Annotated in this window: 56 protein-coding genes and 1 tRNA gene (1 of these 57 running past the window's edge); 39 read left to right on the top strand and 18 right to left on the bottom strand. The window is 59.7% G+C overall.

All coding sequences use genetic code 11. The features are described 5' to 3' along the window. The 7 genes from GHO42_RS10005 to GHO42_RS09975 form a co-directional block, all read right to left on the bottom strand. Positions 1–27, bottom strand: the 5' end (the start) of a protein-coding gene (locus GHO42_RS10005) for an ABC transporter ATP-binding protein (protein ID WP_095018637.1). Its footprint begins 945 nt before the window's first position; only the first 27 of its 972 coding nucleotides appear in the window; the start codon lies at positions 25–27; its stop codon lies beyond the left edge, outside the window. After that, positions 24–1016 (bottom strand): ABC transporter ATP-binding protein, encoded by a 993-nt coding sequence (locus tag GHO42_RS10000; protein ID WP_095002835.1) that lies wholly within the window; start codon positions 1014–1016, stop codon positions 24–26. The genes GHO42_RS10005 and GHO42_RS10000 overlap by 4 nt, the downstream gene beginning before the upstream one ends. Before the next feature lie 2 nt (positions 1017–1018). Next, positions 1019–1900 carry a D,D-dipeptide ABC transporter permease gene (ddpC, locus tag GHO42_RS09995; RefSeq protein WP_095002834.1) on the bottom strand — a complete coding sequence of 294 codons (882 nt, stop codon included), beginning with the start codon at positions 1898–1900 and terminating at the stop codon, positions 1019–1021. Between the two features lies 1 nt (position 1901). Continuing rightward, positions 1902–2918: an ABC transporter permease gene (locus GHO42_RS09990; RefSeq protein WP_095002833.1), complete on the bottom strand. Its 1017-nt coding sequence runs from the start codon at positions 2916–2918 to the stop codon at positions 1902–1904. A 75-nt stretch (positions 2919–2993) separates the two neighbouring features. Beyond that, on the bottom strand, positions 2994–4574 hold the full coding sequence (locus tag GHO42_RS09985) for an ABC transporter substrate-binding protein (RefSeq protein ID WP_150628153.1): 1581 nt from the start codon (positions 4572–4574) through the stop codon (positions 2994–2996). Positions 4575–4724: 150 nt separating this feature from the next. Further along, a complete protein-coding gene (gene ddpX, locus GHO42_RS09980) occupies positions 4725–5276 on the bottom strand; it encodes a D-alanyl-D-alanine dipeptidase (RefSeq protein WP_095002831.1) in 552 nt (183 codons plus the stop codon). A 38-nt stretch (positions 5277–5314) separates the two neighbouring features. After that, complete coding sequence (locus GHO42_RS09975) at positions 5315–6178, bottom strand: MurR/RpiR family transcriptional regulator (RefSeq protein ID WP_153326693.1); 864 nt, start codon at positions 6176–6178, stop codon at positions 5315–5317. Between the two features lie 442 nt (positions 6179–6620). On the opposite strand from GHO42_RS09975, the gene GHO42_RS09970 reads away from it, so the two are divergent. Together GHO42_RS09970 and GHO42_RS09965 are read left to right on the top strand one after the other, a co-directional pair. Next, positions 6621–7046 (top strand): SRPBCC family protein, encoded by a 426-nt coding sequence (locus GHO42_RS09970; protein ID WP_095018644.1) that lies wholly within the window; start codon positions 6621–6623, stop codon positions 7044–7046. Then, positions 7043–7471 (top strand): MarR family winged helix-turn-helix transcriptional regulator, encoded by a 429-nt coding sequence (locus GHO42_RS09965; RefSeq protein ID WP_095020708.1) that lies wholly within the window; start codon positions 7043–7045, stop codon positions 7469–7471. The genes GHO42_RS09970 and GHO42_RS09965 overlap by 4 nt, the downstream gene beginning before the upstream one ends. 198 nt (positions 7472–7669) lie before the next feature. On the opposite strand, the gene GHO42_RS09960 is transcribed toward GHO42_RS09965, so the two are convergent. Continuing rightward, positions 7670–7756, bottom strand: a tRNA-Leu gene (locus GHO42_RS09960). A 291-nt stretch (positions 7757–8047) separates the two neighbouring features. Here GHO42_RS09960 and GHO42_RS09955 point away from each other — a divergent pair. Continuing rightward, complete coding sequence (locus GHO42_RS09955) at positions 8048–9094, top strand: EamA family transporter (protein WP_095020707.1); 1047 nt, start codon at positions 8048–8050, stop codon at positions 9092–9094. A 46-nt stretch (positions 9095–9140) separates the two neighbouring features. Then, positions 9141–9737, top strand: coding sequence for a DedA family protein (locus GHO42_RS09950; protein WP_095003319.1), 597 nt, complete (start codon positions 9141–9143; stop codon positions 9735–9737). Here the strand turns inward: GHO42_RS09950 and GHO42_RS09945 are convergent. The 3 genes from GHO42_RS09945 to GHO42_RS09935 all read right to left on the bottom strand — a co-directional run bounded on the left by GHO42_RS09945 (position 9724) and on the right by GHO42_RS09935 (position 11626). Next, positions 9724–10446 (bottom strand): anti-sigma factor domain-containing protein, encoded by a 723-nt coding sequence (locus tag GHO42_RS09945; protein WP_153326691.1) that lies wholly within the window; start codon positions 10444–10446, stop codon positions 9724–9726. The genes GHO42_RS09950 and GHO42_RS09945 overlap by 14 nt on opposite strands. After that, entirely contained in the window at positions 10443–11009 is a 567-nt protein-coding gene (locus tag GHO42_RS09940; protein WP_095018709.1) for a sigma-70 family RNA polymerase sigma factor, read from the bottom strand. The genes GHO42_RS09945 and GHO42_RS09940 overlap by 4 nt, the downstream gene beginning before the upstream one ends. 77 nt (positions 11010–11086) lie before the next feature. Then, positions 11087–11626 (bottom strand): DUF3455 domain-containing protein, encoded by a 540-nt coding sequence (locus GHO42_RS09935; RefSeq protein WP_153326686.1) that lies wholly within the window; start codon positions 11624–11626, stop codon positions 11087–11089. Between the two features lie 226 nt (positions 11627–11852). On the opposite strand from GHO42_RS09935, the gene GHO42_RS09930 reads away from it, so the two are divergent. After that, positions 11853–12389: a DUF4174 domain-containing protein gene (locus GHO42_RS09930; RefSeq protein ID WP_095018690.1), complete on the top strand. Its 537-nt coding sequence runs from the start codon at positions 11853–11855 to the stop codon at positions 12387–12389. Between the two features lie 227 nt (positions 12390–12616). Then, positions 12617–13228 (top strand): LysE family translocator, encoded by a 612-nt coding sequence (locus tag GHO42_RS09925; RefSeq protein WP_153326684.1) that lies wholly within the window; start codon positions 12617–12619, stop codon positions 13226–13228. Here the strand turns inward: GHO42_RS09925 and punR are convergent. Then, positions 13164–14123 (bottom strand): DNA-binding transcriptional activator PunR, encoded by a 960-nt coding sequence (gene punR, locus GHO42_RS09920; protein WP_095020703.1) that lies wholly within the window; start codon positions 14121–14123, stop codon positions 13164–13166. The genes GHO42_RS09925 and punR overlap by 65 nt on opposite strands. A 119-nt stretch (positions 14124–14242) precedes the next feature. On the opposite strand from punR, the gene punC reads away from it, so the two are divergent. From punC to GHO42_RS09880, 8 genes are all read left to right on the top strand, one after another. Then, the gene (gene punC / locus GHO42_RS09915; RefSeq protein ID WP_095026752.1) at positions 14243–15424 is read left to right on the top strand and encodes a purine nucleoside transporter PunC; all 1182 of its coding nucleotides are present in this window, start codon (positions 14243–14245) and stop codon (positions 15422–15424) included. A 261-nt stretch (positions 15425–15685) separates the two neighbouring features. Beyond that, on the top strand, positions 15686–16663 hold the full coding sequence (locus GHO42_RS09910) for a YCF48-related protein (protein ID WP_153326682.1): 978 nt from the start codon (positions 15686–15688) through the stop codon (positions 16661–16663). Next, complete coding sequence (locus tag GHO42_RS09905; RefSeq protein ID WP_178126941.1) at positions 16660–19086, top strand: RND family transporter; 2427 nt, start codon at positions 16660–16662, stop codon at positions 19084–19086. The genes GHO42_RS09910 and GHO42_RS09905 overlap by 4 nt, the downstream gene beginning before the upstream one ends. 155 nt (positions 19087–19241) lie before the next feature. Then, positions 19242–20486 (top strand): helix-turn-helix transcriptional regulator, encoded by a 1245-nt coding sequence (locus GHO42_RS09900; RefSeq protein WP_370688638.1) that lies wholly within the window; start codon positions 19242–19244, stop codon positions 20484–20486. An 89-nt stretch (positions 20487–20575) separates the two neighbouring features. After that, on the top strand, positions 20576–21343 hold the full coding sequence (locus GHO42_RS09895; protein ID WP_095020701.1) for an SDR family oxidoreductase: 768 nt from the start codon (positions 20576–20578) through the stop codon (positions 21341–21343). Between the two features lie 16 nt (positions 21344–21359). Further along, the gene (locus tag GHO42_RS09890) at positions 21360–22193 is read left to right on the top strand and encodes an SDR family NAD(P)-dependent oxidoreductase (RefSeq protein WP_153326680.1); all 834 of its coding nucleotides are present in this window, start codon (positions 21360–21362) and stop codon (positions 22191–22193) included. Between the two features lie 208 nt (positions 22194–22401). Then, complete coding sequence (locus GHO42_RS09885) at positions 22402–23439, top strand: Rieske 2Fe-2S domain-containing protein (RefSeq protein WP_095003331.1); 1038 nt, start codon at positions 22402–22404, stop codon at positions 23437–23439. 127 nt (positions 23440–23566) lie between these two features. Beyond that, entirely contained in the window at positions 23567–24580 is a 1014-nt protein-coding gene (locus tag GHO42_RS09880; protein WP_095018694.1) for an AraC family transcriptional regulator, read from the top strand. A gap of 133 nt (positions 24581–24713) precedes the next feature. Here the strand turns inward: GHO42_RS09880 and GHO42_RS09875 are convergent, their stop codons facing one another. Then, positions 24714–25490, bottom strand: a complete 777-nt coding sequence (locus tag GHO42_RS09875; protein WP_095003333.1) for an IclR family transcriptional regulator — start codon at positions 25488–25490, stop codon at positions 24714–24716. A 171-nt stretch (positions 25491–25661) separates the two neighbouring features. Here GHO42_RS09875 and GHO42_RS09870 point away from each other — a divergent pair, with 171 nt between their 5' ends. Genes GHO42_RS09870 through GHO42_RS09860 form a run of 3 tightly spaced genes read left to right on the top strand, consistent with a single transcriptional unit; the run spans position 25662 to position 28428 of the window. Continuing rightward, entirely contained in the window at positions 25662–26423 is a 762-nt protein-coding gene (locus GHO42_RS09870) for an ABC transporter substrate-binding protein (RefSeq protein WP_095018695.1), read from the top strand. Positions 26424–26482: 59 nt separating this feature from the next. Then, positions 26483–27139 (top strand): amino acid ABC transporter permease, encoded by a 657-nt coding sequence (locus tag GHO42_RS09865; RefSeq protein ID WP_095003335.1) that lies wholly within the window; start codon positions 26483–26485, stop codon positions 27137–27139. Continuing rightward, a complete protein-coding gene (locus GHO42_RS09860) occupies positions 27136–28428 on the top strand; it encodes an FAD-binding oxidoreductase (protein WP_095018696.1) in 1293 nt (430 codons plus the stop codon). Before GHO42_RS09865 ends, GHO42_RS09860 begins: the two co-directional genes overlap by 4 nt. A gap of 44 nt (positions 28429–28472) precedes the next feature. Here the strand turns inward: GHO42_RS09860 and GHO42_RS09855 are convergent, their stop codons facing one another. Both GHO42_RS09855 and GHO42_RS09850 read right to left on the bottom strand, forming a co-directional pair. Beyond that, positions 28473–28694, bottom strand: a complete 222-nt coding sequence (locus GHO42_RS09855; RefSeq protein WP_095003337.1) for a YgdI/YgdR family lipoprotein — start codon at positions 28692–28694, stop codon at positions 28473–28475. Positions 28695–28882: 188 nt separating this feature from the next. Next, a complete protein-coding gene (locus GHO42_RS09850) occupies positions 28883–29557 on the bottom strand; it encodes a histidine phosphatase family protein (RefSeq protein ID WP_095003338.1) in 675 nt (224 codons plus the stop codon). 260 nt (positions 29558–29817) lie between these two features. Between GHO42_RS09850 and GHO42_RS09845 the strand changes: the two genes are divergently transcribed. From GHO42_RS09845 to GHO42_RS09810, 8 genes are all read left to right on the top strand, one after another. Continuing rightward, positions 29818–30522: a YoaK family protein gene (locus GHO42_RS09845; protein ID WP_095003339.1), complete on the top strand. Its 705-nt coding sequence runs from the start codon at positions 29818–29820 to the stop codon at positions 30520–30522. 80 nt (positions 30523–30602) lie between these two features. After that, positions 30603–31355: a histidine utilization repressor gene (hutC, locus tag GHO42_RS09840; protein WP_095018697.1), complete on the top strand. Its 753-nt coding sequence runs from the start codon at positions 30603–30605 to the stop codon at positions 31353–31355. Positions 31356–31647: 292 nt separating this feature from the next. Continuing rightward, entirely contained in the window at positions 31648–32808 is a 1161-nt protein-coding gene (locus GHO42_RS09835; RefSeq protein ID WP_095018698.1) for a CaiB/BaiF CoA-transferase family protein, read from the top strand. Further along, the gene (locus tag GHO42_RS09830; protein ID WP_095026677.1) at positions 32805–33947 is read left to right on the top strand and encodes an acyl-CoA dehydrogenase family protein; all 1143 of its coding nucleotides are present in this window, start codon (positions 32805–32807) and stop codon (positions 33945–33947) included. Before GHO42_RS09835 ends, GHO42_RS09830 begins: the two co-directional genes overlap by 4 nt. A 77-nt stretch (positions 33948–34024) precedes the next feature. Beyond that, positions 34025–35452 (top strand): cytosine permease, encoded by a 1428-nt coding sequence (locus GHO42_RS09825; RefSeq protein WP_133145056.1) that lies wholly within the window; start codon positions 34025–34027, stop codon positions 35450–35452. Between the two features lie 36 nt (positions 35453–35488). Continuing rightward, positions 35489–36238 carry an electron transfer flavoprotein subunit beta/FixA family protein gene (locus tag GHO42_RS09820; RefSeq protein ID WP_133145057.1) on the top strand — a complete coding sequence of 250 codons (750 nt, stop codon included), beginning with the start codon at positions 35489–35491 and terminating at the stop codon, positions 36236–36238. A 2-nt stretch (positions 36239–36240) separates the two neighbouring features. Then, the gene (locus GHO42_RS09815) at positions 36241–37170 is read left to right on the top strand and encodes an electron transfer flavoprotein subunit alpha/FixB family protein (protein WP_153326675.1); all 930 of its coding nucleotides are present in this window, start codon (positions 36241–36243) and stop codon (positions 37168–37170) included. A 196-nt stretch (positions 37171–37366) separates the two neighbouring features. Then, positions 37367–37828 carry a hypothetical protein gene (locus tag GHO42_RS09810; protein WP_153326673.1) on the top strand — a complete coding sequence of 154 codons (462 nt, stop codon included), beginning with the start codon at positions 37367–37369 and terminating at the stop codon, positions 37826–37828. 52 nt (positions 37829–37880) lie between these two features. On the opposite strand, the gene GHO42_RS09805 is transcribed toward GHO42_RS09810, so the two are convergent. Both GHO42_RS09805 and GHO42_RS09800 read right to left on the bottom strand, forming a co-directional pair. Next, a complete protein-coding gene (locus tag GHO42_RS09805) occupies positions 37881–38210 on the bottom strand; it encodes a hypothetical protein (protein ID WP_094999986.1) in 330 nt (109 codons plus the stop codon). 541 nt (positions 38211–38751) lie between these two features. After that, the gene (locus tag GHO42_RS09800) at positions 38752–40086 is read right to left on the bottom strand and encodes an amidohydrolase (RefSeq protein ID WP_153326671.1); all 1335 of its coding nucleotides are present in this window, start codon (positions 40084–40086) and stop codon (positions 38752–38754) included. A 191-nt stretch (positions 40087–40277) separates the two neighbouring features. On the opposite strand from GHO42_RS09800, the gene GHO42_RS09795 reads away from it, so the two are divergent. The 12 genes from GHO42_RS09795 (at position 40278) to GHO42_RS09740 (ending at position 52382) form a co-directional block, all read left to right on the top strand. Then, positions 40278–41234, top strand: coding sequence for an AraC family transcriptional regulator (locus GHO42_RS09795; protein WP_095023288.1), 957 nt, complete (start codon positions 40278–40280; stop codon positions 41232–41234). A gap of 214 nt (positions 41235–41448) precedes the next feature. Continuing rightward, positions 41449–42807 carry a benzoate 1,2-dioxygenase large subunit gene (benA, locus tag GHO42_RS09790; RefSeq protein WP_094999989.1) on the top strand — a complete coding sequence of 453 codons (1359 nt, stop codon included), beginning with the start codon at positions 41449–41451 and terminating at the stop codon, positions 42805–42807. Continuing rightward, a complete protein-coding gene (benB, locus tag GHO42_RS09785; protein ID WP_094999990.1) occupies positions 42804–43292 on the top strand; it encodes a benzoate 1,2-dioxygenase small subunit in 489 nt (162 codons plus the stop codon). The genes benA and benB overlap by 4 nt, the downstream gene beginning before the upstream one ends. 69 nt (positions 43293–43361) lie before the next feature. After that, entirely contained in the window at positions 43362–44372 is a 1011-nt protein-coding gene (gene benC / locus GHO42_RS09780) for a benzoate 1,2-dioxygenase electron transfer component BenC (protein WP_094999991.1), read from the top strand. A 20-nt stretch (positions 44373–44392) separates the two neighbouring features. Continuing rightward, the gene (locus tag GHO42_RS09775) at positions 44393–45154 is read left to right on the top strand and encodes a 1,6-dihydroxycyclohexa-2,4-diene-1-carboxylate dehydrogenase (RefSeq protein ID WP_153326669.1); all 762 of its coding nucleotides are present in this window, start codon (positions 44393–44395) and stop codon (positions 45152–45154) included. Between the two features lie 27 nt (positions 45155–45181). Then, positions 45182–46300: a muconate cycloisomerase family protein gene (locus GHO42_RS09770; protein WP_094999993.1), complete on the top strand. Its 1119-nt coding sequence runs from the start codon at positions 45182–45184 to the stop codon at positions 46298–46300. A gap of 126 nt (positions 46301–46426) precedes the next feature. Further along, a complete protein-coding gene (gene catC / locus GHO42_RS09765; RefSeq protein ID WP_095021161.1) occupies positions 46427–46717 on the top strand; it encodes a muconolactone Delta-isomerase in 291 nt (96 codons plus the stop codon). Positions 46718–46759: 42 nt separating this feature from the next. After that, the gene (gene catA, locus GHO42_RS09760) at positions 46760–47686 is read left to right on the top strand and encodes a catechol 1,2-dioxygenase (RefSeq protein WP_153326667.1); all 927 of its coding nucleotides are present in this window, start codon (positions 46760–46762) and stop codon (positions 47684–47686) included. A 251-nt stretch (positions 47687–47937) separates the two neighbouring features. Continuing rightward, positions 47938–48885 (top strand): sugar ABC transporter substrate-binding protein, encoded by a 948-nt coding sequence (locus tag GHO42_RS09755; RefSeq protein ID WP_238705493.1) that lies wholly within the window; start codon positions 47938–47940, stop codon positions 48883–48885. Further along, positions 48882–50426 carry a sugar ABC transporter ATP-binding protein gene (locus GHO42_RS09750; protein ID WP_095026156.1) on the top strand — a complete coding sequence of 515 codons (1545 nt, stop codon included), beginning with the start codon at positions 48882–48884 and terminating at the stop codon, positions 50424–50426. Before GHO42_RS09755 ends, GHO42_RS09750 begins: the two co-directional genes overlap by 4 nt. Further along, entirely contained in the window at positions 50413–51408 is a 996-nt protein-coding gene (locus tag GHO42_RS09745) for an ABC transporter permease (RefSeq protein ID WP_153326665.1), read from the top strand. Before GHO42_RS09750 ends, GHO42_RS09745 begins: the two co-directional genes overlap by 14 nt. Next, a complete protein-coding gene (locus GHO42_RS09740) occupies positions 51405–52382 on the top strand; it encodes an ABC transporter permease (RefSeq protein WP_094999999.1) in 978 nt (325 codons plus the stop codon). Before GHO42_RS09745 ends, GHO42_RS09740 begins: the two co-directional genes overlap by 4 nt. Before the next feature lie 94 nt (positions 52383–52476). Here GHO42_RS09740 and GHO42_RS09735 read toward each other — a convergent pair whose 3' ends face one another. Next, on the bottom strand, positions 52477–53703 hold the full coding sequence (locus tag GHO42_RS09735) for an acyl-CoA dehydrogenase family protein (protein WP_095018437.1): 1227 nt from the start codon (positions 53701–53703) through the stop codon (positions 52477–52479). Positions 53704–53964: 261 nt separating this feature from the next. Here GHO42_RS09735 and GHO42_RS09730 point away from each other — a divergent pair, with 261 nt between their 5' ends. Both GHO42_RS09730 and GHO42_RS09725 read left to right on the top strand, forming a co-directional pair. Next, a complete protein-coding gene (locus GHO42_RS09730; protein WP_095018438.1) occupies positions 53965–55365 on the top strand; it encodes an LLM class flavin-dependent oxidoreductase in 1401 nt (466 codons plus the stop codon). Positions 55366–55439: 74 nt separating this feature from the next. After that, the coding region (locus GHO42_RS09725) for an FAD/NAD(P)-binding protein (protein WP_153384150.1) at positions 55440–55745 on the top strand (306 nt) is incomplete at its 3' end.

Here is a 55745-nt window from a genome sequence, read left to right as displayed (position 1 = left end):
GACGGGGTAGATCAGTGCGCTGTTCATTGCGAAAGCTCCTGTTGCGGCAACCAGCACGCGGTTTTGCGTTGTTCGTCACGGTTGATGGCGGTCAGCACCGGGCGTTCACCGCACACCGGCATGGCATGCACGCAGCGTTCGGCGAACGTGCAGCCGGTGGGCAGGCGTGCCAGGTTGGGTACTTGCCCGGGGATGGTCAGCAGCGGTTGCCCCGGCTCGACCATCTCCGGCAGGCCGCTGAGCAGGCCACGGGTGTAAGGGTGTTGCGGGTGGCTCATGACATCGGCGGTGAGCCCCTGTTCCACCACCGCGCCGGTGTACATCACGTAGACCCGGTCGCAGAACTGTGACACCAGCGCCATGTCATGGGTAATCAGGAGAATGGCGGTGCCTTTTTGTCGGGCCTTTTCGCGCAGCAACAGCAGCACCTGGCGTTGCACGGTCACATCCAGCGCAGTGGTGGGTTCGTCGGCGATCAGCAGTTGTGGCTCACAAGAGAAAGCCAGGGCAATCATCACCCGCTGGCGCATGCCCCCCGACAGCTCGAAGGGGTAGCTTTCCAGCACCTGCTCGGGGCTGGCGATATGCATGTCGCGCAGCAGGGCGACAGCCTTGGCATGGGCCGCGGCAGCACTGATTTTCTGGTGGTGGATGATGACATCGAGCATTTGTCGGCCGATGCGGCGGGTCGGGTTCAGGGCGGTCATGGGCTCCTGGAAGATCATCGCCGCATCGCGGCCACGAATTTTCAGCAGGTCCTTTTCAGGGGCGCTGAGCATGTCGCGGTTGAGCATGCTCAGGCTGCCGGAGGTGATGCGATAGCTGCGTTCGGGCAGCAGGCGCATGCTCAGCATGGCGGTCACCGATTTGCCCGAGCCGGACTCGCCGACCACACCGACAATCTCGCCGGGGTTGACGTGCAGCGACACGCCGTTCAACGCCTTGACGCTGCTCTTGTAGGCCGGGAACTCAAGGCTCAGGTTGTCGATGGCCAGTACCGGTTGCGAGTGAGTCATGGTCATTTCCCCTGTTGCCGCGGGTCGAGCAGATCGCGCACGCCATCGCCCAGCAAGTTGAAACCGGTGGCGGTGATCAGGATCGCCAGCCCCGGAAAGGTCGAGTACCACCAGTTGTCGAGGATGTAATTGCGCCCCGTGGCGACCATCGCGCCCCATTCCGCCGTGGGCTGTTGCGCGCCCAGGCCGATAAAGCCCAGTGCCGAAGCCATGAGAATGGCGCTGCCGATGTCCAGGCTCAGTTGCACCAGCAAGGGTGGCATGGCGTTGCGCGCCACATGCCAGTGGACCATGTGCCAGCGTTGGGCACCGAAGGTTTCGGCGGCTTTCACGTAGCCCATCTGGCGAATGCCAAGGGCCTGGCCGCGGGCCAGGCGCACATAGGACGGAATCCGCACCAGGGTGATGGCCAGCATGGCGTTGAACAGGCTGGCGCCCAGTGCGGCGGCCAGGGCCATGATCAACACCAGCGACGGCACCGACAGCATGATGTCCATCAGGCGCATGGTAAGGGCATCGAAGCGTCCGCCTATTACACCGGAAAAACAGCCCAGCAGGCCGCCGATAAAGCATGAGGCAAAGGCCACGAACAGACCGACACCCACCGATTGCTGGCTGCCGTACAGTACCCGGCTGAACAGGTCGCGGCCCACTTCATCAGTGCCGAACCAGTGCTCGGCGGAAGGCGGCGCCAGGCGCTCGGCAAGGTTCAGGGTATTGGGGTCATGGCTGGCCAGCCAGGGGGCGAAAATCATGCACATCACCACCATCAGGGTGATCAGCAGGCCTGCCATGGTCAGCGGGCTGCGGCGGATCTGCCAGGTCAGGTAAGTGAATTTTTCACGCCATTGCGGGCGCGGTATTGCGGTCAAAGGCACGGACATTTCAATTCACCTCGCCGATGCGCGGGTCGATCACGCGGTACAGCAGATCGATGGCCATGTTCAGCAGTACATAGATAAACGACACCAGAATGGCGAAGCCCATCACCGCCGGGAAATCCAGGGACTGGATCGACTTGACCACATAGGCACCCATGCCCGGCCAGGCGAATACGGTTTCGGTCAGGACTGCACCGTAGAGCAGGTCGCCGAGGGTCAGCCCGAGCACCGTGACAGAAGGGATCAGTGCGTTGGGCAAGGCGTGGCGCAGGATCACGGTCCATTTCGACAAGCCATAGGCGCGGGCGGTGCGGATATAGTCCTCGCCCAGCTGGTCGAGCATGGCAGAACGAATTTGCCTCGAGATAACCCCAAGGGTCACAAAGCCCAGGGTGGCTGCGGGCAGGATCAGGTGCTTGAGTGCATCGACAAACAGGCTGAAGTTACCCGCCAGTAATGCGTCAATCAGGTAGAAGCCGGTAATTGTCGACGGTGGCGTCAGACCTTCGGACAAACGCCCGCCGCCAGGCAGCCAGCCGAGGTGGCCGTAAAACAGCACGATGGCGCCCAGGCCCAGCCAGAACGCCGGGGTCGAGATGCCGGTCACGGCCAGTGTGCGGGCGATCTGGTCAATGGCACGATTGTGATAGACCGCCGACAGCACACCCAGCGGCACGCCGACCAGGATGGCCAGAAACAGCGCCACCAGTGCCAGTTCCAGGGTGGCCGGGAAGAACGCCTGCAAGTCCTCCAGCACCGGACGATTGGTGCGGATCGAGGTGCCCAGGTCGCCCTGCACCAGGTCGAGCACGTAACGGCCGTATTGCTGGTACAGCGGCAAATCCAGGCCCAGTTGATGACGGATGCCGGCCACCAGCGCATCGCTGGCCCGGTCACCGGCGATCAGCCGGGCAGGGTCGCCGGGAATCAGGTGGGAAATGGTAAAGGTAATCAGCGAGACACCGAACACGACCAGTAACAGGCCAAGCAGGCGCTTGCGCAACAACGTCAGGAAGGCCATAGGGCACCTCAGTCACTCTAACGACAGAAATCCACAACCGTGCGCGCCATTGCCGGCGCGCACGCAGCAGCAGCTTTACTTGCTCATGCTGCCCAGGTTGAACACTTGCTCAAGCATGGGATTGAACACATAGCCTTTGACTGAATCACGCATTGGCAGGGTGTAGCTCTTTTGAAAGAGGTAAACGTAAGCGCTGTCGGCGAGCACTTGTTTTTGCGCCTGCTGGTACAGCTCGGTGCGCTTGCCCGTGTCGCTGGTGGTTGCCGCTTCACGGATAAGGGTGTCGACCTGGGGGTTGCTGTAGAACGAGCGGTTGCCCTGCAGACCCTGCATTTTTGAGTCGAACCAGAAGTTCATGAACATATAGGGGTCGGCGAAGTCCGGGCTCCAGGTGCCGACGGCGATGTCATAGTCGGCCTGGCCGACACGTTCGCGCAGGGTGGCGTTGGCGGTCTTTTCCAGCTTGAGGTTGATGCCCAGGGGCATCAGCGCGGCTTGCAGGGTCAGGCCGATCGGTTCCCAGTTGGCGTCCTTGTCCGAGTACATGTAGCTCAGGTTGGTGATTTTCTTCGGCACTTTGGCCAGGCTCTCGGCGGCGGCCTGCATGTCCTGTTTCATGGCGGGCAGCGAGCTGTCGTAGGCCCACATGCCGTCCGGGATCGGCCCGTTGAGCAATTCGGCCTTGCCCTTGAGAATACCCTTGACGATACCGTTGTAGTCCACGGCCTCGGTGATGGCCCGGCGCGCATCGACGTTGGTCAACGGGCCCTGCTTGTTGTTCAGGTACAGGTAGGTGACCCGCAGCGACGGGTATTCCTTGACCACCACGCCTGGTTTGCTGGCCAGTGAGCCGAGCTGGTCTTCAGGCATGTCTTCGATGATGTCCAGGTCACCGCGCTCCAGTTGCAGGCGGCGTACCGAAGGCTCGGCGATGATTTTCAGTACCACGGTTTTCAACGCCGGCTTGGCCCCGGCGTAGTGGGGGTTGGGTTCCATGGTCAGGGACTGGCCTTTCTGCCAGCTGGCCAGGCGGTATGGGCCCGAGCCTGCGGTATGGCTGGAGAGCCAGGCGTTGGCTTCAGCGCCCTTGTTGGCCACCAGCGGGTTGACGATGGACGCGCCATTGTGGGCCAGGGTAAACAGGAACGGTGCGAACGGGGTTTTGAGGGTAAAGCGGACGGTTTGCGGATCAACCACTGCGACCACCATGTCTTCCGGGAATGCACCCGACGGCCCTTGCTTGAGGGTCATCAGGCGATCGAAGGAAAACTTGACGGCGTTGGCGTCGACTTCAGTGCCGTCATCGAACTTGTTGCCGGTTTTGAGCTTGAACTCCCAGACCAGGTTGTCCGGCGACACAGTCCAGCTCTCGGCCAGGTCACCCTGGACTTCGGTGCTGCTTTTTTCGCCGTCGGTCTTGTAGCCCACCAGTCGCTGGTACGACGGGTAGGTGATGGTCCAGTCGTTGTTGTCGAAGGTCACGGCCGGGTCCAGGGTCTGCGGGTCGGCAGGCTTGCCGATAATCAGCGTGTCCTGGGCGGTGGCCGCGGTTGCGGCTTGCCAGGCCCCTAGGCTCAGGGCGGCGCAGAGCAGGCCAGGCAGCAGTGAGCGGGTACGTGAAGCGGTGGTGCGGGTCACGGTATCAGTGAGGGTCATGCCGGTTTCCTTCAACATTTGATGTCTGGAAGTAGGTTTATTTTTGGAATCTATAACCGGGCAGTAGCAGGTCAAGCAGGTGTGCAGCGTTTTCTTGTTGTCTTCAAACAGTGGCGCTGGCCTCGAAACTCTGTGGTTTCGTGGGCCGTATCATTCGTTGATCAGGGGGTAGTCGTCGGCGTTGGGCAACTCGTAATGCCACCACTCAGTGGCAATTGCGTGGAACCCGGCGATCAGCATGATGCCCAGCAGCAGCAGGCGATTGCGCTGCACGTTGACCGGCAGGTCGGGGTAGAACTGATGGGACTGGTCTTGCATCGCGTCAAAGGCGGTGCCCATGTCCAGCGGCTGGCCGTCGCTGTCCACCAGGGTCAGGTCCACGGCGACGCCGCGGCTGTGATGGGAGCCCAGGTGCGGGTCGCGCACGTAGTCGCCATTGGGCAGGGCTTCCCATAACAAAAACTGTGCATAGGGCGGTCGGTAGGCGTCATAGATACGCAGGGTAAAACCCGCCAGGCTGGCCAGCTCGACGGCCTTGCGCAAGCACTGGGCGGCATCGCGATGCAGCTGGCAGCGGGCGTTGGGGTAGATCACTTTGCCGGCCAGGTTGTCGGCGGTGGCATAGATCATCTCGATCTGCACCTGGTACTGCTCGGCATCGATATCAACGAGCGGGCTCGGGCTTGCAACGCTTTGGTTCACACAAACACTCCAGTGCTGTTTTGTTTTGGGCGAGGGGCTCAGCCTTCGAACTGGCCGAAAGCTTTTTGCAACTGACGGTTTTTGGCCAGGCGTGCATCCAGATGCTCGCCGTATTTTTCCGCGACGGCCGACACCAACAGGTTAAGCAGGCACGCCAGGGGGGCCGGTGAATCCCAGAACTGGCCAACATCGGTCTTGATCTGCAACAGATCCAGGGTCGGGTAGTCACGGGCCCAGGGGCACTGCAGATCGGTGATCAGGGCCAGCGGTAAATCGTTGTCGATGGCGGCGTCACAGAAGGTCTGGGTGACGCTGGAATAGGCGCGAAAATCGGCAATGATCGCGTAGGGGTTGGCAAAGCCGGAGTTCAGGGTTTCGGCATAGATGCCGGAAAGGCCGTCAACGTAATAGACCTTGGGGCGGATGTATTCGAGGTGGCTGTGAAACGCGGTGAGAATCCCGCGGGTGGACTGGATGCCGAGGATAAACACCGCATCGGCTTGATGAATGCGCTGCACGATACGGGCAAAAGCGTCGCTGCGGGCCAGGCCGTAAACCTGCTGGATGGCCTCGAGTTCGCGGTGCATGGAGCGTTCGAGGGCATCGTCGTTGGTGTTTTCGGCGCGAAAGGCGCCGATGCGGTCGGTGATCAGCCAGGAGCCGGGAGCGTCACCGCGCAGGCTCTGCTTGACCTCATCGAGGTTCTGATAACCCAGCGAGCGCAAGAACCGGCCTACGGAAATGCCGCTGGTGCTGGCCTGCTGGGCAATGCTGTCGGCAGACTCGAACGGCAACTGCTGCGGATTGCCCAGCAAGTAACTGGCGATGCGCTTGCCGGTGGGGGTCAGGTTGGAAAACTCATGTTCCAGCAACTGAAGAAAACTGTTCTTTTCCGGGGACATAGGAGCACGCCAAGCATGTGATTGTTATCGGCGTGTCATTTTCTCGCCTTCTGTTAGCAACATAACATTTGTTTTCGAAACAACACAATGTCTTTTCTGCGGGTTGCGTTTTTTCAGCAATGGCGTGTTTTTAACGGTTGCAACGAGCACCCTCGGGGGTCGCCTGGCAGTCAGAGCGCGATGCCCCTTTGACCGGATGTAAATCTCGGTCATCACGACCGTTGTATGCCCCAGCTGGCCACTGAGCCTGAGTCGTATCTCGGCGGTGTGCTTATCGTATTGCTGGTGGTGCTGACCGGTGATGAGCAGGGAGTCCAACTCTGGAGCTGAGTCCTAAGAGGATCGTGTTTGTAGCGATTTTTATCAGCCGTTCCTGGTGTGTGGTTTTATATTGTAAATGCATTTACAATTATTTTTACCCTACAGACGCAAGGCAAAGGCCATGGAAATCAAAGAGTCTATTGAAATCAGATCGACCCCCGCGCAAGTGTTCCGCTTGTATAGGGATGCGGGACGGTGGGCTGACTGGGACCCAGAAGTGAGTAGTGCCAGCTTGCCTGGCGGTCTCAAGTTGGGAGCCAAAGGTTGGCTTAAACCCAGGGTAGGGCCCAAGGCTGGCATTCAGATTGTTGAGATGACCGAAGAAAAGTCGTTTTCGGCGCAAAGCCGTTTGCCGTTATGTCGCATGGAATTCGGGCACCTGCTCACGGAAAAAGAGGGGGGCACTGTCGCAACTCACTGGGTTGAATTCTCCGGGCCATTGAGCTTTCTGTTTCGATACCTGATAGGTAGATCCATCCAGGCAGCGTTACCCAATACGATGCAGGGGCTTAAGAAGTCCAGTGAAGCCCGGGCAAGCTCCCTATGAGTGTGAGCAAGGACGGCGTCGAGGAGAACTGGAGTGGTTCTGCCTTCGCGGGGCCAAGCGACAGCCCTGGATTCAGACTCTGGCGCGACTTTTTGGACTGGCAGCGTCAACTTAATGTCCGCTTGAAGCCCTTGGGACTTACCCAGCCACAGTTCGCTATCCTGGCTGTAAGTGGTTGGCTGACTAGAGAGGGCGAGCAGGTGACTCAGCATGGAATCGCCAGTTTTACCGGTATGGATCGCATGCATATTTCGCAAATCATATCCCGCTTGGGTAAGGACGGGCTTATTGAAAAGCAAGTGAACCCGCAAGATCATCGCGCAAATCTGGTGTCACTTAGCGAAGAGGGCCACCGACGATTGCGTGCTGCTATGCCGATTGTTGAAGGCTTCGACAGAGAGTTCTTTCTAACGCGCAACACCTGATTACCTGTCTGGAAATCAGGTGTGATAACCCCCGAGCCCGGCCTAGTGCTGGGCTTTGTGTTTGCGCAGGAGAATGACGCCCGTTTTGGCAGGAAGGCAGAGAAGGGGTAAAAAACAGAATTGCGGAGCGGTCTGAATTTTTGCAGAGCAAAAACAAAGGGCCTGCACGAAGAATCTCATGCAAGCCCTTGATTTGTTTGGTGCCCGAAGCCGGAATCGAACCGGCACGTCCTTACGAACGGGGGATTTTAAGTCCCATGCGTCTACCAATTTCGCCATTCGGGCGGTAGCGCTATAAAGCGGGTCACGAAGGAAGGTGCTTTAACAAAGAAAGTACTCAAGAGCCTGCGCAACAGGTGGACGAATATATAGAGCCTGCGCTCATGAGGCAAGGTCGATAGTGTCCATTGTGGTACATTTTTTTTCTCCGTGCCTGGGTAAAACCGTCGAAAAATCATAGATATATGCACCACGCCGGGGGTGTCCCCGCTGTGTTGAGGGTATTTGCAGCGCTGTTGCGGCGCGTATTCCCGAGTAGGCTAGGCTGCTTGCACAGCTGGGACATGAGTGGGCGTGATGAATACGAGTGTGATTTACGCATTGGCAGCGGCAGCGCTGTTCGGGGCCAGTACGCCATTGGCCAAGCTGCTGGGTACCGAGGTATCGCCGGTGATGCTGGCCGGGCTGTTGTACCTGGGCAGTGGCTTGGGTTTGCTGTTGGTGCGCTGTGTACGCGATCGGGGCTGGAAGCCCTCGGGTCTGGGTGCCGGTGAATGGCCCTGGCTGCTCGGCGCAATTGTATTTGGCGGGATCCTGGGCCCCGTGGCGTTGATGTTCGCTTTGACCCTCACCAGCGGGGCGACGGCTTCGTTGATGTTGAATCTTGAACCAGTGCTCACGGCACTGCTGGCCTGGGTGGTGTTCAAGGAAAACGCAGACCGGCGAATCGTGCTGGGGATGCTGGCAATCATTGCCGGCGGCGTTGTGTTGTCCTGGCCATCCGGGGCATCTGCGGCGGTGTCGCTTTCCTGGCTTGGGCCATTGGCGGTGGGGTTTGCCTGTTTCTGTTGGGCGGTCGATAACAATCTGACGCGCAAGGTATCTGCTTCTGATGCGCTGTATATCGCGGGCGCCAAGGGCCTTTTCGCGGGGTTGGTGAACTGTGCGATTGCATTGGCTTTGGGGGCGAAGGTTCCGTCGTTTGGGGTACTGAGCCCGACCCTGCTGATCGGTTTCCTGGGCTACGGTGTCAGCTTGGTGCTGTTTGTCCTGGCATTACGCGGCCTGGGGGCGGCGCGCACCGGGGCGTACTTTTCAACGGCACCTTTTCTGGGGGCGGCAATTTCCATTGTGCTGCTGGGCGAGTCAGTATCGCTGCTGTTCTGGCTGGCTGCTGGCTGCATGATTGTCGGGGTCTGGCTGCATCTGACCGAGCGCCATGAGCATGAGCATTTACATCAGCCGCTGGAGCACTCCCATCGCCATACCCACGATGAACATCACCAGCATGAGCATGCCGCAGATATTCCTGCGGGCAAGGCTCACAGTCATGCACATCAGCATTCGGTCATCAGCCATAACCATCCGCATTTCCCGGATATCCATCATCGCCACCGGCACTGAGCCATTGCGTTTTAAACCCTGATTTCAATGGAGCTATGGATCGCGCATGTTTGAACATATTGACTTCAATTACCTGCTGGCAACGTATGGTTACCTGGCCATTTTTATCGGCTGTTTGCTCGAAGGTGAAACCATTCTGATCCTCGGGGGGATGGCGGCACACCAGCATGTCCTCAAGCTGTTGCCGGTGATTGGTTATGCCAGCCTGGCGGGGATGCTGGGTGATCAGTTGTTGTTCTGGCTCGGGCGTTATTTCGGTGCTCGCCTGTTGCCCCGCCTGCACAAACAGCAGGCCGCTATTGATCGCGTGACGCAGTTGATTGGCCAGTATCCGACGGTGTCCATTTTTTCGGTGCGGTTTTTGTATGGCATGCGCCTGATCGGGCCCATGGTGATCGGTGCCAGCAAGGTCTCGCCATTGAAGTTTCTCTGCATCAATGCCGTGGGCGCGGCCGTGTGGGCAACGCTGTTTGCCAGTGGCGGCTATTGGGCCGGGGAGTTTCTCGAAGGCGTACTGGGCGACCTTAAGCCCTATCGCTTGCCGATTGCCCTGGGCGTGGTCGCATTGATGGTGGTGGTGGCCGTTGCCCGTCACTACAGGGCGAAAACCAGGGCGAAAACCAAAGCGGTCAAATCACTTTGACAGCCCGGCCAATAAACTGGATCGGCCCTGTCGGCTTGCCTGTTGTCGAACCGTTGGGGCCTTCCAGGGTCAGCTCGAAAAGTTGATTGGGCGACAGCGGCGGCAGGCGATCCAGTGGCAGTGACAGCACTTGTCCCGGCTTGACCAGCCCCAGGGACACCGGCCCGGCCCAGTCGTCGGCCTTGGTCCAGAACTCCAGGGCCTTGTCGCCGGGCACTTGCGCGACGCCAAGGGGGATCAGCTGGATGTGTTCACGATCGTTGGCCTGGATGACCCAGCCGGGTGCCTGACTTTGTGGTGCCACCAGAACCACCACATAGGCGGGCGGTGAGATGGCTGGGGTCACGGACCACAATGCCACGCCCAGTGTCAGCGTTGCGGCCAGGCCTGCGGCCGTCAGGCCGCGCCACAATGGCAGAAGGTTCCACCAACCAGTACGGGCCTGTGTTGGCAGGGCTGGGACATTCAGGGCGTTCAGGCTGCGCTCGATTCTCGGCCACAGCCGCTCTGAAGGCTGTTGCGCCGGGGCAAGGTCGTTGAGGGGCAACAGTCGCGCTTCCCAGCGATCGACTGCGGCCTGCAGATCAGGCTCATGGGGCAGGCGTTGCTCAAGCGCACGCCGTTGTTGCCCATTGAGCGTGCCCAGCACGTATTCGCCCGCCAAGGCATCGAGATCGGCCGGGTCGCTATTGTCAGGTGTAAAAGTCATCCCATGCACTCGCGCAAGGCGCTCAGGCTGCGTTTGATCCAGGCTTTTACGGTGCCCAGAGGGGTGTCCAGTTTGTTTGCAATTTCTGCATGGGTATAGCCGTCAACATAGGCATGCACAATGCAGGAGCGTCGGGCCGGGTCGAGTTGCTCAAGGCAGCCGTATATGCGCTCGCAGCCATCCGGCCATTGCAGTGGGTCCTGCGTCTGGTGGCGCCCGTCGAGAGTGGCCAGAGGTTGCAAGGCCAGTTCGCTGCTTTCGCTGACTTGAATTTCCAGGCGAGTGTCGCGCCTGCAGTTCAGGGCCAGATGCCGGGTCAGGCTGAAAATCCAGCCTCGTGCAGAACCGCGCCCGGGATCGAAGCTGGCGGCGCGCATCCAGATTTTGATAAAAGCGTCATGCACGATGTCCTCAGCCAGTGCGCTGTCGCGGGCAATGCGTTTGGCTACCCCCAGCAAGCGCGCGCTTTCCTGGGCATACAGGGCCACCAGCGCCTGCTGCTCGCCGCGGGCGCAGGCCAGCAGGCAGGCTTCATAGTCAAATAGTGGCTCAGGTAGTGTCACTGTGTTCCGCCGTTGCAGATGGGACATCTCCGGTCATTGCCCGGTCTCCATCGAAGCAGCGTAGACGATGTAACGCATTAGCGGCTGGCCCAGAAAATGTAATCGGCCTGGTATGGCACTACTTGTCGCTGGCCCTTGTTGGCGGCTGTGCAGGCGCTGGCAGGTGCCGCACCGCCCTTGAGTGCCACACGCTGGATGTAACTCACACCGTTCATGGCACCTTTGCCCTCTGCAGGATTGGCCTTGACCAGTTGATAGGGCAGGTTGCCAGCCCCGGCAGGGGCCACTGCGAGCTGGGTGCCGGTGACTTTGGAACCGTCCAGGGCTTGCCAGGTCGCGGGCGGGCCAAAGTAGCTACCAACTTGTTTACCAGTTGTGTCATTGAGCTGAGCTTTTGGGCCTACAAAAAACCACTCCATTTCGCCTGGAGTGCTGGCTTTTTCTTTGCACTCATATCTGATTTCGCCTACACCAACTGTTGTCATTGCCATCTTGTGGCCGTCGGGAACTCTAATGTTTTCGGGCAAGTTCGACTGTGCCCAGGCGCCTTGGGCTGCCACCAGCAGCATGGCGGCAAGTGTCAGGCTGGCATGGCTGATCAAAGGTTTTGCGTTCATGTTCCGATCTCCTGATGGGATAACAGCACGCTGCTGTTACGGGTACTACCCGCAGCAGGAGGATTTGGATGCAGTTGCAAAAAATAAACTTGAAAGGCAAAGTCCGGGAACCCGGTTGCGTGACGGATCCCTTGGCCTAAGCTTGGGAATACAGGCTCAACGCCAAGGGTTTCAAGGCATTGGCAGCACGTTCGCGAAGCCGGTCCGATAATAAAAGGAGATCTGGATGTTTATCCGTTTATTGATCCTTGCTTCTGTGCTGGTTGCAGGCACGGTGCAGGCCGTTGAAGTTCCAAGCCCGCTTGAACAGGATCGCGGCAAGTTTCGCCCGCTGGTAGTGGTCGCCCGTGCAGATGCCGACCCAACCCTGGTCAACCTCAAAAAAGCCCTTGAAGATCCGGCCAACAAGCAGGCTTTTGACCAGCGCAATATGGTGCTCTATACGATTGTGGGCATTACAGGCAAACGCGATGGCAAGGACCTTGAACCCCAGAGCACCATGTCGCTGATTCGCGGGCTCAAGCCGGGGATGATTATCGACAAGGCCAAAGTGATCCTGATCGGCAAGGATGGGGAAAAGAAAGTCGAGACAGTGGGGGATGTTGACCTGGCCGAGCTGTTTAAAACCATCGATGCCTTGCCCGCTGCCGAAAAGGAAACCCAGGCACCGGTTGCGGTGGAGACGCCGGCCAAGGGCGCAGCCGCTGGCAAATCGACAAAGCCCGCCAAACCGGCAAAAGCGGCTCAGACCCTGGATGACTGAACACCAGCCAAAAAAAGGCCCGCTGGGGGAAGCGGGCCTAAATGGGATTCACTAAAGGAGTGGATCCAATCTAGGCGCAGCGATGTGAAAGTGATGTGAAAATTGCGCAGTCAAATCATTTGATCGGGCAAATGTGTGTGGTCAAAATAATGGCCATCTGTAGCGCAATTCCGGCTCGGTAATCCGATAGTGTGAACACACCGCTCACCAGACTGCCGGATAACAAGATGCCGTTTTCCCTCGAACTGATTTCTGCCTTCGCACTCTTTGCCTTTGTGTCGTCCATCACCCCCGGCCCCAACAACACCATGCTGCTGGCATCGGGGGTCAACTTCGGCTTCAGGCGCACCATCCCCCATGCTCTGGGCATCAGCTTCGGCTTTATGTTCCTGGTGCTTGCGGTTGGATTGGGGTTGGGGGGTGTATTCAAGACCGTGCCCATGGCCTACACCGTTTTGCGTTATCTGGGGGCGGCGTACTTACTGTATCTGGCGTGGAAAGTCGCCACGTCGGGGCCGGTGTCCGAGTCGGGTGCGGCCCAGGGCAGGCCACTGGGCTTCTGGGGCGCGGCGGCGTTTCAATGGGTCAATCCCAAGGCCTGGGTGATGGCCATTGGTGCAATCACCACCTACACGCCGTCCCAGGGTTATATCGCCAACGTGTTTGTCATCGCGCTGGTCTTCGCCATCATCAACTTGCCCAGTGTCTGCGTGTGGGCCGGTTGCGGCAGTGCGTTGCGCAATGTGCTGACCCGGCCCAAGTGGCTGCTGGCATTCAACCTGACGATGGCGATTCTGCTGGTGGTGTCGCTGTATCCGATTCTGTTTGATGTTCATTGAGCCATTCCTGGCTCAGGGTGGCGGTGTCACCCAGGTACTCCAATAGCCAGCTCATGGCCGGGGAATGGTTGTTCTGTGCCCAGGCAATGCACGAAGGGCTGGCCGGAAAGGGTCGCTGCAGGCTCAGCGCAAGCAGTTGGCCCTGGTCGATCAGTGGCTGGGCCAGATGGGCGGGCACCATGCCGACACACAGACCGTCGCTCAAACAGGCCAGCCCCGAAGCCCAGTCGGGCACCATCATGCGGCGCTGGTTATCCAGGGTCCAGGTGTCGCGTTTGGGCAGGCTGCGTGAAGTGTCATCCATGCACAGTGCAGGGTAGGGGCGCAGGTGCTCATCACCCAGCAATCCGCCAATGGACGCCAGCGGATGCCGCGGGCTGGCGACGCACAGCCAGTGCAGAAAACCCATGTCGCGAAAGGCAAAGCTCCCCGCCACTGGCACTGCACGGGTGGCTCCGATAACCAGATCGGTACGGCCGTCTACCAAGGCATCCCACACACCGTTGTACACCTCGTATTGAACAATCAGTTCCACGTCGGGGAAATGCCGGTAGAAGTCGATGACCATCTGCTGGCAGCGCGGTTTTTTGATGATTGAATCCACGGCCACCCGCAACTGGCCGCTCCAGCCATTGGCAACCTGCTGGCAAAGGCGGCGGGTGCCGAGCATTTTTTTCATGACGTCGCGGGCTTCTTTGACAAACATCCGCCCGGCAGGCGTGAGTTCCACATCCCGGTGACGACGTACAAACAGCGGTACCGCCAGCCATTGCTCCAGTTGGCGCACGGTGTAGCTGACGGCGGAGGGAACGCGGTGCAGTTCCTGGGCTGCGCCACTGAAACTGCCGTGGCGGGCGACTGCATCAATTACATCCAGGGAGTATTCAGACCACATGGGTTTGCCTTCAAAAAATTCGATGCCAGTTGGCAATTATTATCGCTTCACAAGCAAATCCTCAGCTGGATAATGCGCGGCAGTCAACAAATTGTTTGATGGCAAGTTTTTGGGTGCACATGAAAAACACTTTTGGTTTTACCTGTTATCTCGCCGGGCTGAGCATGCTGGGCTACCTGGCAATGGATATGTACTTACCGGCATTTGGCACGTTGCGCAGTGAACTGGGGCTTTCAGCCGGTGCGGTGGGCGCGAGCCTGAGCATCTTTCTGGCCGGGTTCGCGATCGGCCAGTTGCTCTGGGGGCCGTTATCGGACCGCCTGGGGCGCAAACCGGTGTTGTTGGCGGGGTTGTCGCTGTTTGCCCTGGGGTGCGCGGGCATGTTCTGGGTGCAGGACAGTGTGCTGCTGTTGAGCCTGCGGTTTATTCAGGCCATCGGCATTTGCGCGGCGGCAGTAACCTGGCAGGCGCTGGTCATCGACCGATATCCGCCTGACCAGGCCAACCGCGTGTTTGCCGGGATCATGCCGCTGATGGGACTGTCACCGGCACTGGCTCCTTTGCTGGGGGCCGTGGTACTGAGTCACCTGGGCTGGCAAGCGATTTTTGCGGTATTGCTGGGCCTGGCGGTGTTACTGATCGTACCCACGTTGCTGCTCAAGGAAAAACCCCGTGTGGCGCCAAAGGCAGTTAAAACCGGGGTGAGCTATTGGCACCTGCTGTGCACGGCTAAATTCAGTGGCAACGTCATGATCTTCGCCGCATGTTCGGCCAGCTTTTTCGCCTGGTTGACGGCCTCACCCTTTATTTTGGGCGATATGGGTTATAGCCCAAGCGATATCGGTTTGAGCTACGCGCTGCCTACTGTGGCATTTATGGTGGGTGGTTACAGCTGTCGCAGCGCGTTGCAGCGGATCAGTGGGCGGGCGTTGTTACCCTGGTTGCTGGTGGCTTACTGCGCAAGCATGGTCGGGCTGTATGGGGTTGCGACCCAGACCGTGCCGACGCTGACCACCTTGCTGATCCCGTTTTGTTTGATGGCGCTGGTTAACGGTGCGAGTTATCCGATTGTTGTCGCGAGCGCACTGATGCCATTTTCGGAGAACTCAGGCAAGGCGGCGGGTTTGCAAAATACATTGCAGCTTGGGTTGTGCTTTTTGGGCAGCCTGCTGGTGTCGACCTTTATCAGCCAGCCGCTGCAAATCACGGTTGAAGTAATGCTGGCTACGGCGCCGCTGGCGGTGCTGGGGTATTTTATTCAGCGACGCAAGGTGAAGGCGCAGGCATTAGTGGCGTCTTGAGGGGCAGGTCGCCCCGGTGATTTCAGCTCAACGAAAGCGCCGGATATCAATCCGGCGCGTCAGTCAAACCCGGCTATACGCTTGCACCCCCCATTCCAGCTAGGCCATTTGGACGATGTGCCTGTGACTCACCAGTCCGATTATCGAAGGAAGGTTCTGGACGCCTCGCCGAGGAGGCAGCCAGAGCATCCACGATAATAAAAAGAGGACTGGCTGCATGAACTCTGCCCAGCAACTGAATCGTGCAGCGAGGCATCGACCATGCGCTCAATAATTGGCTATCTGGTTTGCCTGATCGTCGCTGTCACCATCGCGTTTACCTTCTCTCCACGTCATGCCTCCGATGTCGCTTCGGCCCAGTTGCGGCCCGATCGTCTGCAAATCAACGGTATGTTGTATCTGGATAAGCGGGTGGTGGCCGTCGGCGAGCGCGGCAATATTTTGCTCAGCGACGATCAGGGGGGCTCGTGGCAGCCAGCGACGGTCAAGCCGCAGCGTGATCTGACCCTTACCGCACTGGTGGCGCTGCCGGATAAAAGCCTGCTGGCGGTCGGCCATGATGGCTGGATTGTGCGCTCCGAAGATGAAGGCGCCAACTGGTCAGAGGTGCGCTTCGACGGCGAAATCGCCGAGCCTTTGCTGGGCATCTGGAGTGCCGGCGGCAATCGTGTTCTGGCGTTCGGCAGTTTCGGCAAATTTTACCAGTCCGGGGATGACGGTCGCACCTGGCAAGCCCAGCCGCTGGAGGTGGATAGCGCTCACCTCAATGGCATGGATGGCGGAACAGACGGTCGCCGCATGGTGGTCGGCGAGCAAGGGCTGGTGCTGCGCAGCGACGATGGCGGGCACAGCTGGCACAAGCTCGAGCCGTTCTATAACGGCTCGCTGTTTGGTGTGGTACGCCTGAGCCCCGATCGTTGGGTGACCTATGGCATGCGCGGCCATGTGTTTGTCAGTCAGGACTTCGGCCAGACCTGGGAACCGGTAAAAGTCGGCAATCAATTGCCGCTCTACGGCCATGTCCTATTGCCCAACGACGGTGGCCTGCTGATTGTCGGTGCTGGCAGCTCGGTAGTACGCCTGGACGGCAAGGGTGAAATGGTCAGCGCTACGCGCTTGCCGGGGCTGGGTACTTTGACTTCGGCGGTAATGGTGGGCTCACGGCTGCTGGTAGGCGGCGAGCGCGGTGTGTTCCAGGGGACTGATGGCGGTGTTGCTGCCCTTGGAGGTGCCCGGTGAGCAGTGAAAACAGTGTTGTAAATCGCACGGTCGAGCGTATTGCCGACTTGCTGATCGTCTGGCGCAAGAGCCTGTTGGCGCTGTTTGTATTATTGACCCTGGCCCTGAGTTACAGCGCCACACACACGCAACTGGACCCGGGCTTTAACAAGCAGATCCCGGTGCGCAATGCCTTTATGGTCAACTTTCTCAACTTCAGCCAGTACTTCACGGGGGCCAACCGTTTTCTGGTCAGTGTGAAGTGGAAAGGCGAAGGCGATATCTATAACCGCCAGTACCTGGAAACCCTGCGCAAAGTCACGGATGACGTGTTTTTTATCAATGGTGTGAGCCGTGCCAGTGTGACGTCGCTGTTCACCGCCAATGTGCGCTATATCGAAATCACCGAGGACGGTTTTTTCGGCGATGTGGTGATGCCACCGCGCTTTACCGGCACGGCCGAAGACTTGTCCCAGGCCCGCAACAACGTCGCCCGCTCCGGACAGGTCGGGCGTCTGGTGGCCAATGATCTGACCTCGTCGATGGTGCGCGCCGACCTGCAGGACATGGACCCGCAAACCGGCAAATCGGTGTCCTATGCCGAGGTGGCCCAGCGGCTGGAAGATATCCGTGCCAAGTACAGCAATGATGATATCGAGATCAACATCGTCGGCTTCGCCAAGCTGGTGGGGGACGTGGTTGAAGGCCTGACGACGGTCATCGGCTTTTTTGTGATTGCCTTTGTCATCACCGCGTTGATGCTGTGGGTCTATTCACGCTCATGGCGCCTTACGGTGGTTGCGCTGGCCGTGGCGCTGCTGCCGGTGGTCTGGCTGTTGGGGTTGCTGCCGTTGCTGGGGCTGGGGATCGATCCGATGTCGATTCTGGTGCCGTTTCTGATCTTCTCGATCGGCGTGTCCCATGCGGTGCAAATGACCAATGCCTGGAAACAGGATGTACTGGCGGGCAGCTCTGCGGTGCAGGCTGCGCACGGCGCTTTTTGCAAGATCTTCATCCCGGGTTCGCTGGCGTTGCTGATGAACGCCCTGGGTTTCGGCGTCATCATGCTGATCGACATTCCCATCGTGCATGAACTGGGCGTGACCGCATGCATCGGGGTGATGCTGATGATCATCACCAACAAGCTGATGCTGCCGATCATCCTGTCGTATCTCAAGCTTGAGCCGGGGGCGATGGCCCAGGGGCTCAAGGTGCAGGGCAAGCACGCGCTGTGGTGGCGGCTGTCGGCGCTGGCCGAGCCAAAACCGGCGCTGGCGGTGTTTGTGGTCAGCCTGCTGCTGCTCGGTGTCGGTGCCTGGAAGGCCCGGGATCTGGCAGTGGGCGATATCGGCGTGGGTGCGCCGGAGCTGCGCGCCGATTCGCGCTACAACCAGGACAACCAGAAGATCATCAACAGTTATTCGATTGGCCTGGATGTGATGTCGGTGTTCGTGCAGGTCAAGGGCATCGAAGAAGGTTGCCTGGCACCGCAAGTGATGCGCGCCATTGAATCATTCGACTTCCAGATCCGCAGCGTGGCGGGTGTGCAGTCAGTGCAGAGCGTGGCGGGCATGGGTAAAGCCGTGATTGCCGGCAATAACGAAGGCAACCCGCGCTGGTCGGCGATCCCCGGTTCCGAGCGCGGCCTGAGCCAGGGCTCTCGCGCTTACATGCCGGACGACGGCCTGGTGACCGAAGGCTGCCAGCGTATGCAGATCCTGGTGTTCCTCACCGATCACGAAGGGTCGACCGTGAGCCATGTAGTGGACGAAACCCAACGCATCATCGGCGGCTTGCAAGGGCCAAACGTGGAGTTTCTGCTGGCCGGTGGCAACGTGGGGGTGATGGCGGCGTCCAACGAAGCGGTCAAGCAGGCCGAGGTGGTGATGCTCGCGGCGCTGTTCGGTTCGGTGGCGCTGTTCTGCTGGCTGACCTTTGGTTCATTGCGCGCGGTGCTGTGCATTCTGGTGCCGCTGGCCATCGTCGCGATCCTGTGCAACGCCCTGATGGCGACCCTGGGCATCGGCCTGAAAGTCGCGACCCTGCCAGTGATGGCACTGGGTGTGGGGGTGGGAGTCGATTACGGGATCTATCTGTACGAGCGGATTGCCCATGAAATGGCTGACGGCAAGGATCTGCGCACGGCGTTCTACCAGGCCATGTGCCAACGGGGTACGGCGGCGGTGTTTACGGCGCTGACCATGTCCATCGGCGTGTGTACCTGGGCCTTTGCTCCCCTGAAGTTCCAGGCTGATATGGGTGTACTGCTGTCCTTCATGTTTCTCGTCAACGTGCTCGGCGCAATCTTTTTGCTACCGGCGCTGGCGGCCTGGTTCAATTTGGCACGACCGTTGGTCAAGGTCAAAACCCGCCCGGCGCAAGCGACCGCCGGGCATTATCCGCTCAAGCCGAGCGTTGCTGCGAAGGACTCTTCAAACCGCTGAAGCAGACAGCTTGCCGGGCTTGTATGACGGCAGGCATACAGACACACTGAGTCGCTTTTGCACAGCTTTACGGATGTGGTGCAAAGGTTAGCCGCTAGTCATAAGAACAATAAAAAGGGCCGGTCATGAACCTGGCCCGAAGCGAGGATAAGTCCGTGGATACAGTGACCTTGAATCACCAGACCCTGGCCGGTCTGGGGCTTGAACTGGCCGATTACGATCAGATGGTCGGCAGCTTTTATGACGGTGCCCTGGACCCCAAAATAATGGGTCGTACCTTGTGTACCGTGCGTGGCATGTTCCGGGCCAACTACGCAACCCTGATCCTGCGAGTGCCCGATCAGCCCGATCTGGGCTTGATGATCGTTGCCGGAGATATCGAAGGCGAGGGCGAGCTGACCTATCAAACCTATCCGCAAACCAATACCCCCTTTGTCGGGCAGGCGCTGGACCAGGTATTTACCGTCGAAGACCTGATGAGCGAGAGCGAGTGGGTGCAGTCGGCCTATTTCAAGGCCTACTGCGGTCCGCAGAATGTCTATCACGTGATGGGCGCCGACATTTCCACGCCCGATGGCGGCAAGCTGCGGTTTCGCATCACCCGGCCAAAGTCTTCCCCGGCTTTCTCCAGTGCCGAGCGTGCCCTGTGCAGCAGTTTTCTGCCGCATTTGCGCCGCGCCCTGCATCTGCACAACCTGCTCGATCGCAGCGAGTCCATGAGCGAGTTGTACGCCCAGGCCATCAGCCGCCTGTCGGTGGCGACCATCGTGCTCGACGAAACCGGCAAGGTTCTGCGCCTCAACCCGGTGGCCGAAGAAATTCTCAAGAACGCTGATGGACTCAAGTTGGTGGGGGGCAGGCTGGAAGCCACTTACCCCAGCGACAACCGCGAGCTGCAACGCCTGGTCAAGCACGCTTTCAGCCAGGAAGTGCGTGAGGGCGGGGCGACAGCCGATGCGATGTCCGTGACCCGACCTTCGGGTCAGGTCAGCCTGGGGCTGGTGGTCGAGGCCATTCCGTCGCTGGAGTGGGCCGAAGGCAAGAGCAAACCGGCGGCAGTGATCTATATCCGCGACTCGGTAGGCAAATCGCTGGCCAGTGAAGTGGTGACCAAACAACTGTTCAACCTGACCAAGGCCGAGACGGCGCTGGCGATGGAACTGGCCAACGGCTTGTCCCTGGAGGAAGCGGCGGAAAACCTGAATATCCGGCGCAACACCGCGCGGGCGCATTTGCGTTCGATCTTCTCCAAGACCGGTGTGCGCCGCCAGACCGAGCTGGTGAGGATTTTGCTGAACAGCGTGGTCGCGTTGGGAAAGCCCAAGTGCGCCTTGCGAGCGGCTGAGTCCGTGGTGGTGCCGGCGCCACAACTGGCGCGTCCGGTTCGTAAAAGCGCTTAAGGATTTATGCCCGCCGGCGAGGGTGTTTGCGCCACCGCCGGTTTTTCGTCAGCCAGGCCGCCTGCGCCTGCATCATCAAGGAAAGTCTTATGCCAGTTACTGCTGTCAGCGGTTCCGCTTCCGGGATCGGCGCCGCCGTGTGCGCGCAATTACGAGCTGCGGGCCACCGGATAATCGGAATTGACCGTGGCAATGCCGAAGTGGTCGCTGACCTTTCGACCCGTGCCGGGCGCCAGGCGGCAGTGGCGCAGGTGCTTGAGCAATGCGGCGGGGTCCTCGACGGGCTGGTGTGCTGCGCCGGGATCGGGGTGACCGCACCTTCCAGCGGCATCGTGCTGGCGGTTAACTACTTTGGCGTCAGTGAACTGCTTGATGGCCTGGCCGATGCGCTGGCCAAGGGGGAGAACCCGGCTGCACTGGTGATCGGTTCAGTGGCGGCCACCCATTCGGGTGCCGAGCAGGAACCAATGGTTGCCGCGATGCTCGCCGGTGACGAGGCGAAGGCGTTGGAACTGGCCAATGCCCTGGGTCAGACGCACCTGGCCTATGCCGGTTCCAAGTATGCGGTGACCTGTGCCGCACGGCGCAAGGCGGTGCAATGGGCCCCGCAAGGTATCCGTTTGAACGTGGTTGCACCGGGCGCGGTGGAAACCCCGCTGCATCAGGCGGCCAAGGACGATGCGCGGTTTGGCAAGGCCGTACGTGAGTTTGTCGCACCACTGGGGCGCTCGGGCACTCCTGAAGAACTGGCCCGGGTTGTGGCTTTTGTGCAATCGGCGCAGGCCAGTTTCATGACCGGCAGCGTAGTGTTTGTCGACGGCGGCATGGACGCAATGGTGCGTACACAGCGTTTCTGACCGCTAAGGGGCTTTTATGAACAAAGTGGCATTTATTACCGGCGCCAGTCGCGGCATTGGTCGTGCAACCGCGCTGGCCTTTGCCCGTGCAGGTTTTGATCTGGCCATCAGTGCGCGCAGCCTGGACGAAGGTCAAAGCCATGCCCACGGCTTGCGCAACCCGGATGGTACGCCGCTGCCCGGCAGTTTGAATGCCACCGCAGCGGCAATCCGTGAGCTGGGACGCAAGGCGCTGGTGGTGCCCATGGACCTGCTCGACAGTGAGTCGGTAGTGGCCGCCAGCCAGGCTGTGTTTACCGAATATGGCCGGGTGGATGTACTGGTCAACAATGCCATCTACCAGGGCAGCGATCTGAATGTACCGTTTATGCAGTTGCAGCCCGAGACCCTGGAGCGAGTCTTTCAGGGCTATGTGATGACACCGTTCTTGCTGACCCGGGCGGTGGTCAGCCAGATGCTCGAGCAGGGCGGCGGTGTGGTGATCAACGTCACCTCCGGTGCTGGAGAAACCGATCCGCCGGTGGCAGCGGGCAAGGGCGGCTGGGGTTACGCCTATGGTGCGGGCAAGGCGGCAGTGTCGAGGCTGTCGGGCATATTGTCGGTGGAACTGGGGGAGCAGGGGATTCGTGCCTATACCCTCAACCCGGGTGTGGTGACCACTGACGCATTGCGCGCCACCATTGGTGACAAAGGCGTCATTGCCCTGCGTGCAGGCTCTGCGCCGCCAGAGGTACCAGCAGCGGTGATGCTGTGGCTGGCTACCCATGAAGGGGCGGTTGATCACCAGCGCAAGACCATTCACTGCCAGCCGTTTGCCCGTGAACACGGGATTGTCGAGGATTGGCGCTAAGCGCTCCCTCACCCTGACCCTTTCCCAGGGGGAGAGGGGACTGACCGCACGCGGCTCAAAGATCACCGCAAACCAGCTCCCTCTCCCTGCGGGAGAGGGTTGGGGTGAGGGCAGCCCCTCTAGTCCATCTGAACGATGAGCCCACCCCGAACCTCGGTGAAGATCATCGGGTAAAGCGCCCTGGCCCTTAACCTGAGGAATAATAAAAATGACTAAACTCGCACACATCCACGTCGAGAATGCTTTGTCGCCCCGCTATGGTCGCGGCTGGCATTGCCTGGGCGAGGCAGACGAGTACCGTGATGGCAAGCTACATACCCTGAATGTGTTCGGCTCGCGACTGTTGGCATTTGCCACGTCAAAGGGCGAGATCAGTGTGCTCGACGCCCATTGCCCGCATATGGGCGCCGACCTGTCCCAGGGCACTATCGAGAACGACCGTGTGGTCTGCCCCTTTCACCACTGGCAGTACGAAGCCAGCGGCAAGTGTGTCGAGATCCCTTACTGCAAGCGCATTCCGCCCAAGGCCAAAACCCGTGCCTGGCAGACCTGCGAGGTCAACAATCTGCTGTTTGTGTGGAACAACCCTGAAGGCAAGCCGCCCGCCGAAGATGTGGTGATCCCCCATCTACCTGAGCTGGACAGCGATGAGTGGCTGCACAGCTGGCATATGGACAAGCTGATCATCGACACCAACCCGCGCGAGCTGGTCGACAACCTGGTGGACGCCCAGCATTTCGGTCCGGTACATGGCACGCCGACCAAGTACTTCCACAATGTGTTCGAGGGGCATATCGCTCAGCAGATCTTCCATGGCGACTCCGAGCGGCTGGGCGGTGACCTGGTGGCCGAGTCGGCCTATTACGGCCCCGCGACGCACCTGACACGCATGAGCGCGGTGTTTGAAGGGCTGGAAATAAAGTCCATCCTGCTCAATTGCCACGTGCCGATCGGCCCCAACAGCTTTGAACTGCGTTTTGGCTGCATGGTGAAAAAAGTGCCGGGCTGGACCCATGAACAGAACGAAGCGCTGGCCGTGGATTATGTGCAGCGTAACCGCGACTCGTTCTATCAGGACGTTGATATCTGGACGCACAAGGTGCGCATCAACAACCCGGTGCTGGCCGAGGGCGATGGTCCGGTCTATCAGCTACGCGAGTGGTACCAGCAGTTTTTCACCGACGAAGAGGGCGTGCCGGCAAGCATGGCCGAGCGTCGTGAAATCACCACGGTGGATAACCGCTGATTGATTGCCTGAGCCACGGGCCGCGCCGCTGGCGCTGCCTGTCCAGCGGCAAGTTACTGCTGGCTTTTTGATCCGTGCTGCTTAAGATGGCCGTCATCGATACGTCATCGGGCATGGAACAGGGCCAATGCTGAACAAGGACACCATCTCCATTCATCTGGTGCGTGAGGCGCTGCTGCAAAGCTGTGCGCCGGGCAGTGCCACCGATGAAGTGCTGCACAAGGTCGGCATCGCGCGCGAGTTGCTTGACCAGCCGGATGCCCGTGTACCGGCCATGGTCTATGCGCGGATGTGGCGGTTGCTGGCGCGGCGCCTGGACGACGAATTTTTTGGCATGGACCCGCGCAAGTTGCGGGCCGGCAGCCTGGAGTTCATGTGCCGCTCGGCCATGGCGCAGCCAACCCTGGCCCGGGGGCTGGAGGTGGTACTGGGGTTTCTGTCGTTGATGCTGGAGCGTTTGCCTGCACGCCTGGTGCGTCAGCAAAGCGTGGCCGAGATTGTCCTGCACGAGCCTGAGCAACAGGCCAGCCGTGGCTTTACCTACTTTGCCTACTGGATGATCGTGCACGGTGTGGCCTGCTGGCTGGCCGGGCGCAGGATTCCGATTCTGGCCATTGAGCTGCGTTGTGCTGCGCCCGATTACTGCGAAGACTACGAAGTGATGTTCTCCGAGAACCTGCGTTTTGAGCGGCCACGCACGCGGATGATTTTTGCCGCTGATTGCCTGGATGCACCGATCAAGCGCAGCGATCAGGAGTTGAAACGGTTTTTGGCCGAAGCACCGGCCAATATTCTGGTCAAGTACCGCGACCCGCAAAGCCTGGCCAGTCAGATAAAACAGAATCTGCGCCAGTTGCCGGCCGTGCAGTGGCCCGAGACCCAGGGCATGGCGCAGAGTCTGTGCATGTCGGCATCGACCTTGCGCCGTCGCCTGGCGGACGAAGGGCAAACCTTTCAGGGGCTCAAGGACAGCGTGCGCAAGGAGCTGGCAATCGGCTGGCTGGCCGAGCCTGAGCACAGCTATGCCGATATTGCCCAGCGCCTGGGCTTTGCCGATACCAGCTCATTCTACAAGGCCTTTCGCAAATGGTCGGGGACCAACCCCGGGCATTACCGCGGGTTGATTTTGGGCGCGGTTTGAAAACCATTGGCGCCTCTGACTCTTCTGTCCCCTGAAGAGACTCTGTTGCCGATCAAGCCTTTTTGTGGGAGCGAGCCTGCTCGCGAACGACCTTCGCGAGCAGGCTCGCTCCCACAGTCGTCGTATATACGGGCTACAGCGTCCTGATCGAGTTGCTGATCCCGCGGGCGCACTGAATCACTGTAGAGGCCAGTTTTTCTTCGGCTTCTTCCATGCTCCAGCGGCTGCTGGGCACCACCACATGCACCGCCGCGACCGGCAGGCCGTTACTGTTGAAAATCGGCGCGGCAATGGTCATGTCACCCAGAAACATTTCTTCCTTGTTGGTGGCATAACCCTGTTTGCGGCTGATCTGCACCCGTTCAAATATGGCGTCGGCATCGGTAATTGTATGGCGTGTCAGTTCGATCAGCTGGCTGTCTTGCAGCACACCACGGATTTCATCATCTGCCAGGCCACTCAGGTAAGCACGCCCGCCACCTGTGCAGTACATCGGGATACGGCTGCCGATAGGCATATGGATCGGGATAAATTTCGGTGCGACGAAACGTGACACGTAAACCATGTCCAGTCCGTCGGGCTCGGTCAGGTTGACCGTCTCGCCGGTGATCTGGTTGAGCTCGGCCAAGTAGGGGTTTGCCACATCTACCAATATATCGGCGGCCAGATAGTTGTAGCCGATCTCCATAACTTTGGGCGTTAACTGGAAGCGCCGGCTTTGCGGGTGTTTGCGTACATACCCGAGTTCTTCAAGGGTATGCACCATGCGTTGGGCCGAGCTTTTGCTGATGCCTGCCACCAACGCTATATCTGCCAGGGTCATGGTGCGCCGCGCCGCGCCGAAACCGCGAAGTACGGCCAGGCCCTTTTCCAGTGACTGGTTGAAAAGAGGGTTGTTGTTATCGCTCATGGCGCATCCTTGGCTTGTTTCAGGCCTATAAGTATCGATATGCGATACTTATAAATCTCTTTACGATTTAAGTAAATTGGTTATAGTCGATGGCGGCATTTTGCACCAGAGGCTGCAGGGGTTGTTGAGTGCCGTATCGCAACAATAAAAGCGACCACAGGGAGATTCGCTATGCACAAACCTTTTCAAGTGCTGACGCTGGTATGCGCAATGGCTGCCGGGTTGATTGGATCAGCCAGCGCTGTTGCAGAGCCTGTCTATAAGGTCGGGGCGACAGCAACGGGCATCCCGTTCACCTTCCTCGATATCAAGAGCGGGAAAATCCAGGGCATGATGGTCGATGCGGCCGAGGCGGTGGGCAAGGCTGGCGGGTTCGACACCGAGATCCAGCAAACCACCTTTGCGGCTCTGATCCCTTCGTTGACCACCAACAAGATCGACCTGATTTCCGCCGCCATGCTCAAAACCCCAGAGCGTGAAAAGGTTGTGCAGTATTCCGATCCGATTTTCAGCTACGGCGAAGGCCTGATCGTCAAATCTGACGACCCTAAAGAATACAAAACCATGGATGACCTGGCCGGTGAAGTGGTCGGCGCCCAGGTTGGTACGGTCTTTCTCGATGCGCTGAACAAACACGGCGGCTTCAAGGAAGTGCGCAGCTACGACTCCATTCCTGACCTGATGCGGGACCTCAAGCTGGGCCGTATCAAGGCGGCATTCGGTGATCGCCCGATCATCGCCTACCAGTTGGCCCAGGGTAAAAACCCGGACGTAAAACTGTCGAGCACCTATGTGCCGGTGGTGATGGGCGACGTATGCCTGGTGATGCGCCAGGGCGATGCCGAGAAGCTGGCGCAGGTCAACAAGGGCATTGCCGCCATCAAGGCCGACGGCTCGCTGCAACGCATCATCGAGAAGTGGCAACTGAACTGATGATCCTGTGGCCCCCGTGTTGCGGCGGGTCACTTCTTGTAGCGGTGCGCAGGTAGTTTATGTTTCTCCAGGACGCGTTGGACTTTCTTCCAATTCTGCTCAAAGGCGCAGTGGTCACTGTGCAGGTCACTGCAGGTTCGTTCCTGCTCAGTTCAGTGATTGGCTTGCTGTTTGCGCTGATGATGGTTTCCAAGATTCGCGCCATCGCCTTGTTCGCCATCGGCGTGGTCAATGTGATTCGCGGGCTGCCGATCATCGTGCAGCTGTTTTATATCTATTTTGTGTTGCCCGACTTCGGTATCCAGCTCAGCGCCATGCAGGCGGGCGTGATCGGTCTGGGCATTGCCTATTCAGCCTATCAGGCCGAGAACTTTCGGGCGGGGATCCAGGCCATCGACCTGGGCCAGATCGAAGCCGCCGAGTCGTTTGGCATGCGCGGTCTGCTGATCATGCGCCGGATTGTGCTGCCCCAGGCATTTCGCATTGCCTTGCCGCCCTATGGCAACACGCTGGTGATGATGCTCAAGGACTCCTCGCTGGTGTCGACCATCACCGTGGCGGAAATGACCCGCCAAGGGCAACTGATTGCGTCTTCGACCTTTGAAAACATGACGGTCTACACCCTGGTTGCGTTGCTCTATCTGTCGATGAGCTTGCCGCTGTCCTATGGCTTGCGTCGTCTGGAAGGCCGCTTTGCGCTGCGGAGGCGTACATGAAAGCACCCTCGAAATTGATCTTGCCACCTTCCCTCTGGTCCGCTACGGCGCGCCCCGCGGCTCTGACCCAGGCACTGGCGGAAAACAAGCGGGTGGACGTGGCGATTGTCGGTGCCGGGTACACGGGGCTGGTGACTGCACTGCGCCTGGCAGAGTCGGGTGTCAGTGTCTGTGTGCTGGATGCGGGTGAGCCGGGTTGGGGCGCTTCGGGGCGCAACGGCGGGCAGGTCATCCCCGGCCTCAAATACGACCCCGATCAGTTGCTTGAGCGTTTTGGCGCTGAGCGTGGCGAGAAAATTATCGAAGCCTGCGGCGGTGCCGCAGATGAAGTGTTTTCGCTGATTCGCGAATACGGCATTGCGTGTGATGCCACGCGCAAGGGCTGGATTCAGCCGGCCTTTTCCAGCGCGACGATGAAGACTCTGGAGGGTCGTGCCCGCCAGTGGCAACAGCGCGGTGTAGCCGCCGAGTTGCTGGACAGTGACAGCGTATGCCAGCGCATCGGTACGCACAATTACGTGGGTGGCTGGGTTGACCCGCGGGCTGGCAGTTTGCATCCGCTTAACTATGCTCGCGGCCTGGCCAGGTCGGCACTGGGGCGTGGCGTGATGATTCACAGCGATAGCCAGGTGACGGACTTGCGCCGCATCGGCACGCAGTGGCAACTGACCACCGCACAAGGTCATAGCGTGACGGCCGAGCGTGTGGTGCTGGCTACCAATGGCTATACCGATGGCTTGTGGCCAGGGCTGCGGCAAACCGTGCTGGCGGCCAACAGTTTCCTGATTGCCACCCGACCACTGTCGCCGGAGCTGCGCAAAACCATTTTGCCGGGCGGGGAAGTGTGCTCCGATGCGCGGCGCCTGCTGCTGTACTTCAAGCAGGATGCCCAGGGGCGTGTACTGCTGGGTGGGCGCGGGCCGTTTGCCGAACCGCGGCGTGCCGAAGACTGGGCACACCTTGAGCGCTCATTGATCAGCGTGTTTCCGCAGTTGGCAGGCGTGGCGATCGAATACCGCTGGAGCGGGCGTGTGGCGCTCAATCATAGTGTGTTGCCACAGTTGCATGAGCCGCAGCCAGGCCTGTCGATCCTGATGGGCTACAACGGCCGCGGCATTGCGATGGCGACAACCTTGGGCAAGCATCTGGCGGCGCGAGTTTCGGGGGCCAGCAATGACTTCCCGTTCCCTGTCACGCCGATGCGCAGAATTCCCTTCCACAGCTTGCAGCGCCTGTATGTGGCGGCGGGTATCAGCTACTACCGGTTGCTGGATGCCCTGAACGGGTAAAAGCAGGGGCAAGCGTCAACAGCCTTGGCGCTTGCCGCTGATCTTCAATCCGCCTTGATCGTTGATACATCCTCGGCCCTGACCTTTATGTGCTTGCCTGCTATATCGACGAACTCATAGAAGCCATCCTTGTTGGTGGTAGTGGGCAGGTCCTTGGTCAGGTATTGCGTGCCGTTTTGCAGGGTCACAACGCTCGGGGTCGCGCAGCCTGCCAGGCCCAGCAAGGCCACTATCAGCAGGGGTAAACCGGTAACCTTGATCTTCATGCATGTACCTTGAGCTGTTCGCAAGTTGGAGATGGGTCGCGCCGAGGTTGTTCGAGCAGCCAGCGCTGGAAAGTCAGTGTGGCATCTGACAGCGTTTTTTGCCGAGAGTGCGCCGGATGATCGGCATTTGTGCTGAAAAATTCAACCGCGCCGCCACCGCGCCGTGATCCCGGTGCGGGTGGATCAGATCAGGTCGGGCACGCCCTGGAGCCATTATTGAGGTCCTGTTTGTCGACGCGACTGAGCAGGCTGGCCTTGCCGTCTTTCCAGGTCAGGGTCAACACATACAACGAGTCAAAGTCGCCACCGGACCAGTCTTCGGTCAACGAGGTCTTCTTGCCCAGCGCCTGACTGGCGACGCTATTGATCAGTTCCGGCAAGTAGCCATGGGACCAGGCGGTGTAGATCGTTGAGCTGTGATACTGGTCGTCGGTCAGCTCTTTGGCCAGTTGGCGGGTATCGTTGGCCGAATACTCCAGATTGATCGGCAAGCCCAGTTTGATGGCGCTCGGGTTGATGGTCATCAACGGCCGTACGTAGCTGTAGGCATCATCATTGGCGCCTTCTTCAACCTGGCGCGAAGGGTTGGCTGCAAACACGTAGTCAGCCTTGCCATAGCGCTGAGGCAACAGGGTGGCCAGGTCAATCGCGCGGTTCAGTCCCTGGCAGGTGAGCTGGCCGAGGCCATCGGCGGGTTTTTCCGCATGGCGCAAAAACACCAGGGTTTGCACACCGTCTACCGGCTGGGCAAAGACGTCATCCGCATGTACCGCCAGCGCAACAGCGCCGGCAATCAGTAACAGCGGGATAGCCGCCAATGCATAGGGCTTGAGTCGAGGTTTAATCCAAACAGACTGGGTCATGGGATTCTTCTGCATACATCTGTTAAGGCTGACTGGCCTGGCACAGTGGGCATGGCAGCCCCTGTGTTGATCCTTGTCATTACTGCAAACCTGAGCCTCTTATCCTTGGCAGAAGCGTTTATTAGATGCCTTTTTCACAATTGGTTCGATTTTACCTGCGCTAGATCGGTAATTGTCCTGCAGGGTGAATGCTATGGTGGCTTTTTTGTATGACAAAATCGTTCACTCTTTAGTCTGGTATTCCTACAGAGGCTTGCGCCATGCTTCCAGCGCCACTGCGAAAACCGAGCAATCCCGTGCATCTTCGAGTACGTGCCTGGCGCGGCCGGGTAGGGCTGGCCATGGTGGCGAGCCTGTCGGTGCTGGCGGGCATGACGGACGCCATCGGCTTTTTGGCCACCGGTGATTTTGTCTCATTTATGAGCGGCAATACCACGCGTCTGGCGGTGGCCGTCGGTGACGGTGACCTGCAGATGGCGTTGCGCCTGCTGCTTGCGGTACTGGCGTTTATTGTCGGTAACGCCCTGGGGGTATTGCTGGGGCGCTGGGGCGGACGGCGCGCTTTACCCTTGATGCTGGTGATTGCGGGGTTGTTGTGTGCAGCAGCTTTGCTGCCGTTTGCCAGCCAGGTGCCGGCGTTGCTGGCAGCCATCGTGGCAATGGGCATGCTCAATGCTGCGGTGGAGCAGGTCAATGGCCTGCCGGTGGGCCTGACCTACGTGACCGGGGCATTGTCGCGTTTTGGTCGCGGGCTGGGCCGCTGGCTGCTGGGTGAGCGGCGCAGTGGCTGGCGCGTGCAACTGGTGCCCTGGACCGGGATGTTGCTGGGTGCAGTGCTGGGTGCCTTGCTGGAGGCGCAGTTCGGCCTCCAGGCCCTGCTGTTCAGCGCCGGTTTTGCGGCTGTTTTGGGCGTGTTGTCGTTGCGCATACCTCGTCGTTGGCAACGGGATTACATGCCGCGTTAATCCCTCGTTTTGCTTGACCCGGGCTGCGCGTAAACTGGCGCAGCCCGGCTGCATGCCCAGCCCTACGAACAGGAGTCGTTGTGTCCAAGTCAGTCGATGACAATTCATCCCTTGCGCCATTTTCCATCGAAAGCCCGGCACCGCTATATGCCCGGGTCAAACAGGCCATAACGCAAAAAATCCGTTCAGGGGCCTGGCTGCCCAATGCCAAGTTGCCGTCTGAGAGTGAACTGCTTGCCCAGCTGGGGGTGAGTCGCATGACCATCAATCGCGCATTGCGTGAGCTGACCATCGAAGGGCTGCTGGTGCGCATGCAAGGGGTGGGCACCTTCGTCGCCGTGCCCAAGGGCAGTGCGGCGTTGTTCGAGATTCGCAATATCGCCCAGGAAATCGCTGATCGTGGCCATGTGCACCGCTGCGAAGTGATTGTGCTCGAAGAGGTCCCGGCCAAGACCACGCCGGTGTTGCCCTTTGCCCTGGACGGGGTCAAACGCTTATTCCACTCTCTGATGGTGCACTACGAAAACGAGGTGCCGGTGCAGATCGAGGAGCGCTATATCAATGCCGAGATCGCCCCTGAGTACCTGCAACAGGACTTCACCCGCACCACAGCCTATGCCTACCTGATGAACCTGGCGCCACTGACCGGCGGCGAACATGAGGTGGAGGCGATTCATGCTACTTCCGCGCAATGCCGCCTGTTGAACGTAAAGCGCAACGAGCCATGCCTGCTGATTCGCCGCCGGACCTGGGCTGCACAGGGGTTGGTGGGGTGTGCCCGGCTGGTCTATCCGGGTTCGCGCTATCGCCTGCAAGGGCAGTGCGGTAACTGAGTACTCGCGGGTGGCCCCGTGTTACTCGCGTTACTTTTGGTGCGTTTTTGTTACCTTCCCGCCTGTTTATGCCCAAAGTTGCGGCAGTTTTTTGCATTTTTTCTGTGCGCTCATATTCCGTAATAAAAAGTTCTTATTTTTTAACTATCTGATTTAAATAGCTATTTATCTTGGTTTTGTACGTTCCTGGTTGATCTCGTTCAGGTGTTGGCCCTTCACTTGCATTCACTTGTACATACAGGTTGGTATAAGTGTGCACCTTTGTGCCGCTTGAGCATTTGAGGATGTGAAAATGAACGACAGTCCGTTTACCCGACAACTGCAAGGTGTGCGTGTGCTGGATGTCAGCCGCGTGCTGGCCGGGCCGCATTGCACCGCGATGCTGGCTGATCTGGGGGCCGACGTCATCAAGTTCGAAGTGCCCGAGGAGGGCGATGACGCCCGCCATCTGGGCCCGTTTCTGGACGGCGAAAGTGTCTACTTCGGGCTGATCAATCGCGGCAAACGCAGCGTTGAAATCGATTTCAAAAACCCGGCCGACCGCCAGCGTTTCTACGAACTGGTGGCCGATGCCGATGTCGTGGTCGAGAACTTCCGCCCCGGTGTCACTCAACGCCTGGGCATCGATTTCGACAGCCTCAAGCAGCACAACCCGCGGCTGATCTACGCCAGCATCTCCGGTTTCGGCCAGCAAGGCCCGCTGTCCAGTCGCCCGGCTTATGACATCGTCGCGCAGGCCATGTCCGGGCTGATGAGCGTTACCGGTTTCGCCGCTACCGGGCCGACCCGCAGCGGCGAGGCCATCGGCGATCTGTGTGCCGGGGTGTATGCAGCCTGGGCAATCAGCTCGGCGCTGTTTGCCCGCGAGCGGCATGCCCCGGGGGCCCAGTACATCGATGTGGCCATGTTCGACGTGTTGTTCAGCCTGCAGATGACCGGTCTGTCCAACCTGTATGCAAACGGTGTGGCGCCGGGGCTGGTGGGTAACCGGCATCCGGTATCGACGCCGTTTGATAGCTATCGCGCGGCAGACGGTCAGGTGGTGATTGCAGTGGCCAGCAATCGCTTGTTCGAGCGCCTGTGCCAATGCATGGGCCAGCCGGAGCTGGCCACCGATGCGCGCTTTGTCAACGATACCCAGCGCACCCTGAATGAGCCGGCGTTACGCGCTGTTATCGAGGCCTGGACCACACAGCACAAGGTTGAACAGTTATGCGACGGCCTGCTCGATGCCGGAGTGCCGTCTTCACCGGTGTGGGATCTGGCCCAGGCTGCGGGCAGTGAACATGCCCGTGTACGCCAGTTGCAGTTCCAGCCCGAGGGCAGCGTATTGCCGCTGGTGCCGCAACCGGTGTTCTTCAATGGCCGTAAACCCCACGCCATCACCATTGCCCCCCGATTGGGCGCAGACAACGCCGCATTTGGCTTGAACAAAGCAGGAGAGAAAGCATGAACTTTGAAATGAGCGCAGAGGAAATGGCCGTAGTTGAAAGTGCCGAGCAAGTGGCGCGTGAGGTAATTCAGCCGCTGGCCCAGCACTACGATGAAACCGAAACTTTTTGCCTGGCCAGCATCCGGGCGTTGAGCGATCTGGGTTGCATGGGCGTCAACCTGCCAGAACAATATGGCGGCCTGGGCATTGGTAGCCTGGCGATGAGCCGCGTGGTGGAAGCAGTAGCGGGTGCCTGTGCCTCTACCGCTTCGGCCATGACTGCGCATTTTCTGGCCACGGACTCGATCCTGCTGGGCGGCACCGAGGAACAGAAACATGAGTGGCTGCCACGGGCAGCCAGCGGCGAATTGCTCGGTGCCTTTGCCCTGACCGAGCCTGCGGCGGGTTCCAACCCGGCGGATATGCGCAGCCGCGCCGTACGTGAAGAAGGTGGTTGGCGGGTGCGCGGCAACAAGCACTACATCACCAATGCCAGGGAAGCCGATTTTATTGTGCTCTACGTCAAGACCGACGCAGATGCAGGTCACAAGGGCATCAGTGCCTTTATGGTGCCCCGGGGCACGGCGGGCATCAGCTTCTCCAGTCCGGAAAAAACCATGGGCCTGCGTGGCAGTACCATCTATGAACTGGCGCTGGACTGCTGGCTGCCCGAATCGGCACTGCTCGGCGTAGAAGGCCAGGGGTTCAACACGGCCATGGCGGTGCTGGACCGTGGGCGGGTGGAAGTGGCAGCCATGTCGCTGGGGATTGCCAATGCCGCCCTGCAAGCCAGCCTGAGCTGGGTGCGTGAACGGCAGATCGGGCCCAAACCGCTGGCCGCTTATCAGGGCACGCAATGGCGCCTGGCTGATATGTATGCGCAGCTCGAAAGCGCGCGCATGCTGACCATGAAAGCTGCTGCCCGGCGTGACAGCGGCGAGCGTTTCAGCCTCGACTCGGCCACCGCCAAACTGGTCGCTGCCGAATGCGCCGGGTTTATCACCGATGCTGCACTGCAACTGCACGGTGGCTATGGCTACAGTCGGGATTTGCCGCTGGAGCGCTATGTTCGTGATGCACGGATCTTGCGGATTTTTGAAGGCACCTCCGAGGTACAAAAAATCATTATCTCCCGTGCCCTGCTCGACGCAGCCAGATAATCCGCCGGCCAAGGATTGGAAAAGTCTTTCCCAAAACAACACGGCGCACCCCGGGTGCCAGCCTGAAGGAACTGCTTATGTCCACGCTCAACCAAGATTCACCGCGGGCCTCGCTGGTCGAACAGCGCTCTATCGATTACATCCCTGAGTCAGAGCGCCATGGGCGTCTGTTCAGCCAGTTCACCTTGTGGTTCGGGGCCAACCTGCAAGTCACTGCGATTGTCACCGGAGCCCTGGCCGTGGTGCTGGGAGGGGACGTGTTCTGGTCGCTGATCGGCCTGCTGATTGGGCAAGTGCTGGGCGGCACCATCATGGCGTTGCATGCGGCGCAGGGGCCCAAGCTGGGCCTGCCGCAGATGATCTCCAGCCGGGTGCAATTCGGCGTCTATGGCGCCGTGATCCCGATTGTGCTGGTGTGCCTGATGTATGTCGGTTTCTCGGCCAGCGGCTCGGTGCTGGCCGGGCAGGCGGTGGGGCAACTGGTGGGGGTGAGTGACTCGTGGGGCATCCTGATTTTTGCTGCCCTGATCGTGCTGCTGACCATTCTGGGCTATCGCACCATTCACATGATCGGCCGTGTGGCGAGCGTGGTCGGCGTGCTGGCGTTTTTCTACCTGTTCTACACCCTGATTGCTCAGAATGACATTGGCCTGTTGCTGAGCAATAAACACTTTTCCCTGAGCAGTTTTCTGTTGGCGATATCGTTGTCAGCCTCCTGGCAGATCGCGTTCGGGCCTTATGTGGCGGACTACTCGCGTTACCTGCCGTCCAGCACCTCGTCGCTGAAAACTTTTCTGGCAGTGGGGCTGGGCTCTGTCGTCGGCTCGCAAATATCGATGGTTTTCGGTGTGTTTGTGGCTGCCCTGGCCGGTAGCCAGTTTGCCGGGCATGAGGTGGCCTACATCGTCGGCATGGGGGCGAGCGGGGCGATGGCGGCGCTGCTGTATTTTTGCGTGGTGTTCGGCAAGGTGACCATCACTACGCTCAATGCCTACGGCAGTTTCATGTCCCTGGCCACCATCGTCAGCGGCTTTCGCGGCAACCATGAAATCTCCAAGACCTTACGCCTGTTTTACATCCTGCTGATGGTAGGTTTTGCCACTGCTCTGGCCTTGCTTGGGCAGCATTCGTTCCTCAAGGATTTTTCGGCGTTTATTCTGTTTTTACTGGCTTTTTTTACGCCGTGGAGCGCGATCAACCTGGTGGACTTTTACCTCATCAGTAAAGAGCGCTATGACGTACCGGCGCTGTCTAACCCGAATGGCCGATACGGGCGCTGGAACCTGCGCGGTATTCTGGTCTACGCCTTCGGAGTGGTGGTGCAGTTGCCGTTTATCGCCACCAGCTTTTACACCGGGCCTCTGGTGGAACACCTGGGGGGGACTGATATTTCCTGGATCATCGGCCTGACGCTGCCAGCGCTGGTGTACTACTTCGTGGCACGCAACTCGGGGCAGTCGGTGCCGGATCAACTGATTTTGCCTGTTGAGCCCGCGACGGTTTAAGAGGTTTCCAATCAAGTAGCCATAGAGGGAGCAACAATGAAGGTGCTGGCCTGTATCAAACGAGTGGTCGATTACAACGTTAAAGTGCGCGTCAAAGCGGACAACTCCGGCGTTGACCTCGCCAACGTCAAGATGTCGATGAACCCCTTCTGCGAAATCGCCGTGGAAGAAGCCGTACGCCTTAAAGAGAAGGGCGTTGCGACTGAAATCGTCGTCGTCTCCATCGGCCCGACCACTGCTCAGGAACAGCTGCGTACCGCGCTGGCGCTGGGTGCTGATCGCGCCATTCTCGTCGAGTCCGCCGAAGATCTGACCTCGCTGGCCGTGGCCAAGCTGCTCAAGGCCGTTGTCGACAAGGAACAGCCACAGCTGGTGATCCTGGGTAAACAAGCCATCGACAGCGACAACAACCAGACTGGCCAGATGCTGGCTGCGTTGACCGGTTTCGGTCAGGGCACGTTCGCGTCCAAGGTTGAAGTGGCAGGTGACAAGGTTGCCGTGACCCGTGAAGTAGACGGCGGCGCGCAAACTGTTTCGCTGAAATTGCCGGCGATCATCACCACCGACCTGCGTTTGAACGAGCCGCGTTATGCGTCCCTGCCAAACATCATGAAAGCCAAGAAAAAGCCGCTTGAAGTACTGACGCCAGACGCGTTGGGTGTTTCGACTGCTTCGACCCACTCGACCCTGAAAGTGGAAGCCCCGGCTGCACGCAGCGCGGGTATCAAGGTCAAGTCGGTGGCTGAACTGGTCGAGAAACTGAAAAACGAAGCGAAGGTAATCTAATCATGACTATCTTGGTAATCGCAGAACACGACGGCAAGGCACTGGCTCCGGCCACGCTGAACACCGTAGCCGCTGCCGCCAAAATCGGTGGCGACATCCACGTTCTGGTTGCAGGCCAGGGCATTGGCGCTGTAGCCGAAGCAGCTGCGCAGATCGCTGGTGTGGCCAAAGTTATGGTTGCTGATAACGCGGCCTACGCCCATCAGTTGCCTGAAAACGTTGCGCCATTGGTTGCAGAGCTGGGCGCTGGCTACAGCCATATCCTGGCCGCTGCCACCTCCAACGGCAAAAACATCCTGCCGCGCGTTGCTGCGCAACTGGACGTTGATCAGATCTCCGAGATCATTTCGGTGGTTAGCGCCGACACCTTCACTCGTCCGATTTACGCCGGTAACGCCATTGCCACCGTACAGTCCACTGCGCCGGTCAAAGTGATCACCGTACGCGCCACCGGTTTCGACCCGGTTGCTGCGCAAGGTGGTTCGGCAGCGGTTGAAGCGGTTGCAGCGGTTCACGATGCAGGCACTTCGTCGTTTGTTGGCGAAGCGCTGGCCAAATCGGACCGCCCGGAACTGACCGCTGCCAAAATCGTCGTCTCGGGCGGTCGTGGCATGCAGAACGGTGACAATTTCAAGTACCTGTATGCGCTGGCCGACAAGCTGGGCGCTGGTGTGGGTGCATCCCGTGCTGCAGTTGACGCGGGTTTTGTACCCAACGACATGCAGGTCGGCCAGACCGGCAAAATCGTTGCGCCACAGCTGTACATTGCGGTCGGTATTTCCGGCGCGATCCAGCATCTGGCCGGGATGAAAGATTCCAAGGTGATCGTTGCGATCAACAAGGACGAAGAAGCGCCGATCTTCCAGGTGGCCGATTACGGCCTGGTAGCGGACTTGTTCGAAGCTGTGCCTGAGCTGGAGCAGGCGATCTAACTTCTGTAGGGGGCGGGTTCGCCCGCTCCCGCAGGAATAAAGCCATCTGCTTGCAGCACAACTTTTGCCACAATCCGTTTTGTAGTTCTATAGATGCAAGTACAAGTTCGAGTGTAGATTCCCGACGGTAATATCCCATCCTTAATTACGTTGTATCGAGGGTAAGACTATGTCGGGTAGCTTCTCCAGGAATGTAATGAATACTCTTGTGGTTGCGCTTAGTTTGGCGTTTACCGGTTCTGCACTGGCCGATACGGCAGTCAATGATCCGCTGTATATAACCGGCAACTATAAATGCACAGGGTTTGACAGTCATGACGGGGCCTTCAAGGGCGACCTGAGTGTCAAAGTGAATGAGAAATCCAGCAACTTCAGCCAGAACTTCGGCGCTTATACCTTCACGCTTGAAGTGGATCTTGGAGGCGACAAGGCCACTTATTCAGGCTACGCCGCCGCCCAGGGTCAGCAATTGGCAATGTATTTTGCCAATGACAGCCAGGAGGCCGCCACGGATCGAGGCATCGGGCTTGCGACCATTACCCGTGACCAGGACAGCAAGGGGCAATACACTACCACGCTGCACAAGTCATACTATGCGCCCGACTACAATGGCGGTGGCCATGGTACGGAAACATGCATTAAAATCCCGCAAGTTTGAAATTGAAAAAGCCCCGGAGATTATCCGGGGCTTTTTTGTACGGCCCGGCTTATCAGCTGTAGCTGTTAACTTTTACCAGGGCAGGCTCGGTTTGAGCCTTTTGCCAGGTCAGGGTCAGGGTTTGCAGCACGCGCGCCATATAGTCGCTATCGGCCGCAGCCTTCTTGCCCACGTAGCCTTGGCCACGGCGGTACATTTTGAGGTGGGCGCGCATTTGTGGACGTTCCTCCTCGAATCTGGTTTCTTCCTTGCACGACGTCACGGGATCGATACGTACATCGCCGGCTTCGCTGATCCACAGGATATGGTCGTTCAGCGTGTCTTTCTGGGCGGCGAAGAGTCGAGCCAGCTCGTTAACAGTCGGTTGGTTATTCAGGTTCATGGCTAACTCCTTGACTACTCGTTGATCTGTCTAATTGATTCGCGCAACTGCACATGCAGCGCTACGTAGTGTCCATCCAAAGCAGATCTGTCTTGAGTTCGTCATATGTAGTAGTAAAACCCGGCACTACATACAGAGCGTAAAGCGAAGGAGAGCAGCGTGAACCAGGATGCCTGAGTGACATGACGCATCAGCCACAAGCTTCTTGAGGACGTTTCGCTAGCCCCTGTCGTCTTTGACGCGGACGATCAAGCCAGGTCAGCTTCATCAATTCTGCCTTGTGGGCAGTACCTATCCCGGAACAGCCCGACAGCTCGTCGAGCATGCTTGCAACAACCCTTTCCAGCGCTTCCGGTGGGGAAGACGTCTGCATAATGCTGGGGGAAAATCGAGCCGTCAATACTTATGTAGTGATTATTTTTAGGCACTACATATGTGACTGACGGGTCGATTTTCAGCATGCCGGTCATCCCCGACAAATGCCCCAACCGTAGCCGATACCCCCGTTATTTCAGCAGTTGCCAAGGTAGGCGAGCCCCACTCAGTTGCTGTTGCGCACCCGCCCCGGGTAATTCATCACAAATTGCACATGAGCCTTTACGCCAGTGGCCAGGGTGGCATCGTCGGCGGTGAAGTAGGGGCTGTGGTTGTTCGCGACCTTGCTCATGTCCTGCCCTTCAGGCGTAGCGCCCAAAAATACGAACAAGCCCGGGACTTTTTCGGCGTAGTAGGAGAAGTCTTCGCTGGGCGACAGGGACGCCGGCAGCAACTGCACCTTGCCTGGCGCAGCCAGTTCCAGTGCCGGGACCATGGCTGCGGTCAACTGCGGGTCGTTGCTGGTGACCGGCGCATGATTGACCAGCAGCAGGCTGGCTTCGGTCTCGTAGGCACTGGCAATGCCTTGCACCAGGGGTGGCATTTTTTTCAGCAGGGTGTCGCGCACTGCCGCGCTGTTGCTGCGGATGGTGCCGGTCATTTCCACGCTTTCGGGAATGATATTGGCTGCAGAACCGGCATTGACGGTGCCAACACTGATCACGCCCATCCCCTGGGTCAGATCAGCCCGGCGGCTGACCAGGGTTTGCAGGCCGTTGATAATGCCTGCGCTGGCTACTACCGGGTCGACGCCGCTCCAGGGGGCCGAGCCATGGGTTTGCTGGCCTTTGACGATGATGCGAAAACCGTCGCTGCTATTGAGCACGGTACCGGCCTTGTGATACAGATGACCGGTGGGGTAACCCGCCATCACATGCACGCCGAATATGGCTTCGACCTTGGGGGAGTCCAGGGCGCCGTCGCGGATCATCGCCTGGGCACCCACCAGGGTTTCGGTTTCGAATTCGTCCAGGTCTGCCGCGCCTTCTTCAGCGGGCTGGAACAGGAATACCACGGTGCCGGCGACCTGATCGCGATGCTCGGCCAGCACTCTGGCTGCACCCAGCAGCATGGCGGTGTGGGTGTCATGGCCGCAGGCGTGCATCACCGGTACGGTCTTGCCCAGGCGCACTCCCGTGGCCGTGCTGGCCCAGGGCAGGCCGGTCATTTCCTTGACCGGCAGGGCGTCCATATCGGCGCGCAGGGCCATCACCGGGCCAGGCAGGCCACCCTTGAGCACGGCCACTACACCGGTCTTGCCTACTTGGGTGCGCACCTGCAAGCCCAGGCTTTTGAGTTGCTCGGCGACCAGGGCGGCGGTCTTGAATTCCTGATTGCCCATCTCCGGGTTCTGGTGGAGGGTGTGGCGCAGGGAGATTACCTGCTCATTGACCGTCGCGACGGCGGGGTCGACCCAGCTCAGGTCAGCCGCATGGCCGGTGCTGGTCAGCGTGCTCAACAGTGCGAGGTACAAAGGGGCATGGCGAAGGCGGGGCAGCATTGAAGGTCTCTTGTTTGTTGTTTTTAGGGCGTTCAGGGTAAGCCAGTTTTTCGCACAGGCGGCGCAACCGCCGGGCTAAAAGCGTTCGATTACCGCCCATTAGCCGAGTGTCCAATTGCCCTGCCATTGCCGTCGTGCTTACTCTGGCGCAGACAACACCCATAATAATGACAACACCGAGTACCTTGCCGATGGATAGCCGCCTGCTGAGTGAACGCAGTAGCGTGTTCCGACACGCCGACCCACATGCCGTGTCCGACTATGTAAACCAGCATGTTGGCCAGCACTGCATCGGCCTTTCCAGAACCACCCGGCCGCTGGCCAGCCTCAATCACCGTAAATTCGCCGAGCTTGATCTGTGCCGGATCAGTTATGGCGGCAGTGTGCGCGTGACCTCGCCCGCACTGGAAACCATCTTTCACTTGCAGGTGCTGCTCAGCGGCAATTGCCTGTGGCGCGGCCCGAACCGCGAGCAGCACCTGGTGCCGGGGGAGTTGCTGGTGATCAATCCGGATGATCCGGTCGATTTGACTTATTCTCAGGATTGCGAAAAGTTCATCCTCAAAATACCGGCCAAATTGCTCGAATCGGTGTGCGACGATCAGCGTTGGCGGCGGCCGTCAGGCGGTGTGCGCTTTATGCGCAATCACTACCGGCTCGATGAGCTGGAGGGCTTTATCGGTTTGCTGGGCATGGTGTGCCAGGAGTCCGAGGCCAGCGATCCGCTGCTGCGGGTGCAGGAGCACTACACGCAGATTGTCGGCAGCAAGCTGTTGACCCTGATGCAGACCAATATCAGCCGTGAAAACCTGGCATCAGCCAGTGCCGGTCTTGAGCGCATACTCGATTACATCGAGCGCAATCTCAAACAGGAACTCAACGGTGAAGACCTGGCAGCACAGGCCTGTATCAGCCAGCGCTCGTTGTACAGCCTGTTTGAGCGCCAGTTGGGCGTGACGCCCTTGCAGTACATTCGCCAGCGCAAACTTGCGCGGATTCATGCCTGCCTGAACGACCCGAGCTGCACGGTACGCAGCCTCACAGAGCTGGCGCTCGATTACGGTTTTATGCACTTGGGCCGTTTTTCCGAAAGCTACCGTTTGCAGTACGGCGAGCTGCCTTCAAGCACCTTCAAGCGCCGGCACTGAGCAACGGCTTTTGTGGGAGCGGGCTTGCTCGCGATGGGATCGCTGCGGTGTCAGCGGAACACCGCGCTGCCTGGATCGCGAGCAAGCCCGCTCCCACTGAAATACCCGTCTTGCCTGCACTAACCGGATAACGATCCGCAGTAAACGGATAGTGCCCCGGACATCGACTCCCTAACCTGACCCGGCCTGGATAATAACAACGGAGGCCCTGGCCATGTCCCTGGGTATCGATTACTTGAATGCCATGCTGGAAGACGACAAAGACAAGGGTATCTACCGCTGCAAGCGTGAGATGTTCACCGACCCCGACCTCTTTGAACTCGAAATGACCCATATCTTCGAGGGCAACTGGATCTACCTCGCCCACGAGAGCCAGATCCCCAACGTCAACGACTTCCTGACCACCACCATGGGCCGCCAGCCGATTTTTATCGCGCGTAACAAGGCCGGTGAACTCAACGCCTTTCTCAACGCCTGCAGCCATCGCGGCGCCATGCTGTGCCGGCACAAAACCGGCAACCGCGCCAGCTATACCTGTCCGTTTCACGGCTGGACCTTCAACAACAGCGGCAAGCTGCTCAAGGTCAAGGATCCGGGTGCCGCCGGTTACCCCGAAGGCTTCAACTGCGAAGGCTCCCATGATTTGACCAAAGTGGCCCGCTTCGAGTCCTATCGCGGCTTTCTGTTTGGCAGCCTCAACCCCGATGTGAAATCCCTGGCCGAGCATCTGGGTGAATCCGCCAAGATCATCGACATGATCGTCGACCAGTCCGCCGATGGCCTGGAGGTGCTGCGCGGTGCCAGTTCCTATATCTACGAAGGCAACTGGAAACTGACCGCCGAAAACGGCGCCGATGGCTATCACGTCAGCTCCGTGCACTGGAACTACGCGGCCACGCAAAACCAGCGCACCCTGCGTGAAGCGGGTGAAGAGATCAAAACCATGAGCGCCGGCAGCTGGGCCAAGGGCGGCGGCGGTTTCTACTCCTTCGACCATGGCCATCTGCTGCTGTGGACCCGCTGGGCCAACCCCGAAGATCGTCCGGCCTACGAGCGCCGCGACGAACTGGCCCGGGATTTCGGCCAGGCCCGTGCCGACTGGATGATCGAGAACTCGCGTAACCTGTGCCTGTACCCCAATGTCTACCTGATGGACCAGTTCAGCTCGCAAATCCGCATTGCCCGGCCCATCTCCGTGAATCAGACCGAGATCACCATCTACTGCATCGCGCCCAAAGGCGAAAGCAGTGAGGCGCGCACCAAGCGCATCCGTCAGTACGAAGATTTCTTCAACGTCAGCGGCATGGCCACTCCGGACGATCTGGAAGAGTTCCGCTCCTGCCAGACCGGTTACGGTGCAGGTCGCGGCTGGAATGACATGTCCCGCGGGGCCGAACACTGGGTCGAAGGCGCCGATGCCGCCGCCGCAGAAATCGACCTCAAGCCGCTGTTGTCCGGGGTGCGTACCGAAGACGAAGGCCTGTTTGTGCTGCAACATAAATACTGGCAGCAAACCATGCTCAAGGCGGCTGGCGGCGAGCCCGCGCTGATCCCCGTGGAGGCTGTGCAATGAACAGCCTTTACCCCATTGTGCGGGATTTTCTGTACCGCGAAGCGCGTTACCTGGACGACGGCCAGTGGGATCAGTGGCTTGAGCTGTACGCCGCCGATGCCAGTTTCTGGATGCCGTGCTGGGATGACAACGACCGCCTTACCGAAGACCCGCAAAGCGAAATCTCGCTGATCTGGTACGGCAGCCGCGGTGGCCTGGAAGATCGCGTGTTCCGCATCAAGACCGAGCGCTCCAGCGCGACCGTGCCCGACACCCGCACTTCGCACAACCTGAGCAATATCGAGATCGTCGACCAGGCCGACGGCCTGTGCCAAGTGCGTTTTAACTGGCACACCCTCAGCTTTCGCTACAAGACCACCGACAGCTACTTCGGCACCAGCTTTTACACCCTCGACATGCGCGGCCCACAGCCGCTGATCAAGGCCAAGAAAGTCGTGCTCAAGAATGACTACGTGCGTCAGGTCATCGACATCTACCACATCTGATCAAGGCTGTGATGCGTGCCTGAGAGTGCCTGTGGGTGCCCGGGCCGGGCATTGCCTGCGAGGTACATTATGAGTTTTCAAATTGCCCTCAACTTCGAAGACGGAGTTACCCGTTTTATCGAGACCAATGGCCAGGAAACCGTCGCTGACGCCGCTTACCGCCAGGGCATCAATATCCCGCTGGACTGCCGCGACGGTGCCTGCGGTACCTGCAAGTGCTTTGCCGAAGCTGGCCGCTACGAGCTGGGCGAGGACTATATCGAAGACGCCCTCAGCGCAGAGGAGGCCGGGCAGGGCTATGTGCTGACCTGCCAGATGCGCGCCGCCAGCGACTGCGTATTGCGGGTGCCTGCTTCTTCGACCTTGTGCAAGACCCAACAGGCCAGTTTTGATGCCGTTATCAGCAATGTGCAGCAGTTGTCCGAGAGCACCATCGCTCTGTCGATAAAGGGCGAGTCCCTGGGCAGCCTGGCGTTTTTGCCGGGCCAGTATGTCAACCTGCAGGTACCCGGCAGCGGGCAGAGCCGGGCCTATTCCTTCAGCACCCTGCAAAAGGATGGCGAGGTCAGCTTCCTGATCCGCAATGTCCCGGGCGGGCTGATGAGCAGCTTTTTGACAGGCATCGCCAAGGCTGGCGACAGCATGACCCTGGCGGGCCCTTTGGGCAGCTTTTACCTGCGTCAGATCCAGCGGCCCTTGTTGTTGCTGGCAGGTGGTACCGGGCTGGCGCCGTTCACCGCGATGCTGGAAAAAATCGCCGAGCAGGGCAGTGCCTACCCGGTTCATCTGATCTACGGCGTGAGCAACGACTTCGATCTGGTGGAGCTGGATCGCCTGCATGCCCTGAGTGAGCGCATCGCCAATTTCAGCTTCAGCGCCTGCGTGGCCAACCCGCAGAGCCAGCACCCGCTCAAGGGCTATGTGACCCAGCATATCGAGCCGGGCCACCTCAACCAGGGCGACGTCGATGTGTACCTGTGCGGCCCGCCGCCGATGGTGGAAGCGGTCAACCTGTATATCCGCGAGCAGGGCATTACCCCGGCCAATTTCTACTACGAGAAGTTTGCCGCTGCGGCCTGACACTTTGATTGGAGCTAGCCATGAACAACCGATTCCACAACAAGGTCGCGCTGGTTACCGGCGCCGCCCAGGGCATTGGCCGTCGCGTGTGCGAGCGTCTGCTGGGCGAGGGCGCGCAAGTGATTGCGGTGGACCGTTCCGAGCTGGTCTTTGAGCTGCAGGGCGAAGGCGTGCTGGCCCTGAGTGCCGATCTGGAGCAATACACCGATTGTGTGCGGGTGATGGCTGCAGCGGTGAATACCTTTGGCCGCCTCGATGTGCTGGTCAACAACGTGGGCGGCACCATCTGGGCCAAACCGTTCGAGCATTACCGGGCCGAGGAAATCGAGGCCGAAGTTCGTCGCTCGCTGTTCCCCACTCTGTGGTGCTGCCATGCGGCGCTGCCCTACATGCTCGAACAGGGCAGCGGGGCGATTGTGAATGTTTCTTCAATCGCCACCCGCAGCGTCAACCGCGTTCCTTACGGCGCGGCCAAGGGCGGCGTGAATGCATTGACTGCCTGCCTGGCGTTCGAGAATGCCCAGCGCGGGATTCGCGTCAACGCCACTGCCCCCGGGGGCACTGAGGCACCACCGCGGCGGATTGCGCGCAATGAGAACGAGCAAAGCCCCGAGGAGCAAGTCTGGTACCGGCAAATCGTTGACCAGACCCTCGACAGCAGCCTGATGAAACGTTACGCCAGCCTCGATGAGCAGGTCGGCGCGATCCTGTTTCTGGCCAGCGACGAAGCCTCCTATATCACCGGCGTAACCCTGCCGGTGGGTGGCGGCGACCTCGGCTGACTTCTCTGATAAAAAAGGACAACTGCCATGAGCCAAATTCTGATTGAAAGCCTGACGACCCTGATCGTCGACCTGCCCACCATCCGCCCGCATACGCTGGCCATGCACACCATGCGCAAACAGACCCTGGTGATTGTGCGCCTGCGTTGCAGCGACGGTATCGAAGGTGTCGGTGAAGCCACCACCATCGGCGGCCTGGCCTACGGTTACGAAAGCCCGGAAAGCATCAAGGCCAATATCGATGCGCATCTGGCACCGATGCTGGTGGGCAAGCCCGCGGCCAATATCAACGCCGCCATGCACAGCCTGGACAAGATTGCCAAGGGTAATACCTTTGCCAAATCGGGTATCGAAAGCGCGTTGCTCGACGCCCAGGGCAAGCGCCTGGGGCTGGCGGTCAGCGAGTTGCTGGGCGGGCGCGTGCGCGACAGTCTGGAAGTGGCCTGGACCCTGGCCAGCGGTGACACTGCCCGTGACATTGCCGAAGCCGAGCAGATGCTCGACCTGCGACGCCACCGCATCTTCAAATTGAAGATCGGTGCCAACCCGCTGGAGCAGGACCTCAAACATGTGCTGGCGATCAAAAAGGCCCTGGGTGAGCGCGCCAGTGTGCGGGTTGACGTCAACCAGTATTGGGACGAGTCCCAGGCCATTCGTGGTTGCCAGGTGCTGGGTGACCACGGTATCGACCTGATCGAACAGCCGATTTCCCGGGCTAATCGTTCAGGGCAGGTGCGTCTGAATCTGCGCAGCCCGGCGCCGATCATGGCCGACGAATCCATCGAAAGTGTCGAGGACGCCTTCAGTCTGGCGGCGGACGGTGCGGCCAGTGTCTTTGCCCTCAAGATCGCGAAAAACGGCGGGCCCCGTGCAGTGCTGCGCACTGCTCATATCGCCGAGGCCGCCGGTATCGCCCTGTATGGCGGCACCATGCTTGAAGGCTCGGTGGGTACCCTGGCCTCGGCCCATGCCTTCCTCACCCTCAAGCAACTGACCTGGGGCACCGAGCTGTTCGGGCCACTGCTGCTGACCGAAGACATCGTCACCGAGGCGCCGCAGTACCGTGATTTTGAGCTGCATATCCCGCGCACTCCAGGCCTGGGCCTGACGCTGGACGAAGAGCGCCTGGCCCGTTTTAGCCGCTGACAGTCTGAAATCCCCTGTGGCAGCGGGCTTGCTCGCGATGCAGACGACTCGGTGCATCCGCGCTGATGCTATCGCGAGCAAGCCCGCTCCCACAGCCACTTCCCCTATTTCTTCAAGGAGAGCCCCATGCTTTTCCACGTAAAAATGACCGTAAATCTGCCCCTGGACATGGACCCGACCAAAGCCGCAAAACTCAAAGCCGACGAAAAGCAACTGGCTCAACGGCTGCAGCAGGAAGGCACCTGGCGCCACCTGTGGCGCATCGCCGGGCACTACGCCAACTACAGCGTGTTCGACGTGGCCAGTGTCGAGGCCTTGCACGACACCCTGCTGCAATTACCGCTCTTTCCCTACATGGATATCGAGATTGAAGGGCTGTGCCGCCACCCGTCCTCGATCCACAGCGACGACCGCTAACGCTTTCTATCCCTTGCACAAGAACAAGATGAGGTGAGCCCCATGACCGTGAAAATTTCCCACACCGAAGTCATCCAGCGCTTCTTCAAGGAAGCCGCAGGTTTTTCCAGCGATAACGGCAACCCGCGCCTGAAAAGCATCATCCTGCGCATCTTGCAGGACAGCGCCAGAATCATCGAAGACCTGGACATCACTGAAGATGAATTCTGGAAGTCCGTGGACTATCTCAACCGCCTGGGCGGCCGCTCGGAAACCGGGCTGCTGGTGGCCGGGCTGGGCATCGAGCATTTTATCGACCTGTTGCAGGACGCCAAGGACGAGCAGGCCGGTCAGACTGGCGGCACCCCGCGTACCATCGAAGGCCCGCTGTATGTGGCCGGTGCCCCGGTGTACGAAGGGTTGGCACGGATGGACGACGGCAGCGAGGAGGGTGTTGCCACCGTGATGTTCCTCGAAGGGCAGGTGTTCGATCTTTCGGGCCAACCGCTGGCCGGTGCCACGGTTGATCTATGGCACGCCAACACCAAGGGTACCTACTCGTTCTTTGACCAGAGCCAGTCCGAGTACAATCTGCGCCGACGTATCATCACCGATGCCCAGGGCCGCTACCGTGCCCGCAGCATCGTGCCCTCGGGCTATGGCTGCGACCCGCAGGGGCCGACCCAGGAATGCCTTGACCAACTGGGCCGTCACGGCCAGCGTCCGGCCCATGTGCACTTCTTTATCTCGGCTCCCGGTCACCGTCACCTGACCACCCAGATCAACCTGTCCGGGGACAAGTACCTGTGGGACGACTTTGCCTATGCCACCCGCGACGGCCTGGTGGGTGAAGTGCAGTTTCGCGACGACGGTGCTCGTGGTGTTGCCGGGCGTTATGCCGAGTTGAGGTTCGACTTCCAGTTGCAACAGGCCGTTGCGCCTGCTGCCGAACAGCGCAGCCATCGCCCGCGGGCCTTGCAGCAGGTTTGACAGCAGGCTGCAGCGAGGCCTGAGAACCCGTGCCGGTCTGCAAGTGTTTGCCCGGCAACAGTGGTCCGACAGACTGTTGGCAAACAGGCAGCTCTGGGAACCGTGCCACAGCGCTGCCCGCCGGCGCCACTGGCTCAAAGGGCTGCGGCATGGTCTGTGCAAAGCTCCTGGAAATACCCTTCAGGAACACTGTCATGCCTGCAGCCACCTCGCGCAAACCGCACTTTTTCCCTACACGCTTCTGGCAGGCCATGGCGCTGGCGGTGGTCAGCGTCGGGCTGGGCACACTGGCCCATGCCGACGACAACGATGTGCCTTCCCTGGCCGGCAAACGCATTGCCATCAGCATGACCGGCACCAGTCACTACTTTGATGTCAAAGCCTTCGACGCCCAGGTTGCCGAAGTCAGGCGCCTGGGCGGCACACCGATCACCCTGGATGCCGGGCGCAACGATAAAAACCTGGTGACCCAACTGCAAACCGTGGTCACCCAGAAACCCGATGCGGTGATCCAGACCCTGGGCACCCTGAGCGTGATCGATCCCTGGCTCAAGCGTATCAGCAAGGCCGGCATTCCTCTGTTTACGATTGATGCGCCGTCGCAATACAGCCTCAATAACACCACATCGGACAACGTCGCCACCGGCAAGCATCTGGCCGACCAGTTGGTAGCCGACAGTGGCGCCAAGGGCAATATTCTGGTGTTCAACGGCTTTTACGGGGTGCCGGTGTGTGCGATCCGCTATGACCAGCTCAAACTGGCGCTCAAGGATCATCCCGAGCTGAAAATCATTGATCCCGAACTGCGTGATGTGATCCCCAATACCGTGCAGGACGCCTACAGTCAGGTCAGTGCACTGCTCAACAAATACCCCAAGGGCAGCGTAACCGCGATCTGGTCTGCCTGGGATATTCCGCAATTGGGCGCGAGCAAGGCGTTGGTGGATGCCGGGCGTACGGAGATCAAGACCTATGGCGTCGATGGCACGCCCGAAGTGCTGGAGTTGCTCAAACGCAGCGACTCGCCGGTCGGTGCGGTGATAGCCCAGCAACCGGCTTTGATCGGCAAAACCGCTGTGCAAAACGTGGCGCGCTATCTGGCCGGGCAACATGACCTGCCCAGGGAAACCCAGGTGCCGACCCTGCTGACCACTGCTGCGAACCTTGAGCAGGTGCAAAAGCTGCGAGGCGATCAGTGACGTCTCCCGCCCTGCATTTGCAGGGCATCACCAAGTCTTTTGGGGCCACCCGGGCGCTGGATGGCGTTGATCTGCGCGTCGAGCAAGGCTCCATTCACGGGTTGGTCGGTGAAAACGGCGCCGGTAAATCAACCCTGATCAAAGTGCTGGCAGGTATCCATCGGGCCGACAGCGGTACCCTGGCAGTGGACGGGCAGTCTTTTGCGGCGTTGAGCCCGCGGCAGATTGAGGCGCTGGGCGTGCATTTCATTCACCAGGAACGCTTGTTGCCCGCCAGTTTTACCGTAGGTGAAGCGCTGTTCTTCGGCCGCGAACTCCGGTGCGGGCCTTTTATCCGCCGGCGTGCCCAGGACCGCGAGGCCGCAAGGTTGTTGCGTGAGTATTTCGACCTGGAGTTCCCCGCCGGGGCGCTGGTCAGCGAGCTGGACAGCGCCCGGCGACAGATTCTGCAAATTACCCGGGCCTTGCTGGCCAAGCCGAAAGTCCTGGTGTTCGATGAGCCCAGCGTGTCACTGGTCAAGCGCGAGGTTGACCAGTTGCTGGCCATTATCCGCCGTCTGCGCGATCAGGGTCTGACGATTGTGTATATCTCCCATTATCTGCAAGAAATCCAAAGCCTGTGCGACCGGGTCACCGTGTTGCGCAATGGTCGTGCCGTGGCCGTGGTCGATCCACGCAGCACTTCAACCGCGCAGATTGCCCGGTTGATGGTCAATCGCGAGGTCGGCGAGATGTACCCCAAGGCCGTGGTAACGCCGGGTGAGGTGGTGCTCGAACTGAAGGGGCTCAGTGCTGGTCTGGCGTATCGCGATATCCACTTGAGCCTGCGCAAAGGTGAAGTGTTGGGGCTGACCGGGCTGGTGGGTTCTGGTGCCAAGGAACTGCTCAAGACTTTGTTTGGTCTGGTGCAGCCCGAGCAGGGCAGCGTGCATTTGCAGGGACGCCTTACGCGCCTCAAGTCGCCCCGCGATGCGGTGCGCAAAGGTATCGCGCTGGTGCCCGAAGAACGCCGCAGCCACGGGGTTGCACCACTGCTTTCGGTCATGGAAAACCTGACCCTGGCCGGGTTGTCGCGCTTTAGTCGCTGGGGGCTGTTGAGTTCTGCGGCACAGGTTCGGGAAAGCGATCGGCTGATTGCCGAACTGGGGATCAAGACCGCCGGACATGACGCCAGGGTCTCGCAGTTGAGTGGCGGCAATCAGCAAAAAGTCGCGCTGGGTAAATGGCTAGGGAAGGGCTGTGCGGTGTATCTGCTCGACGAACCCAGTGTCGGCATCGATATCGGCGCCAAGGTCGAGATCTATCGCCTGATCGGCCGCTTGGCCAAGCAAGGTGCGGCGGTGCTGGTGCTGTCTTCTGATTTACCGGAGCTGATTGGCATTAGTGACCGGATTCTGGTGATGCACCGTGGTGCGCTGGCCGGTGAATTCGATGCCCGTGAGGTCGACAGCGATCGTTTGCTGGCCTGTGCCACGGGGGCGCGGGAATTAGCCACTGTGGCCCTTGAATGCGAGCGGGAGCCTGCACATGCCTTCGTCTGAAATCCTCGTCCAACCGCTGGCCCGACGGCTTGGCTTGCTGCTTCTGAGGCGCGGCTCACTGCTGGCGCTTTTGCTGATTCTGGCGGTGTTCGCCGTGAGTGCGCCAAACTTCCTCAGCCCGGGCAATATCGCCAACGTGTTTGCCCAGTCGGCGATCCTCGGCATTCTCGCCTTCGGCCTTACCTGTGTGGTGATTGGTGGTGGTTCCAATGTGGTTTCGGGTGGCCTTGACCTGTCGCTGGCGGCCAATCTGGGCCTCTGTGCAGCGGTCTACAGCAGCCTGAACAATGCGGGGCTGAACGCCGCGCAAGCAATTGGCCTGACCTTGCTCTGCGGGCTGGCGGTGGGTGCCCTGAACGGTTTTACCGTAGTGGTGCTGCGTCTGCCGCCGCTGCTCGCCACCCTGGCGAGCATGAACCTGATTACCGGGCTGGAGCTGGTGCTGACCCAAAACAGCGTGCTGCCCACCGACTCGGCCTTGCTCGACATCCTGGCCACTGATGAATGGCTGCGGGTACCCGTACTGGCCTGGGTGTTGCTGGGGGTTGCCTTGCTGCTGGGCTTGTTGATTCAGCACAGCCCTTATGGCTTGCGCCTGTATGCGGTGGGCGAATACCCCCAGGCGGCGCGGGCGGCCGGGCTGGGCGTAGGCCGCTATGTGTTTTCCAGCTACCTGATTGCCGGGCTGTGTGCAGCGGTTGCAGCATTTTGTTCGGCGGCATTTTTCAGCGGCAGCACCACCGGTTCCGGGGACATGCTGCTGTCGGTAGTGGCCATTGCTTTTCTCGGTGTGGTGTTCTCCCGGCGGCTGGTGGCGAATATCCCCGGCACCTTGTTGGCAACGTTGCTGCTGGGTTTCTTGATTAACGGTTTCCAACTGCTGAACATCGCCAGCTTCTGGGTCAACGGTGTGCAGGGGGTGCTGATTCTATTGGTGGTGGCCATGTCCAGTGCCTTGCGCAAAGAGGAGGGTGGACAATGACTACGCTCGCTGCAACGCCGGTATCCGCGGTGCTTATATCCCGCCTGCTGCGCGGTATTCTGCCGCTCTTGATCGTTGTGATCGTGGTGTTTTTCGCTGTGGCTGCGCCGGGATTTTTGACCCTGGGCAATTTGAGCAGCCTGCTGCTGAACAACTTCGTGCTGTTGGCGATTGTCGCCATTGGCATGACCTGGGCTGTGGCGGCAGGGGGGATCGACCTGTCGGTGGGCACCGCGGTGGATTTCGCCAGCCTGGCCTTTGTCGTGCTGTTAAATGGCGGTCATGGCCTGCCCGTTGCCATCCCCGGCGCCCTGCTGGCCGGGGCGCTGGTGGGTGGTTTTAATGCGGGGCTGATCGCGGGTCTTGGCATCACGCCATTTCTGGCGACACTGGGCACCTTGTTTATCGGCACCAGTATTCAGCAGTTGCTGTCCGAGGGTGGGCAGCCGATCTATATCGCGCAGAACCTGTTGCCGGGGCTTAGCGCGATGTCATGGTTGGGTGTGCCCTTGCCTTTGTGGCTGGTGCTGGGTGTGGCGACGGTATACGGGGTGATTCTGGCCCGAGGGCGGTTGGGGCGAGAAATTCTCGCGGTTGGCACTCAGGTGCAACTGGCGCGATATTCGGGCCTGTCGATCCGCCAGATCAGCCTCAAGGTGTTTATTGCCAGCGCGCTGGCCTGTGCCGTGGCCGGGATTGTGCTCAGTTCCACGGTCAATGCTTATGTACCGATGTCGGGCAATGCGTTTTTGATCAATGCCATCGGTGCAGTGTTTATGGGCACTACCTTGAGTCGCAACGGACGCGCCAACATCCCCGGCACGTTGCTGGGGGTGTTGTTTATCAATGTGATTGCCAATGGGTTGCTGTTGATCGGCTGGAATTTCTATTGGCAGCAGGTGGCGACCGGGGCGCTGATTTTGCTGGTGCTGGCGTTCAGTTTTGGCAGTCGGCGATTGCAGGCGCAGCAGTAAGCCTGAAGGGGCTGGTTTGCCTGCGGTGGCAGCACTGTGCTGGTGCGAATGCCCCGCGCTGTCTGCATCGCGAGGCCCGCGGCCACACCGCTGTCTAGCCTGCTTTGAGGCTATTGCCGATCTGCCAAACATACAGCGGCGCAGTACCGTTAACCGCCCAGTCCCCGACAATCCGCGCCTTGTAGATCCACGGGTTGTGGGAGGCCGCAGTGCGAGCATTGCGCCAATGGCGATCCAGCGCCTTGCTGACGCTGACCCCGGAGGCTCCCAGCGCATTGAACAGATCGCTGGTGGCCCGCAGAATCAATTCCGACACCACTACCTGGGCTTTGGAAGTCTCGATTTCGGCGTCGATATTGGCCAGGCGCTCGGCCTCAATGTCCTCGGCCAGGCGTGCGACATAGGCCCTCTGCAGCGGTTCGGCCGAGCGTAGGGTCAGCGCCTCGGCTGCGTAGACCTGAGCCGATATCTGCCCGACCACTTGCAGGATTTGCGCATCGCCACTGGCGGTCTCGGCATTGCCGTGGCTGAACACCCGCTTGCGTTCACGCACTTCTTGCGCAATATCGCGCTCCACCGCACGACCAATACCCGCGAGTACGGCCAGCAGCACCAGTTGGTAAAAAGCGGTCTGGTATTTGAAACGTGTTTCGAAGGGGATTACGTGTTCGGCGCTCAGCGGCACGTCGACATACACCGAGGTGCCGCTGCCCGTGGTGCGCTGGCCAAAGCCGTCCCAGTCATCGCTCTGGGTGACGCCGGGGTGATGGGCATGCACCAGGGCAATCACATCGGCGCCGTTGTCCGAACGTTGGGCATAGACATCTATCCAGTCGGCAAAGAGGCTGCCGGTACTGTAGTACTTGGCGCCGTTGAGGAGGTACTTGTCGCCGTGGGGGGTGATCCTGGTGAGGATTTCCCCCAGTTTTACCGCGCCCACTTCAGTCCAGCCATTGCCCACCAGCTCGCCCGCCACAAAACGTGCGAACCATGCCCCGCGTTCCGGGCTTGGCGAAGCGTTGAGACGGTCTTCGACAAAGGCAAAATGGCCGCGCAGGGCTTGCGGGATATTGGAGTCGGCCTCGGCCAGCTCGATCAGTAACTGGAACAATTGGCCGATGGACGCTCCGGAGCCGCCGTATTCAATCGGCACCCGCACTGCGCCAAAACCTGCCTGCTTGAGCCAGCGGATAGGTTCATGGGGCAACTCGCGGGCCTGTTCGCGTTCAAGCGTGCCGGCGGCGATTTTGCGAAACAGCGGGCGAAAACGATTGGCCAGGGTCTCGTAGTCGGTGCCCACGGACAGAGGTGATGCGGTCATGGCAGTTCTCCTGAAATGGAAGGTTCCTGTCGTGGGGGGTTGCAGGGTTTGTGCCGCAGGCGACGAGCCCGCAAAACCGGGAGTCAGGCCTTGGCAACTGACTGCTGAGCAACAGTTAACAATCAGGTTGTACGCAAATCGCACAGCAATGAGCACCAAGAATCCTTGCGCGGGCAAGCAGGCTCGTACTCGCAAGGCAGGGGCATGTCCGGCACGGCCTGTGCAATAGCGCTTTCAAAAGCCTTGCCGTGGAGTAATTGGATGTCCCGTGAAATCCGTCTCAATGCCTTCGATATGAACTGTGTCGGTCATCAATCCCCGGGCTTGTGGGCCCACCCCCGTGATCGCTCGTGGCAGTACAAGGACCTTGAATACTGGACAGACCTGGCCAGGATCCTTGAGCGTGGCAAGTTCGACGGACTGTTTATCGCCGATGTGCTGGGAATCTATGACGTGTATCGCGGCAATGGCGATGCGGCGATCCGCCAGGGCGTGCAGGTGCCGGTCAATGACCCGCTGCAACTGATCCCGCCGATGGCGCTGGTGACCGAGCACCTGGGGTTTGGCCTGACCGCCTCATTGTCGTTTGAGCATCCGTATCCGTTCGCTCGTCGGCTGTCGACCCTTGACCATCTGACCAAAGGCCGTGCAGGGTGGAATATTGTCACTTCGTATCTGGAAAGCGGCGCCAGGAACATCGGGCAGCAAGCGCTGACCGAGCACGATGCGCGCTATGACTATGCCCAGGAATATCTGGAAGTTTGCTACAAGCTCTGGGAAGGCAGCTGGGAAGAGGGCGCCATCCTGCGCGACCGCGAGCGACGGGTGTTCAGCGACCCGGGCAAAATTCATGAAATCCACCACTACGGCAAACATTTCCAGGTGCCGGGCATTCACCTCTGTGAACCCTCGCCGCAGCGCACTCCGGTGCTCTATCAGGCAGGGGCGTCCGGCCGGGGCAAGCAGTTTGCCGCCGAGCAGGCCGAGTGCGTATTTGTCGCGGCGCCGTCCAAGGTGCTGTTGAAAAAAACCGTCGCCGATATCCGCCGCCGTGCGGCCGAAGCCGGGCGAGACCCTGCCAAAATCCTGATTTTCAATCTGCAGACAGTGATCCTCGGCGAGACCGATGCCCTGGCCAAGGCCAAGTTCGAAGAATACAAAAGCTACGTCAGCTACGAAGGCGCAATGGCCCTGATCAGCGGCTGGACCGGCATTGATTTCAGTCAGTTCAAGCCTGACGAGCCGCTCAAACATGTGCACACCAATGCCATTCAGTCGGCGGTCGAGACCTTTTCCACGGCGGACCCCAACACTGTCTGGACCCCCAATGCCCTGGCCGACTGGGTGGGCATCGGCGGCTTTGGCCCGCTGTTTGTCGGCAGCCCGGAAACCGTGGCTGACCTGCTCGAAGAATGGGTGGCCGAGACCGATGTGGACGGTTTCAACTTGGCTTACGCCATCACCCACGAGACCTTTATCGATGCCGTCGAGCTGTTGGTGCCGGAACTGCAAAAGCGCGGCGTGTACAAGAAGGACTACGCGCCGGGCACCCTGCGCGAGAAGCTGTTTGGCGAAGGTCCGCGTCTGGCACACGGGCATCCGGGGGCGGGCTACCGCAACCTGGGCGAACTCAACCGCAGCCGCGCAACAGAGCCTGCTTGAAACCAGGGGCTGGACACAGGCAGGGTCAGTGACTGACTCTGCGTTCAGCGCTCAATAAATCCAGGAACGAGTGAATGACCTCAAGTGATGTGCCAAGCGGACAGGCAACCCCTGCCATCCGCACGGCCGATATTCTGATTGTTGGCGGTGGCCTGAGCGGTACGTTGCTGGCCATGCAACTGCTGCGCTTGCCGGGTGCCCGGCATATCGTGGTGCTGGAACCCCGGGCCGAACTGGGCCGGGGCGAGGCCTACAGCGCCACCGAGCTGGGCCATACCCTTAACGGCAATGCCGCGCGCATGAGCGTCGAACCGGATGATGCCGACGACCTGACCCGCTGGCTGCAGGCTCATATCGCCGGGGGTGGCTGGCCCGAGTCC

Source organism: Pseudomonas sp. FSL R10-0056, assembly GCF_009600105.1.
In the GTDB taxonomy this organism is placed as follows: domain Bacteria; phylum Pseudomonadota; class Gammaproteobacteria; order Pseudomonadales; family Pseudomonadaceae; genus Aquipseudomonas; species Aquipseudomonas bubulae.
This window is presented reverse-complemented; position numbering and strand designations above follow the sequence as displayed.

What these genes read in the sequence shown, in the direction of transcription:
- GHO42_RS09795 (WP_095023288.1), top strand. Translation starts at nt 40,278, where the DNA reads ATGGATAGCCGCCTGCTGAGTGAACGCAGTAGCGTGTTCCGACACGCC.
- GHO42_RS09800 (WP_153326671.1), bottom strand. Translation starts at nt 40,086, where the DNA reads ATGCTGCCCCGCCTTCGCCATGCCCCTTTGTACCTCGCACTGTTGAGC.
- GHO42_RS09835 (WP_095018698.1), top strand. Translation starts at nt 31,648, where the DNA reads ATGAACGACAGTCCGTTTACCCGACAACTGCAAGGTGTGCGTGTGCTG.
- GHO42_RS09825 (WP_133145056.1), top strand. Translation starts at nt 34,025, where the DNA reads ATGTCCACGCTCAACCAAGATTCACCGCGGGCCTCGCTGGTCGAACAG.
- GHO42_RS09895 (WP_095020701.1), top strand. Translation starts at nt 20,576, where the DNA reads ATGCCAGTTACTGCTGTCAGCGGTTCCGCTTCCGGGATCGGCGCCGCC.
- GHO42_RS09830 (WP_095026677.1), top strand. Translation starts at nt 32,805, where the DNA reads ATGAACTTTGAAATGAGCGCAGAGGAAATGGCCGTAGTTGAAAGTGCC.
- GHO42_RS09815 (WP_153326675.1), top strand. Translation starts at nt 36,241, where the DNA reads ATGACTATCTTGGTAATCGCAGAACACGACGGCAAGGCACTGGCTCCG.
- GHO42_RS09770 (WP_094999993.1), top strand. Translation starts at nt 45,182, where the DNA reads ATGAGCCAAATTCTGATTGAAAGCCTGACGACCCTGATCGTCGACCTG.
- GHO42_RS09955 (WP_095020707.1), top strand. Translation starts at nt 8,048, where the DNA reads ATGAATACGAGTGTGATTTACGCATTGGCAGCGGCAGCGCTGTTCGGG.
- GHO42_RS09740 (WP_094999999.1), top strand. Translation starts at nt 51,405, where the DNA reads ATGACTACGCTCGCTGCAACGCCGGTATCCGCGGTGCTTATATCCCGC.
- benB (WP_094999990.1), top strand. Translation starts at nt 42,804, where the DNA reads ATGAACAGCCTTTACCCCATTGTGCGGGATTTTCTGTACCGCGAAGCG.
- GHO42_RS09870 (WP_095018695.1), top strand. Translation starts at nt 25,662, where the DNA reads ATGCACAAACCTTTTCAAGTGCTGACGCTGGTATGCGCAATGGCTGCC.
- GHO42_RS09965 (WP_095020708.1), top strand. Translation starts at nt 7,043, where the DNA reads ATGAGTGTGAGCAAGGACGGCGTCGAGGAGAACTGGAGTGGTTCTGCC.
- GHO42_RS09850 (WP_095003338.1), bottom strand. Translation starts at nt 29,557, where the DNA reads ATGACCCAGTCTGTTTGGATTAAACCTCGACTCAAGCCCTATGCATTG.
- GHO42_RS09990 (WP_095002833.1), bottom strand. Translation starts at nt 2,918, where the DNA reads ATGGCCTTCCTGACGTTGTTGCGCAAGCGCCTGCTTGGCCTGTTACTG.
- catA (WP_153326667.1), top strand. Translation starts at nt 46,760, where the DNA reads ATGACCGTGAAAATTTCCCACACCGAAGTCATCCAGCGCTTCTTCAAG.
- GHO42_RS09910 (WP_153326682.1), top strand. Translation starts at nt 15,686, where the DNA reads ATGCGCTCAATAATTGGCTATCTGGTTTGCCTGATCGTCGCTGTCACC.
- GHO42_RS09805 (WP_094999986.1), bottom strand. Translation starts at nt 38,210, where the DNA reads ATGAACCTGAATAACCAACCGACTGTTAACGAGCTGGCTCGACTCTTC.
- catC (WP_095021161.1), top strand. Translation starts at nt 46,427, where the DNA reads ATGCTTTTCCACGTAAAAATGACCGTAAATCTGCCCCTGGACATGGAC.
- GHO42_RS09930 (WP_095018690.1), top strand. Translation starts at nt 11,853, where the DNA reads ATGTTTATCCGTTTATTGATCCTTGCTTCTGTGCTGGTTGCAGGCACG.
- benC (WP_094999991.1), top strand. Translation starts at nt 43,362, where the DNA reads ATGAGTTTTCAAATTGCCCTCAACTTCGAAGACGGAGTTACCCGTTTT.
- punC (WP_095026752.1), top strand. Translation starts at nt 14,243, where the DNA reads ATGAAAAACACTTTTGGTTTTACCTGTTATCTCGCCGGGCTGAGCATG.
- GHO42_RS09875 (WP_095003333.1), bottom strand. Translation starts at nt 25,490, where the DNA reads ATGAGCGATAACAACAACCCTCTTTTCAACCAGTCACTGGAAAAGGGC.
- GHO42_RS09820 (WP_133145057.1), top strand. Translation starts at nt 35,489, where the DNA reads ATGAAGGTGCTGGCCTGTATCAAACGAGTGGTCGATTACAACGTTAAA.
- GHO42_RS09735 (WP_095018437.1), bottom strand. Translation starts at nt 53,703, where the DNA reads ATGACCGCATCACCTCTGTCCGTGGGCACCGACTACGAGACCCTGGCC.
- GHO42_RS09935 (WP_153326686.1), bottom strand. Translation starts at nt 11,626, where the DNA reads ATGAACGCAAAACCTTTGATCAGCCATGCCAGCCTGACACTTGCCGCC.
- GHO42_RS09970 (WP_095018644.1), top strand. Translation starts at nt 6,621, where the DNA reads ATGGAAATCAAAGAGTCTATTGAAATCAGATCGACCCCCGCGCAAGTG.
- GHO42_RS09860 (WP_095018696.1), top strand. Translation starts at nt 27,136, where the DNA reads ATGAAAGCACCCTCGAAATTGATCTTGCCACCTTCCCTCTGGTCCGCT.
- GHO42_RS09745 (WP_153326665.1), top strand. Translation starts at nt 50,413, where the DNA reads ATGCCTTCGTCTGAAATCCTCGTCCAACCGCTGGCCCGACGGCTTGGC.
- GHO42_RS09845 (WP_095003339.1), top strand. Translation starts at nt 29,818, where the DNA reads ATGCTTCCAGCGCCACTGCGAAAACCGAGCAATCCCGTGCATCTTCGA.
- GHO42_RS09945 (WP_153326691.1), bottom strand. Translation starts at nt 10,446, where the DNA reads ATGACTTTTACACCTGACAATAGCGACCCGGCCGATCTCGATGCCTTG.
- ddpC (WP_095002834.1), bottom strand. Translation starts at nt 1,900, where the DNA reads ATGTCCGTGCCTTTGACCGCAATACCGCGCCCGCAATGGCGTGAAAAA.
- GHO42_RS09985 (WP_150628153.1), bottom strand. Translation starts at nt 4,574, where the DNA reads ATGACCCTCACTGATACCGTGACCCGCACCACCGCTTCACGTACCCGC.
- GHO42_RS09775 (WP_153326669.1), top strand. Translation starts at nt 44,393, where the DNA reads ATGAACAACCGATTCCACAACAAGGTCGCGCTGGTTACCGGCGCCGCC.
- GHO42_RS09925 (WP_153326684.1), top strand. Translation starts at nt 12,617, where the DNA reads ATGCCGTTTTCCCTCGAACTGATTTCTGCCTTCGCACTCTTTGCCTTT.
- GHO42_RS09855 (WP_095003337.1), bottom strand. Translation starts at nt 28,694, where the DNA reads ATGAAGATCAAGGTTACCGGTTTACCCCTGCTGATAGTGGCCTTGCTG.
- GHO42_RS09865 (WP_095003335.1), top strand. Translation starts at nt 26,483, where the DNA reads ATGTTTCTCCAGGACGCGTTGGACTTTCTTCCAATTCTGCTCAAAGGC.
- GHO42_RS09950 (WP_095003319.1), top strand. Translation starts at nt 9,141, where the DNA reads ATGTTTGAACATATTGACTTCAATTACCTGCTGGCAACGTATGGTTAC.
- GHO42_RS09890 (WP_153326680.1), top strand. Translation starts at nt 21,360, where the DNA reads ATGAACAAAGTGGCATTTATTACCGGCGCCAGTCGCGGCATTGGTCGT.
- GHO42_RS09975 (WP_153326693.1), bottom strand. Translation starts at nt 6,178, where the DNA reads ATGTCCCCGGAAAAGAACAGTTTTCTTCAGTTGCTGGAACATGAGTTT.
- GHO42_RS09755 (WP_238705493.1), top strand. Translation starts at nt 47,938, where the DNA reads ATGGCGCTGGCGGTGGTCAGCGTCGGGCTGGGCACACTGGCCCATGCC.
- GHO42_RS09885 (WP_095003331.1), top strand. Translation starts at nt 22,402, where the DNA reads ATGACTAAACTCGCACACATCCACGTCGAGAATGCTTTGTCGCCCCGC.
- GHO42_RS09810 (WP_153326673.1), top strand. Translation starts at nt 37,367, where the DNA reads ATGAATACTCTTGTGGTTGCGCTTAGTTTGGCGTTTACCGGTTCTGCA.
- GHO42_RS09730 (WP_095018438.1), top strand. Translation starts at nt 53,965, where the DNA reads ATGTCCCGTGAAATCCGTCTCAATGCCTTCGATATGAACTGTGTCGGT.
- GHO42_RS09880 (WP_095018694.1), top strand. Translation starts at nt 23,567, where the DNA reads ATGCTGAACAAGGACACCATCTCCATTCATCTGGTGCGTGAGGCGCTG.
- GHO42_RS10000 (WP_095002835.1), bottom strand. Translation starts at nt 1,016, where the DNA reads ATGACTCACTCGCAACCGGTACTGGCCATCGACAACCTGAGCCTTGAG.
- benA (WP_094999989.1), top strand. Translation starts at nt 41,449, where the DNA reads ATGTCCCTGGGTATCGATTACTTGAATGCCATGCTGGAAGACGACAAA.
- punR (WP_095020703.1), bottom strand. Translation starts at nt 14,123, where the DNA reads ATGTGGTCTGAATACTCCCTGGATGTAATTGATGCAGTCGCCCGCCAC.